The following is a 57,671-nucleotide window of genomic DNA, read 5'->3' on the forward strand; positions in this document are numbered from 1 at the left end:
CAGAGATTTTTAGGATATATGAGAGCGTTTTAAGCCTTCACGGCGTATGAGTGAAAGATTTTTATCCAATATTTTTATCTTTGGAAAAATATTGGCGGGTCGTAGGGCGGAGCCCTGCATTGAGTTTTAAGGGTTAATCCCTTGTAGGAATTGTAAGGCTCAGCCTTACAAATAATAGTAAGGAGTAAAAAATGAAAACAGAAAAAGGATGCGTTGTTGCACCAAAAGGATTTTATGCTGCCGGCAAATCTACGGGACTTAAGAGAAAGAGAAAAGATATGTCTCTTATATATTCCGAGAAACCATGTAATGTCGCGGCAGTATTTACTACCAATGAGGTAAAGGCTTCAAGCGTACTTCACAATATGGAATTATATAATAAAGGCAAAAAAGCCAGAGCCATAATAATAAACAGTGGGAATGCAAATGCCTGCACGGGAGAAGAAGGACTTAACAATACATATAAAATGGCTGAAGAGACGGCAGCTTGTCTTGCTTTGAAACCTGAAGACGTATATGTCAATTCTACGGGAGTCATCGGAGTTCAGCTTCCTATGGATACCATTATTATGGGGATAAGAGAAGTTTCTCTTGCTCTCGATGATGATATAGTTTCAGGGATAAACTGTGCGGAAGGTATCCTTACGACGGATACTTTTATAAAAGATAAGGCGGTTGAAATAATAATAGATGATAAGAAAGTCAAAATAGGAGGCATTGCCAAGGGGTCGGGAATGATACATCCGAATATGGCGACTATGCTTTCCTTTATCACTACAGATGTAAACATAGACGACGCTACTTTTAAAGAACTTTTAAAAGAAATAGCCGACGATACATATAACATGATTTCCGTCGACGGAGATACTTCCACAAACGACAGCGTTATAGCCCTCGCAAACGGAATGGCGGGAAACGAACTTCTTACAAAAGAACATAAGGATTATAATGTGTTCAAAGACGCATTTACTTTTGTATGCAAACATCTTGCAACTCAAATCGTAAAAGACGGAGAGGGTGCTACGAAGTTCATGGCTGTAAATGTATTAAATGCCGATACAAAAGAAAATGCTAAGAAGATAGCCAAGAGCATCATAGGTTCTTCCCTTGTTAAGACGGCGTTCTTCGGAGAAGACGCGAACTGGGGCAGAATACTTTGTGCCGCAGGATACTCGGGGGTAAAGTTCAATCCTAATATAGTAACTCTTTCCTTTAAAAGTGCAAAAGGGGAAATCGAACTTTATAAAGACGGGATAGCCCTTGATTTTGATGAAGAAAAAGCTCTTGAGATACTGCAGCAGGTTGAATTGGAAATAGATATAAACATGAATATGGGAAATGAAAAGGCAACTGCATGGGGCTGTGATTTAAGCTACGAATATGTAAAAATAAACGGAGAGTACAGAAGCTGATGGACGATAAATATATGGAAAAAGCCAATATTTTAATAGAAGCTCTTCCTTACATAAAAGAGTTTTACGGTGAGATAGTGGTAATCAAATACGGCGGAGCGGCACTGGTAGATAAAGAAATGGAAGCCAGTGTGATAAATGATATCGCTCTTATGAAGCTTGTCGGTATAATGCCTGTGATAGTTCACGGCGGCGGAAAAGATATAAATAAGATGTTAGATAGGGTCGGTAAAGAACATAAGTTTATAAACGGACTTAGGTATACCGACAATGAAACTATGGATATAGTACAGATGGTCCTTGCCGGAGGGGTAAATAAAGACTTGGTTTCCCTCTTTACAAATCAGGGAATGAATGCCATAGGTATTTCGGGACAGGACGGTCATATACTGGAAGTCGAAAAACATACTCCGGGAGGAGACGATATAGGATATGTAGGTAAGATAAAAAGCGTAAATCCTATGCTTATAGCAAAACTTATCGATGATGATTTCATTCCTATCATAGCGCCTGTTGGTGTTGATGAGACGGGACACAGCTACAATATCAATGCGGATTTTGTTGCCTGTCATGTGGCGAGTGCACTGAGTGCAAAGAAACTACTGTTTATGTCGGATATAGAAGGAGTCCTCGATAAGGATAAAAAGCTTATCAGGCAGATAAATATAGGAGATGTACAAGGTCTTATAGACGACGGCACGATAGACGGAGGAATGATACCGAAGATTAAGGGTGCCAAAGAAAGCGTTGAAAACGGCGTTGAAGGCGTACATATAATAGACGGAAGAGTCGAACATAGTTTATTAATAGAATTATTTACAAACTATGGGATAGGAACGATGATCAAGGAGTAAGAAATGGAAGATATAATTAAGACCGGAAATGAAGTTTTAATGAATACATATGGAAGGATCCCTGTAGTCTTCGACAGAGGAGAAGGGGTTTATCTATATGACGATAAAGGAAATAAGTATCTTGATTTTGTAGCGGGCATAGCGGTAAATGCTCTCGGATATAACGATGAAGGGCTTAATAATGCTTTGAATGAGCAGATGAAGAAATTCTACCATGTTTCAAACCTTTATTATACAAAGCCGAACGTAGAAGCTGCAAAACTTTTAGTGGATAACAGCAAGCTGGACAGAGTATTTTTCTGTAACTCGGGAGCTGAGGCTACCGAAGCTGCTTTAAAGTTATCAAGACTTTACGCTTATAAATTCAAGAATAAAGAAACCAAAATAATAGCAATGAAAAATTCTTTTCACGGCAGGACTTTCGGTTCCATAACCGCAACGGGACAGCTTAAGTATCAAAAGGGGCTCGGACCTATTTTGCCCGATGTCACTCATGTTGATTTTATGGACTTTGAAGCCCTTGAAAAGGAAGCGAGAAGCGGTGCCTGCGGTATAATCCTTGAACCGGTTCAGGGTGAAGGGGGCATAAGACCCGCAACGAAAGAGTTTTTACAAAAGGTAAGAAACTTATGTGATGAGCTGGATATACTTCTTATCTTTGACGAAGTCCAGTGCGGTATCGGAAGGAGCGGATATTTATTTGCTTATGAATATTTTGACGTCGTTCCCGATGTCGTGGCAATGGCTAAAGGTCTCGGGGGAGGTTTTCCTATAGGTGCGATTTTAGTAAGCGAAGATAAGGCGAAAGGGTTTGAGCCGGGAAATCACGCTTCTACCTTCGGAGGGAATGCGCTTGCTTCTACCGCAAGCAAATATGTTATAAACAAAATCTTAAACGAAGGTATCCTTGATAATGTAAAAGAACAAGGTAAATATTTGAAATCAAAGCTTGAGGGTCTAAAAGAAAAATATCCTTTCATATCAGATGTAAGGGGAGTAGGTCTTATGCTTGGTATGGAACTTGATTTCTCTGTTTCGGATATTATAAATAAAGCTCTTGAAAAAGGACTTCTGCTGCTTAATTCCGGAACGAACATAATAAGGTTTGTACCGCCTCTTATTATTTCCAAAGAGGACATTGATAAATGCATTGAAATACTTGACAGTATCTTGAGTGAAGTATAAATATTGATTTAAAAGTAAACTTTAATATAAAATATTTAAAGTAAATTTGATAAAAATATTACACTAATAAACGTAATAGTATATATAATACGTAATAAATATTATTTAATGTTATATATACGATTAAAAGAGAAAAAATTATGCAATTTTCTAATTTTTTCTTTTTTTTATAGTAAACTTTGTGGTATTATATATTTATATATTGTATTTTGATAAATTTATATATTTTTGTAAAGTGAATGGGTGATAGAGATGGAAGAAAAAAACACACCAAAGAATAGAGTCGTTGTTAATATTCTAGGTACTAATTACACTATAATAACAGATAATGATGAAGACAGCTTAAAGAAAGTTGCAGGCTTTGTAGATGAACTCATCAAGGAAGTAAAGAAAAACAATCCTTATATGAATCCTTATACGGCTGCAGTGTTATCTTCACTTAACTTATGCGAAGAATTATTCTCCTTAAAGGATGAGGTGGAAGACCTCAGAAAAGACAAGGAAGAATATGAAATACTTACCGATTACAAGGAAAAATTGATGTCAGCTTTGGAAGAAGCCGAAGCAAACGAAGCAAAAAGACTTTCCATGCAGTATAAGTATGAAAAACTTGAAATCGAGAATGAAGAATTGAAAGATTTACTTGAAGAGTATAAGGAAAAGTTCACATCTATGAGAAGTGAAATAGAACTCAACAGAAGGTCTATAAGCGAACTTCAAAATAAACTTCTTGAAAATCAAATTGAACTTGTAAAAGCAAGAAAGAATATACTCGATTATTCAAGCTAGGTATAAAAAATAAAAAGCTTTCCAATTTTGAAAGCTTTTTTTTATTTAATATTTTACCATGCTATTTAATCTATCCAGTTTAGCTTTATCCATAGGTTTTACGTCTTTTAATTTATAGTCCATTCCCAGTTTTTCGTATTTGTTTATTGCCATGTTATGATATCCCAAAAGTTCCACTTTTTCTACATTTTTTATTTGTTTTATAAATTCATTCAAACTCTCAATGTATTCTTCGTTATCATTTATACCCGGGATTATTACTTGTCTTATCCAAACTTTTTTACCAAGTTCATTTATATCTTCGATGATTTTAAACAGTGTTTCCTGACTTCTGCTGGTTATTTTAGTAAACTGCTTGGGATTTGTGTGTTTTATATCCAAAAGTATCAAGTCCGCTTGGTTTATTGCCTCATGTGAGAATTCATCGTAATACGTCCCGCTTATATCTATGGCACAGTTTATGTTTTCCTTTTTAAGTGCTTTTATTGCTTCGATAAGGAATTCGCCTTGAAGTAAAGGTTCTCCTCCCGAGAATGTCACTCCGCCGTCGTCACCGTAGTAGGGGATGCCTCTTTTAGCTCTTTTAACTAAAGTTTCTGCATCTACTTCACTTCCGGCTCCTATTTTCCAGCTGTCGGGATTGTGACAGTAAAGACATCTCGCCGGACACCCCTGCAGAAAAAAAACCGTCCTTATTCCCGGACCGTCTACGGCTCCGAATGTTTCTATGGAATGTAATCTGCCTTTAACCATTTTTCTATCCTCTTATAATAATTCTTAATTAAGAAATGATACCGGACATAAGACCGGTATCATTTAATTCAGATTATAAACTTTCGTGGAAAGTTCTTTCTATAACTTCTTTTTGGTGAGCTTTTGACAGTGCGTTAAATCTTACCGCATAACCGGAAACTCTGACCGTTAAGCTTGGATATTTATCAGGGTTTTCATAAGCGTCCATCAATAATTCTTTATTTAGAACATTTACGTTTAAGTGATGAGCACCTTGATTGAAATATCCGCTTAGTAATTTAACCAATGTTTCATTTCTTGACTTTTTATCCTTGCCCAGTGAATCGGGAGTGATGCTGAATGTATTTGAAATACCGTCCTGACATGTATCCCATTTGATTTTTGATACCGAGTTAAGTGAAGCTATCGCTCCTGTGTTATCTCTGCAGTGCATAGGATTGGCTCCCGGTGCGAAAGGTGTTCCCGCTCTTCTTCCGTCAGGAGTGTTACCAGTCTTCTTGCCATACATTACGTTTGAAGTGATTGTTAAGATAGATAGAGTATGAACCGCATTTCTGTATGAAGGATGTTTTCTAAGCTCTTCGATAACTTTTTCTGTTATTTTAACTGCTATTTCATCTACTCTGTCATCGTCATTCCCGTATTTAGGGAAGTCGCCTTCTGTTTTGTAATCTACGATAAGTCCGTTTTCGTCTCTGATTGGAGTTACTTTCGCATATTTGATTGCTGATAATGAATCTGTTGCAACGGATAATCCCGCAACACCGAAAGCAATAAGTCTTTTTACTTCGGAGTCGAGGAATGCCATTTGGCTCTTTTCAAAGTCGTATTTATCATGCATGTAGTGGATTATATTCATTGTATTTACATATAGTCCCATGAAGAATTCTATGTATTCCATATATCTCTTCCATGCATCGTCAAAGTCTATAGGACCGTCTCCCACAGGTTCCATTTGAGGTCCCATGCTGTCTCCTGTCTTTTCTTCTTTACCTCCGTTTAGAGAAAGTAAAAGTATCTTTGCAAGGTTACATCTTGCTCCGAAGAACTGTATCTGCTGTCCCATTTGAATAGCGGATACACAGCATGCGATAGAGTAGTCGTCACCGCAGTGAGGTCTCATTACATCGTCATTTTCATATTGTATTGAGTCTGTATCTATTGAAACCTGTGCACAGAATTTCTTGAACGGTTCAGGAAGTTTTTCAGACCATAATACAGTCAAGTTAGGTTCAGGTGCGGCTCCGAGGTTATATAGAGTATTTAATATCCTGTAAGAGTTTTTCGTTACTCTGTGTCTTCCGTCTTCGCCGACCCCTGCGATACCTTCCGTTATCCACATTGGGTCTCCTCCGAAGAGTTCATTATATTCATTCGTTCTAAGGTGTCTTGCAACTCTTAGTTTTAAAATGAAGTCATCCATGATTTCCTGAATCTGTTCTTCATTGTAGTTTCCTTCGGCCAAATCTCTTTCAGCGTAGATATCAAGGAAAGTAGAAATCCTTCCTATTGACATAGCTGCTCCGTTTTCTTCTTTGATACCCGCAAGGTAAGCAAAGTATGTCCACTGAACCGCTTCCTTGAAATCTTTGGCAGGTTTTGAAATATCATAACCGTATTTTTCTGCCATTTTTTTGATTTCTTTCAATGCGTCTATTTCGTGTGAAATCTCTTCCGCAACTCTTATATTTTCTTCAAGCATTACCGGTCTTGAAGAAACTTCGTCGTGGTCTTTTTTCTTTTCTTCGATAAGTCTGTCTATACCATATAAGGCACATCTTCTGTAGTCTCCGATTATCCTTCCTCTTCCGTAAGCGTCGGGAAGACCTGTCAAATAGCCCAAGTGACGAGCTTTTTTGATATCCGGAGAGTAAGCCTTGAATACGCCGTCATTATGTGTAGTGATATAATTAAACATATCATCTATTTCTTTTGGAAGCTCTGCGCCGTATTCTTTAAGCTCGGATTTTACCATTCTTATCCCTCCGAACGGACAAATACCTCTCTTTAAAGGTTCATCTGTTTGAAGTCCTACTATTATATCTTTTCCTTCTATTATATATCCCGGATCAAAAGCATTTACTCTCATGATCTTAGATGCATCAACTTTTAAAGTACCGCCATTTTTTCTTTCTTCGACTAAAAGTTCTTTAACTCTTTCGTTACATTCCGTGGTCCTTTTTGTAGGTCCTTTAAGAAAACTTTCGTCTCCGTCATATGGGGTATAGTTTATCTTAATAAAATCATCAACGTTGATATTATCATTCCATAAACCTTCTTTAAATCCATCCCATTGTTTAAACATTATATTTCCTCCATATAAATATTTTATATCTATTTTATTTAATAATAAAATAAAACCGAAAATATTTTCAAAAAAATTTAGCATTTTTCTTATTCTATCTTCGGTCTAATAATACTCTATTTTAGCATATATAGTCAAATCTTTTTTATATTTTTCTACATATTGGTATAAATTATTTACTCATGATAACGGTAACTTTGCTTGCACGTTGATATTTGTTCTCTTTACCGTCTTTTATATCCTGCTCTGATACAAAAACATCCACCAGATCATATCCTTTTTCGTCCATCTCATTAAGGTAATTTTGCAGTTTGCTCATAAATAAATCTCTTTCAACGATATATTTCATCCTCACTATCCCCCTAAAAATTTAAATTTATTATATATCCCACATACACAATTTAATATAAATATATCACAATAATAAATCCGTGTAAACTTGTAAAATACAAGTTTAATTCATTTTTAATCAATTTTTTATCACTTATTCACAATTGTAACAATTTAATACTGATTTAATTCATTTATTTTTGATTATATTTAGATAGAAGTATTTAACTGAGAGGAGGTGGAGAAATGATTGATTATAATATTTCAAATATGCAGCTGTTTGCAGATGATAAGAAAAAAATCAAAAATCCCATAAATCAAAAAAACAGTAAGGATTTTCAGGGTGAAACCGATAACAAAGAAAATGATAAAAAGAAAGAGGATGTCAAACCTACAAAAGAAAATACCAAAGACGAAAATATAAAGAATAATGAAAAAAATATAGACAGTACAAAAGTTAAAAAGTCTTTGGAAGAAAATGTTGAACAAGAGAAAGACATCGATGAAGAGAGTGAGTATTCATCTAAGGAAAATCTCGAAGTAGTGAGCTTGAAATTTAGGATAAGAGAGCTTGAAGAAGAAAATAACAAGTTAAGTAAAGAAAAATCCGAAATTGAAAAAGGTTATATATTTAAAGAAAATATAGCGAAGTTAAGAGAAAAATATGAGGATTTTAAGAGTCTGGAAAGCAGCATTTTAAAGAAAATCGATACCGAAGTCATAAATATTGACGGCGAAAAGGTTAAGTACTTATATGAAAGCGGATATGACGGTTTGATTGCGGCGTATAACATGTGCAAGTATTCAGTGGAAGAACTTCCGGATATAGAAGATTATATCGAAAAGAATATAGATAAGATAGCACAAAATGAAATGGTAAAGAATGTGGTAATAGAAAACTATCTTAAAGATTTGGATGAAATGAAAATGCCTCTGGTCTTTAAAGATGAAGACGGTTATACATCTTATACCAAAAAGGAAGAACCAAAAAACTTTGCAGACGCAGCAAAATTATTTTTAAAATCCCTTGAATAAATATAAAAGGAGTGTGATTATATGTCAGTTACAACAACTAAAAGTGCAGATCAAGCACTTAAATCTTATTTTTTATCCCCTGTAAGAGCATCTTTGAATGAAGACTCGGGTCCGTTTTTTGCAATGATTACCCGTAACAGCGAAGATGTCGAAGGGGGAAATATCAAAATGGCCCTTCAGTACGGAAGACACGGCGGTATAGGAAACAGAAGCGAAGACGGGCTTCTTCCTACCGCAAATGCAAGAAAATATGTACAGGCTACTTGGGAAACAAAGAACCTGTTTGCGGTTTTAAGTATTTCGTCTAAACTCATCAAAGCTTCCAGAACGGATAAAGGGAGCTTTGCAAATATGCTTACCGCACAAATGCAGGATCTGCTTACAGACGCAAAGGATAATATCAGAAGACAGTATTTGTCAGACGGTTCGGGTAAAGTGACATGCATAAAGAAGAATGACAGTACATGGGTATATAAAAAAGGTGAAGCGACCGTAAATGTCGAAAACAGCAAATATTTTTATCCCGGTCAATTTATTGATATAATCGATAACAGTGAAAATAAGGAATTTGCGGATATGGAAGCTTTGGAAATCAAGGATGTAGATTATAAAGCAAATACCATTATATTGAATTTACCTTCCGATTTGACTGTTGAGTCCAATGCATCGGGAACTGTATCAGCGGATTATATCGTCTTTACCGGAAACAAAGATATGGAACTAACGGGTATCGACTCGGTATTCAATAGCCCTAATCTTTACGGTATAGACAGGACCGCAAATTCATGGTTTAACGCAAATAAAATAGCAGCGGAGGAAGCAGACGGTGCTCATCCTTTAACGGAAATGGATATGCAGTACGCTATTGATTTATGTGAAGAACAAATGGGTTCCACTATAGATTATATCCATACTACCTATGGAGGTGCCAGAGCATTCCAAAATCTATATCAGTCTTATAAAAGAAATATCGAATACACGGATATCAAAGGCGGGTATAAGACGATGTCTTTTGCGGGTATACCTATTTTTAAAGAAAGATATTTAAAAGAGGGGACAATGGACTTTATCTCAACCAAAGATTTCTCTCTATTCCAATTAGACGACTTTGACTGGATGCAAAAAGACGGAGGGATATTACATAGAGTGGATAATACTCCGGTGTATCAGGCAGTCCTTGAAATGTACTGCGATATAGGATGTGCAAAACCGAAAGGTCAGGCAAGATTATTCGGCTTTGATGAAATGTAATAAAAAAGGAAGATATATATCTTCCTTTTTTTTAATATTCTGCATCAATATTTTTTGTATTTATTTTATTTTCATCCGCATATCTTAATGCATAAGAATTATATGGAGCATATATAACTACATTTTTGCTGTCATCAAAAACGGTCTTTCCTATGAAACCTAAATTATATGACGGTGCAATAAATTTAGTGAGTTTAGGACAGTTGCTGAATGCTTTTTTATTTATATTTGTCACACCTGTACCCAAATCAACCTCTGTAAGGTTAGTACAGTCCGCAAAAGCATAGTCTCTGATATAATTTACACCTTTGGGCATAGTTACTTTATTTAAACTTACACAGCCCCTGAATACTGAAGCTCCCATAATTTCGATCGAATCGGGAAGGTCAATGTTTTTAAGCATAGTACAATTTTCAAAAGCATTTGCTTTTATTTCCGTTAAGCTGTCGGATAATTTTACATCGGTTAAACTTTCGCATTCTGCGAATGCATTTTTGCTTATGGTATTTGTTCCCTTTAACGTAACATTTGATAAGCTTACGCTGCCGTAGAAAGCTTCACTTCCTATAGTAGATACTTTCTTTGGTATTTCAATACTTTTTAAACGTTTTGTATTATAAAAAGACAAAGCACCTATTTTTTTCAGTTTTTTAGGAAGTGTTATCGTTTCGAGATTTTTATTCCCATAAAAAGCAGAATTTTGTATAGTCGTAGTTTTTTCATTGACAGTATAGCTAGCTGAATCTTTACCGGAAGGATACGCTATTAATGTTTTTTCATCTTTACTATATAATACTCCGTCTATGCTCTTAAAATATTTATTGTTATCAGCTACGGTAAACGATGTAAGATTTGAACAATTTGTAAATGCATTGCTTCCTATTTCCTTAAGGGTTGAGGGAAGTGTAACTGTACTCATTGTACTGTTTAAAAATGCACTCTCTTCTATTTTTTTGCATCCTTCTTCGATAATTACATTTTCTAAATTCAAACAGCTGGAAAATGCATAAGTATTTATTTTTTTACATCCCTTTATTGTTAGATCTTCAAGTTCACTGCAATTATAAAAAGCAAAATCTCCTATCGTTTCTACCGATTTTGGGATCACGATACTTTTTGCAGGTACATTTTTAAATGCTTCATCTTGTATACTTACAACCGGACAGTCTTTTATCTTATCGGGAATAACAAGACTTTTTATACTTTCCTCTGTTGTATTGTATGACATTATATATGCTTTTTTATTTTTTATCCTATACGTATATCCGTTTTCTTTTCCCTGGGTTACGTTCGTTATACTGTCACCGACTTCTCTTGTGGTTTCTTCATCGGTTGTGTCGGGCTTTGCAAAAGTAATTGATGGTATTAATAATAAAGTCATTAGAATAATTGATATTAAAGTGATTTTTTTATTTCTTTTCATTATCTATACTTCCTTTTTATATTCAAATCATTTTACCATATTTATGTAATTATTTAAATATATTATTTCTTAATTTCATTATATTTTCATTTTAAATTATTATTCATATTTAAAATTTAATATTTTTCAAAAAGGTATTGACAAAATATAAATACCATTGTATTATTGTATTAGTTAATTAATACAATAATACAAGAAAGGACGGACAAATATGGAATGGGAATTTAAAAGTGACAGACCTATATATCTGCAATTAGCTTCATATATAGAAAGAGATATACTTAAAGGAAAATACAAGGCATCCGACAAACTTGCATCGGTCAGAGAATTTGCAAGTATAGCAAATGTAAATCCAAATACTGTTCAGAAAGCCTTCAGTGAACTTGAAAAAAACAACATAGTTTTTTCTTCAAGGACCAGCGGAAGATTTGTGACGGAAGACGAAAATGTAATTAAGGAGAGAAGAAAATTGTTAGCCAGAGAATATGTAGATGATTTTTTACTTAAGATGAGAGAGATCGGTTTTAAAGACGAAGATATCATATCTGTAATAAAAGAAGCTGTGGGAGGGAAAAAAGATGAGTAATTTGATTGAAATTAAAAACTTATTCAAGGAATACAACGAAATACTTGCTCTAAATAATGTTACTTTAAGTATCCCGAAGGGTAAGATAGTAGGTCTTCTTGGTCCTAACGGGAGCGGTAAGACTACTCTTATAAAGTTAATGAACAAACTTCTTGTTCCTTCCGGGGGAGAGATCATGATAGACGGTATGAAACCGGGGATAGAAACAAAAGAGATAATTTCTTATCTTCCCGACAAAAGCTATTTAAATGAATGGATGAGAGTAGATGAACTAATGGACTTCTTTGAAGACTTTTATAATGATTTCAATAAAAAGAAAGCTTACAAAATGCTTGAAAGTCTTAAAATAAATCCTACCGACAAACTTAAGACCATGTCAAAGGGTACAAAAGAAAAGGTTCAGCTTATTCTGGTAATGAGCAGAGAAGCCAGAGTTTATCTTTTAGACGAACCTATCGGGGGAGTCGATCCCGCAAGCAGAGATTATATATTAAATACCATTATAAATAACTACTCGGAAGATTCTACGGTGATTATTTCAACTCATTTGATTTCCGATATAGAAAAGGTATTGGATGAAGTTATTTTTCTAAAAAACGGACAGGTAGTTTTAAATGGTGACGCAGATAAAATAAGGGAAGAAAAAGGAATGTCTATCGACAATCTATTTAGGGAGGAATTCAGATGTTAAGAAAATTAATGAAATATGAATTTAAAGCGACAAAAAGATTGATGCTTCCTGCAATTATTGTTTTATTACTTATATCAATATTTAACGGATTATTCTTCGGGGTTATCGAACCTCATATAAGCGAAAACAATATTTTTATCAATCTTTTCGGCGGTGTAGGAATGACAGCATATATTTTGGGTATCATAGGCATATTTATATTATCGGCTTTACTTGGTATTTTCAGATTTTATAAATCTGATTTATCAAACGAGGGATATTTGACTCATACACTTCCTATAACAGTAGCTAAAGAAATATTGAGCAAAATTATAATAAGCACATTTTGGATTATAGTAACGGGGATAGTAGTATTGTTTTCTATCTTTGTAGTTGTTATGGTTTCGGGCTCTCTTAATATCACGGATATAGACTGGGCTTCTTTCAAAGAAGTGATCAATGCTGTATTTACCAAAGAAGGCGGACTGGTATTTATGGGACTTATATATTTTGTTATCATTATGATACTTGGATGTTCATCAAAGATACTCAATGTATATGCGTCTATGGCAATAGGTTTTTCGGCTAAAAAGAATAAGATATTATGTTCATTCGGAGCATATATGGTCTTATCATTGATTTTAACTGTAATCACGACTATTGTTGGAATGTTATTTTCAAATCCTTTAACATCGATGATGAATTCATTAAACAACACTGCGGCGTTCCATTTATTATTCATCGGGATAATCTTATATATATTGATACTTAACGCTGTATATTTCTTTATAACTAAGTATATGATGGAAAACAGACTCAACTTAGAATAATTTGATTATATATTTTTAATTAATATAAAAAAGGAGCTATATTTTCTATAGCTCTTTTTGTTATTTTCAAGACATATAAAATTGGAAAACATTAAAATGAGTTTTCATTTTCTTCAAAATAGTATGTTCCCGTAAACAATATTTGAATGTAATCTAAAGCTAAAAATATGACATTAGACAAAATAATGAATATTGTAAAAATTTTCAATATATCATTTGAAGAAATGATATTATTTACTTGATATAAGATCTTAAAATTATTAAGTAAATATGATACTAAAGATAACGATATAAAAAAATGAAAAAAGTTTTTATTACACTTCATTAAATGAATTGCAGAATCCACAAAGAAACGTTTTGATTTTATAATAAAAGGATGTTTATCGGGAATGAATGTTGAAAATATAAAGATAACAGAACATATAAATGTTATTATTATAATTCCAAAAGAGGTGATCATGGAAATGTTTATAATATCCAATATTATATTTTGAAATCCTGATGAGATCAGTCCAAGTAAAGAAATATTATAGTGAAATATATTTACATTAAAAAATATAAAAACAATTAAAATAGAGTTTAGATTTATTTATATCTAACTTTTTATAATTTCTTTTGCTATATCTGCTATTGTACTCATTTTAAATTCCTTTCTTGTATAGATATAAAATAATTTTCTTTAGAAATTTTATCTTAAATTGACAAAACTTTCAACTTTTTATGAAAATTTTCTCAAAATTCTTGAAGTTATCTTTAAGTGATGATATCATTTAGTTTAATAAAAATTTTAGGAGGAGTTTATGGCAGTATTAAAACCATTTAAGGGGATAAGACCCGATGAAAAATATGTAGAAGATGTGTCCTGTCTGCCTTATGATGTAATGAACAGGGATGAAGCAAGGGAAATGGGCAAAAATGAAAAGTCCTTTTTACATATTGTACGCTCCGATATAGATCTAGACGACAGTGTAGATATTCATGATGAAAAAGTATATGAAAAAGCAAGAGAAAACTTCGATAAGTTTTTGCAAAAAGGATACTTGAAACAAGAAGATAAAGAAGTTTACTACATATATAGACAGATCATGGACGGCAGAGTGCAGACAGGTATCTGCGGATGCTGTTCCACATTCGAATACGAACAGGGGATAATCAAGAAACATGAGTTTACAAGACCCGAAAAGGAAGTGGACAGGATAAATAACTTCCTTGCGTGTTCGGCTCATACCGAACCGGTGTTCTTCGCTCACAGACATAATGAAAATGTACATAGTTTCATAGAAGATTTCACCAAGAACAATAAACCGGTATACGACTTTGTTTCCGATGACGGTATAAGCCATATATTATGGGTCGTTGACAATGAAGAAGATGTAGAAAAAGTAAGAGGATATTATAATGATATAGATTACTTATATATAGCGGACGGTCATCACAGAACAGCTTCATCTTACGAAGTGGGTAAGAGACTCAGAGAAAAAGCGGGGGATGATAAAGACAGAGAATATAACTATATATTATCCGTAGTGTTTGACAGCGATGAGCTTTCTATAATGGATTACAACAGAGTAGTAAAAAGTCTTAACGGACTTGATAAAGATGAATTCTTTAGTAAAATGAAAGAAAAATTCGAAATAAGTGAACCGAGTGATGAAATAATAAAACCAAGTAAGAAGCATGACTTTTCAATGTACGTAGAGGGTAAGTGGTATCTTATTACCGCTAAAAAAGGTACTTTTGATGAAACAAATCCTGTCAAGAGCCTTGATGCGGATATACTTCAGGAAAATCTTTTAGGTCCAATTCTTGGTATAGATGACCCAAGGACCAATGATAATATTGAATTTGTCGGAGGGATAAGAGGTTTGAAAGAATTACAGGAAAGAGCGGATAAATTCGGCGGAGCAGCTTTTGCCGTTTATCCGGTAACTATGGATGATTTATTCGGAGTAGCTGACGCAAATATGGTAATGCCTCCGAAGTCAACATGGTTCGAGCCAAAACTAAGAAGCGGATTATTCATACATAAAATATAAAATACAATAATAGTAATAATAGTAGAAAAAGGAGATAAAATTAAATGGGCAGAGTATATAACTTTTCAGCAGGTCCGGCTGTATTACCGGAAGAAGTATTAAAAGAAGCAGCGGCAGAAATGCTTGATTATAACGGAAGCGGGATGTCTGTAATGGAAATGAGTCACCGTTCGAAGTGGTTCGATGAAATCATCAAGACGGCAGAACAGGATCTAAGAGATTTAATGAACATTCCCGATAATTATAAGGTATTATTTTTACAAGGCGGTGCAAGTCAGCAATTTGCAATGATACCTATGAACCTTATGAAAAACAAAGTAGCAGATTACATAATAACAGGTCAGTGGGCAAAAAAGGCTTTTAGCGAAGCTAAAAAATACGGTAACGCTAAAGCGATTGCTTCAAGTGAAGATAAGACTTATTCATATATTCCGGATGTAAGTGATCTTGATATAGATGATGATGCGGACTATGTATACATATGTGAAAACAATACTATCTACGGAACAAAATATCATACACTTCCAAATACAAAAGGAAAAACATTGGTTTCCGATGTATCTTCATGTTTCTTATCTGAACCTGTAGACGTTGAAAAATATGGCATTATCTACGGAGGGGTACAAAAGAATATCGGTCCCGCTGGTGTTGTTATAGTAATAATCAGAGAAGACCTTATTCCGTCAGATGAAGAAATTGATGAAAAAGTCCCTACAATGCTTAGATATAAAACTCATTCTGATAATGACTCTTTATTCAACACACCTCCCGCATATGGTATTTATATCTGCGGAAAAGTATTCAAGTGGCTTAAAGGTAAAGGCGGCTTAGAAGCAATGAAAGAACACAATGAAAAGAAAGCTAAAATACTTTACGATTATTTGGATGAAAGCAAGATGTTTAAGGGCACGGTTGTAAAAGAAGACCGTTCTCTTATGAATGTTCCTTTCGTTACGGGAGATAAAGATTTAGACGCTAAATTTGTAGCCGAAGCTACAAAAGCAGGCTTCGTCAACTTAAAAGGACATAGGACCGTCGGAGGAATGCGAGCTTCCATTTATAACGCTATGCCGATAGAAGGCGTCGAAAAATTAGTGGAATTCATGAAAAAATTTGAAAAAGAGAATGCTTAAAAATAGTTTTGTTATATATTGTAAGCTTTTTTCATAATGTAAAAACGAAAAAAAGCGGGCATTTGTAACAGATTATCAAAAATAAAATGAAACAACGATAAATTTATAAAAAAGTTGTTTCATTTTTTCATTTAAATTATTGATTTTACTGATTAATTTATATATAATACTGATAAAGTTCAATTTATGCTCGAATATTGGGGCTAATTTAAACTTGCTACGTAATGAGGTCTGAAAATAAAATAAATCAAGACTTCAAAAAAATAAAATAATTATAATATTAGGAGGAATTTTATTATGGCAGTAAAAGTAGCTATTAACGGATTTGGTAGAATTGGGAGGTTAGCATTCAGACAAATGTTTGGTGCAGAAGGCTATGAAGTAGTTGCAATCAATGACCTTACATCTCCGGACATGTTAGCACATTTATTAAAATATGACTCATCACAAGGAACATACGCTCTTGCTGATAAAGTTTCAGCTACAGATGATTCAATCATCATCGACGGCAAAGAAATTAAAATCTATGCTGAAGCTGACGCTGCAAAACTTCCATGGGGAGAAATCGGTGTAGACGTAGTATTAGAATGTACAGGTTTCTATACATCTAAAGCTAAAGCAGAAGCTCACGTTAAAGCAGGTGCTAGAAAAGTTGTTATCTCTGCTCCAGCAGGTAATGACCTTCCAACAATCGTTTATAACGTAAACGAAAAAACATTAACACCTGAAGATACAGTTATCTCTGCAGCTTCTTGTACAACAAACTGTTTAGCTCCAATGGCTAAAGCTCTTAACGACTTAGCTCCAATCCAATCTGGTATCATGAGCACAATTCATGCTTACACAGGCGACCAAATGACTCTTGACGGACCACAAAGAAAAGGTGACTTCAGAAGAGCAAGAGCAGCTGCAGTTAACATCGTTCCTAACTCAACAGGTGCTGCAAAAGCTATCGGTCTTGTTATCCCTGAACTTAACGGTAAATTAATAGGTTCTGCACAAAGAGTTCCAACACCAACAGGTTCTACAACAATCTTAGTAGCTGTTGTTAAAGGTAACGTAACAGTTGAACAAATCAACGAAGCTATGAAGAACGCTCAAACTGAATCATTCGGTTACACAGAAGAAGAATTAGTATCAAGCGATATCGTAGGTATGAGATATGGTTCATTATTCGACGCTACACAAACAATGGTATCTCCAATGGAAAACGGTGATACACAAGTTCAAGTAGTATCTTGGTATGATAATGAAAATTCTTACACAAGCCAAATGGTAAGAACAATCAAATACTTCTCAGAATTAGCTTAATCAACTTAAAGTACAATTTACAAAGATCCAAAATGGGTCCGGGATCGTTACTGGCCCGGACCTTTTTATTTACAAAATTTTGAAAGGAGCATATTAGATGCTAAATAAAAAATCAGTAGATGATATAAATGTCAAAGGAAAAAAAGTATTAATAAGATGTGACTTCAATGTACCTTTAAAGGACGGAGAAATCACAGATGAAAACAGAATAAACGCTGCTCTTCCTACAATCGAAAAGGTTATGAAAGACGGCGGTAAAGTTATTTTATGTTCTCATCTCGGTAAACCAAAGGGAGAAGCTAAGCCTGAATTATCACTTGCACCTGTTGCAAAAAGATTATCTGAAAAATTAGGTAAAGAAGTTGTTTTTGCGGCTGATGATAACGTAGTAGGGGAAAATGCAAAAAAAGCAGTTGCTGACATGAAAGAAGGAGATGTAGTACTTCTTCAAAACACACGTTACAGAGCGGAAGAAACTAAAAACGGAGAAGCATTAAGCAAAGACTTAGCTTCATTATGCGATATTTTTGTTAACGACGCTTTCGGTACAGCTCACAGAGCTCACTGTTCTAACGTTGGTGTTACAGAATATGTTGACACAGCCGTTGTAGGTTATTTAATGCAAAAAGAAATCGACTTTTTAGGTAATGCGGTAAATAATCCAGAAAGACCTTTCGTAGCAATCCTCGGAGGAGCTAAAGTTGCGGATAAATTAAACGTTATCGCTAACCTTCTTGAAAAATGTGATACTTTGATCATCGGCGGAGGAATGGCTTATACATTCCTAAAAGCTAAAGGATACGAAATCGGTACTTCTTTGGTAGATGATGAAAAATTAGATTACTGTAAAGAAATGATGGAAAAAGCCGAAAAGCTTGGTAAAAAACTTTTACTTCCTATAGATACTACGATCACAAAGGATTTCCCAAATCCAATCGATGCCGAAATCGAAATCAAAGTAGTGCCTTCAAATGAAATCCCTGCTGATATGATGGGACTTGATATCGGTACCGAAACTGCAAAATTATTCGCTGACGCAGTAAAATCAGCTAAGACAGTAGTTTGGAACGGACCTATGGGTGTATTTGAAAATCCTATCCTTGCAAAAGGTACTATTTCTGTAGCAGAAGCATTAGCTGAAACAGACGCTACAACGATAATCGGGGGCGGAGATTCAGCAGCAGCCGTTAACCAACTTGGTTTCGGAGATAAGATGACTCATATCTCTACAGGCGGCGGTGCCAGCCTTGAGTTCCTTGAAGGAAAAGATCTTCCGGGCGTAGTTGCAGCAAACGATAAATAAACATTACAGATAAGTAAAAGGAGAGTATAAATGGCAAGAACAAAAGTAATAGCCGGCAACTGGAAAATGAACAAAACAGCGGCTGAAGCAAAAGAGTTTTTTAATGAATTTTTAGATAAAATCAATGTGGCAGATCCTGAAGTAGTTATCTGCCCGACTTATATGACTATCCCTGCGGCTGTGGAAGCAGCAAAAGGTTCATACGTTGGTATCGGTGCACAAAATATGTACTTCGAAGAAAGCGGTGCTTACACAGGAGAAGTAACAGCCGATATGATTATCGAAGCAGGCTGTAAATACGTTATTATCGGTCACAGCGAAAGAAGACAATACTTTAACGAAACTGATGAAGGCGTAAACTTAAAGACTAAAAAAGCTTTGGAAAAAGGCTTGATACCAATCCCTTGTGTCGGAGAAACTTTAGAAGAAAGAGAAAGCGGAAAAGCTTTTGATGTATTAAAAGAACAAACTACAAAAATGCTTGAAGGTATCTCTAAAGAAGACGCTAAGAAAATCATCCTTGCATACGAACCTGTTTGGGCTATCGGAACAGGCAAAACGGCTACCGATGAACAAGCAAACGAAGCATGCGGATATATCAGAAAACTTGTTAAAGAACTTCTCGGTGAAGAAGTTGCCGATGCAATGAGAATTCTTTACGGCGGAAGCGTTAATGCGGGTAATGTGAAAGCATTGATGTCAATGAGCGATATCGACGGCGCTTTAGTCGGCGGAGCAAGCTTAAAAGCTGATTTTGTTACTTTAGTTAATTATAAAGAAGCTTAATAGGTGGAACATGAATAAAGTATTATTAATGATATTAGACGGCTATGGCTATTCTGAAAGCCATGAAGGTAATGCAGTATATAGTGCTTCAACACCAAACTTGGATAGGATATGGGAAGATAACTCTCACTTATTCCTTAACTGCAGCGGTTTAAGCGTTGGTTTACCCGAAGGACAAATGGGTAACAGTGAAGTAGGACATTTAAACCTTGGTGCGGGAAGAGTCGTATATCAGGAACTTACGAGAATTACAAAATCAATTCAGGACGGAGATTTCTTTACTAATGAAGAATTCTTAAAAGCTGTAGAAAATGTTAAGAAGAATAACTCGGCTCTTCATTTGATGGGTCTTGTATCAGACGGCGGAGTTCATTCATCTAACGAACATTTATATGCTTTGCTTGAAATGGCTAAAAAACAAGGACTTGAAGATGTATATATCCACTGCTATATGGACGGTAGAGATACTCCTCCTATGAGCGGAAAAGGCTATATCGAAGAACTTGAAGAAAAAATCAAGCAAATCGGTGTAGGTAAAATCGCTACTGTATCGGGAAGATACTATGCAATGGACAGAGATACCAGATGGGAAAGAACAAAAAAAGCATATGACGCTTTGGTTTACGGTATCGGAGAAAAAGCAGACAGTGCAGCTGATGCTATGCAGGCTTCTTATGACGCCGATACTACAGATGAATTCGTACTTCCTACGATAGTTGGTGAAGGCGCTAAAATCTCTAAGAATGACAGCGTTATCTTCTTTAACTTCAGACCCGACAGAGCAAGACAAATAACAAGAGCTTTGGTAGAAGCTGATTTTGACGGATTTGACAGAGAAGAAGACTTGAATTTGACATTTGTTACATTTACAAATTATGATGCAAGCTTTAAAAATGTACTAATCGCATTCAAACCTCAAGTTATCACAAACACATTAGGTGAATATTTAAGCGATAACGGATATACTCAGCTAAGGATCGCCGAAACCGAAAAATATGCTCATGTAACTTATTTCTTCAACGGCGGTATCGAAAAAGAATACAAAGGGGAAGACAGGATACTTGTTCCGTCTCCTAAAGTAGCTACTTACGATTTAAAACCTGAAATGAGTGCTTATGAAGTAAAGGACAAGCTGGTTGAAGCAATCAACGATAAAGATTATGACTTTATTGCAGTCAACTTTGCTAACTGCGATATGGTCGGTCACACAGGCGTATTTGAAGCCGCTAAGGCTGCCGTTGAAGCAGTTGATGAATGTGTAGGTGAAGTTGAAAGTGCTGCATTGAAAAATGACTACAGCATTATAATCACAGCTGACCACGGTAATGCGGAACTTATGTCTGAAGACGGAAAACCATTTACAGCTCATACGACTAATAAAGTTAAATGTATAGTTGAAAGCAAACTAATCAAAGGTGTAGTTGAAGAAGCTGCTTTATGTGACGTTTCTCCTACAGTACTTGATTTGATGGGCATAAAACAACCGGAAGATATGACAGGTAAGTCATTTGTATTAAAATAGTTCTTATAAAGAATTATCTTATTATCCAAGGTTTAAGCCTTATTAAAAGAATTTAAAAGTCACGATAGTTCATATCGCGGCGTAATATAAAAAAGCTCCTTTTATGGGAGCTTTTTTTAATAGTTTATTATTTTCAGGGTTAAAAAATTTAATGAAATAAGATAATTTTATATTTGACCTTCTTTATGACAGTAATCAATGATAATCAAAAATAAATATCTATTTGTTAGGATATTTTGATTTTTAAAATAATACTTCTGCTTCGATTATTTTAATTTGACTTTTTTTTATCGGATAACCTTATTCTTTTTCGTTTTACTTTGTCTTATTTTGTAGTATAATGATTGTATTACATATATAAAAGAGGCGAATAGTTATGATCCTATTATTATTTAAGTATCTTTGTGATATTGATATTTTTGATAGTAGCTTTGATTACATGAAAAACTTGATTTCCAATAATGTGAATTGGGGCTACTTTATTTTATTATTTTTAATTCTTTATTTGATTTTCTATGGTGTTGTTTATTATAAATTATATGAAAAGCTCGGGTATAGAGGGATTTTATTTATAGTTCCTTTCTACTCTTTATATTTACTTATAAAAAAGGTTATTTCAGAGGATAAAGGCTGGCTTTGGATATTATGCTTTGTTCCTTATGTGAGGGATATTTTTTATATCTATTTAGATTATAAGACGGGAATATATTTTAAAAAGTTAACAGCTTTTAATATCGGGCTTATATTGCTTCCCGAAGTCTTTATTCCTATTTTGGTATTATTAAGTGATAAAAAAGAGCATTATTATGACGCAGACGATAAATATTCTATAGAAGGAGATATATAATGATTACTGAAATCATGCAGAGGATAGTGGATAACGTAGGTTTTCAGCTAACGAGTGTAGATATAGGCTGGATAGAAAGTGACAGTTTTTTTTCTCCATTTGATTTTGCAGGGATTGCTTTAACTTCAAATGATTATATCTTATTATATTTACTTATTTTTCTTATGATTTTAGAAAAGGCTGTTAAATTTTATTTAGTACTACTTCCATTTATAATACTTGGAAGATATAAGGTATTTGAAAAAGCAAATGAAAAAGGGTATAAGGCATTTATCCCTTTTTACAGCAGATATGTCCTATATAAAACGGCGATAGATAAAGGTTTATACTGCATACTTTCTTTTATCCCAATAGTAAATATAGCTGTTCATATTATGATGTGTATCGGATTATCGAGGAAGTTTGAATTGAAAAAGCCTTTTACTTTTGGATTGATATTCTTATTCCCGTTTTTCCTTATAATACTGGGATTTAATAAGAGTGAATATTTATCAATGGCTACCGATAATGATAATTAAGGTGAAATAGAATGTTAAATAAGATATTTCAATTTATAGTTGATGAACTTAATTTTAAGGTCACGGTTTTTGCTCCAGGTTCTTATGCTCCGACTCGATGGGAAGTCCTGATAGATACTTTTCAAAGGTGGTTTTATATCCTTTTGATTTATTATTTGGGACTTATATTTCCTATTTATATATTATCACTTCCTTTTATTATAACGGGGAGATGGCGTATATTTATGAGAGCAGGCGAAAATAGGTGGAAATCAGTAGTTCCCGTTTATAATAAGTATATTTTATGTAAAATGTTAAGTTATCCGAAATGGTCCTTTATTTTATACTATATACCGATTATAAATTTTTCTATACATATAATTGTATCCATAAGATTAGCAAAGGCTTTCAATAGAGGGAAATTGTTTGCATTGGGGCTTATAACTTTAAATCCTATATTTATTCTTATATTGGGGTTTGGTAAAAGCAGATTTGACTTAAAGAAGTAATAAAAATCATATAAAAGAGGTTAAAAAATGTATTTTGAGTATATGAATATCATCAATAACGCAGTTTATTATATTTGTGACTACGCTTATGCTGCAAGAAATCTGGTTCTTGAATATTTGGATATGCTTTATAGCTTATATCTAATAAAATTCGGAGGTGATATGGGGCTTACATCGATAGATATAGGCTGGAGCAGTGAGTCTATGTTTGATATTATCAGCTTTGGCAAGTTTTTTGATTTTATATTTATCCCAATCATCTTGCCTTTAATCATTCTTTTGATAATTTTAATTTCCAGGTGGAAAATCTTTGATAAAGCGGGAGAAGCAGGCTGGAAAGCTTTGATACCTTTTTATGGTACATATACACTTTGTAAAATAACCTTCGGTTTCGGGTGGTATATGCTTCTTTTCTTTATACCTTATATCAATTTGATAATGTATATAATTACATATATAAAATTAGGTAAAAAGTTTGGTAAAGGCAAGTTATTTATTCTGGGGCTTACTTTATTTACGCCAATATTTTTATTTATATTGGCATTTGGAAAGAGTAAATATTTATGTGCTGGTGTATCAAAAGATAAGCATATTTCTTCAGCAAATTAAAAATATTTTAAAAGAGGAGTGTAAATATGATATCTTTCAATTTTACATATTACTTGATAAGAAGTGTTCTTGAAATTTCATATATTTCTGTTAATTATGTATGGATTTATCTTAAGGATATTTATACGTTACTGTTAAATAGAACGGTGGGGTTAAACCTTAAAACTATTGATGTCGGCTGGATAAGTTCAAATACATTAGACACAGGATGGGAAGCTTCTGCTGATATACTGTGGATCTCTCCTTGGATAACTTTTGTTATCCCTTTGATTTTAATTGTATTAACGGTTCTTGCAAGGCGGAAAGTATTTGAGAAAGCGGGAGAAAAAGGGTGGAAAGCTTTGATACCTTTTTATGGTACATATACACTTTGTAAAATAACCTTATGCTCCGGGTGGTATATGTTCCTTTTCTTTATACCTATAGCTGATTTGGTTTTATATATCATGATGTACATAAAACTGGGAAAGAAGTTTAATAAAAGCAAATCGTTTACTTTGGGACTTATTTTTTTAAGTAATATATTTATGCTGATTTTAGGTTACGGAAACAGTAAATATTTAAATCATTAGGCTAATATATGTTATTTTTATTCTTTGATATAAAAATGATTTTAATATGTTTACATTTTTTTTAAATAATAACTATTTATTTGACAAAGAGTTATTAATATCATAATAAATAAGTAATATATTTTTAACTTATTACTATGAAACGGAGAACTATGTTTTATGGCTGATAAATCGAACAAAAAGTTTTGGGAAAGAACAGCAAAGCTTTATACATCATTTCAGGAAAAAGGGAACGAAGGATTATATAACACACTTTGTGAGAAAATAAGACCTTTATTAAGTAAAGAGCAAAGTGTTCTTGAGCTGGCATGCGGTACGGGACAGCTTACTCGTTTGCTTGCTGATGAAGCAGATAGCTGGACTGCAACGGATTTTTCCGAAAAAATGCTTTATGAAACAGAAAAGCGTCTTAATAATAAAAATATCACTTATGAAGTCCAGGATGCTACATCTCTTAGTTATAAAAATGATGTTTTTGATGTTGTACTTATTGCCAATGCACTTCATATAATGCCAAATCCAAATAAGGCACTTGATGAAATAAAACGTGTACTTAAAAAAGACGGACTTTTGATTGCACCTACATTTGTCTATGACGGAAAAGTAGATAAAATCCGCCTATGGTTTATGGAAAAAGCAGGTTTTAAGACATTTCATAAATGGAAATCCCGAGAGTATATGAATTTTATTGAGGATAATGGTTTTAAAATAAAAGAAAAGTATCTGCTTCAAGGAAAGCTGCTTTCGGAGTGTGTTTTGGTATGTAAAGAGAAATAGATAATATGGTTAAATAACGATTATTTTATAGATTTAAATTTACAAATACATTTAATAAAGTAAACTACCATATTTGGTAGTTTTTTTGCTGTTATTGAAATATATATTTTTTATCCCCTAAAATAAATTTTAAATTAGTGAATTTTTCTTTATTTGTATTATAATCTGGTAAAAAGGTAGAGAATTATTGGCAAATCAATATTTTTTTACAATATATTTGTGATAACTAACGAAAAGTGTGCCAAATTTTATTATAACCGATCATCGTAATTAAATCATACATTAGTTCAAAGTGTATATTATCCCTGTTTTTGCTAAAACTAAATTGCAAAAGGAGGATTTTAAATTGAGTAATACAAAAATTGTTAGTTTAAAGGCGAGAGAAATTCTTGATTCGAGAGCAAACCCGACGGTGGAAGTCGAAGTATGTTTGGAAAATGGTGTAAGTGCCATTGCAAGTGTACCTTCAGGGGCTTCGACGGGAAAATTTGAAGCCGTTGAACTTAGAGATAATGATGAAAACAGATACTTAGGCAATGGTGTTTTGAAAGCCGTGGCTATCGTAAATAAAGATATCAGGGATATACTATTGGGAAGAGACGCTAGCGACCAAAGGGGAATAGACGAGGCTATGCTTGAACTTGACGGAACAGAAAACAAAGAAAGGCTCGGAGCGAATTCTATTTTGGGTGTTTCCCTTGCCTGTGCAAGAGCTGCTGCAAAGAGTCAAAATATGCCCCTGTATGAATATATAGGCAGACTTGCCGATATAAAAGATCCATGCGTACTTCCCGTACCTATGATGAATATTTTAAACGGCGGTAAGCATGCGGATAATAACGTAGATATCCAGGAATTCATGATAGTTCCTCACGGAGCCTCTTCGTTTAAAGAAGCTCTTAGAATGGGCAGTGAAGTTTATCATAAATTGAAAGATATCCTAAAGCTTCAGAACTTATGTACTTCCGTAGGTGACGAAGGTGGATTTGCACCTAACCTTGAATGTGCGGAAGAAGCTATAATGCTTATATTAAAGGCGATAGAAAATGCAGGGTATAAAGCGGGAGAGGATATTTCTCTTGCCTTAGACGTTGCGAGCAGTGAGATATATGATAAAAATCAGGAATCGTATTTCTATGAGACCGAGAACAGAAGATACGGAGAAATGACTACCTATTATGAAATTCTTACGACAAAATATCCAATAATCTCAATCGAAGACGGATTATTCGAAGATGACTTTGAGCACTGGAAAGTTCTCACTGACAAAATAGGAAATAAAGTTCAGCTTGTTGGAGATGATTTATTCGTTACAAATGAAAAGAGACTTAAAAAAGGTATTGAAATGGGAGCGGGAAATTCTATACTTGTGAAAGTAAACCAAATCGGTTCCCTTACGGAAACCCTAAGTACCATGAAGCTTGCGAGAGAACACGGTTATACCACTATCGTTTCTCACAGATCGGGAGAGACAGAAGATACCTTTATCGCCGATCTAGCCGTTGGATTTAATGCGGGACAGATAAAAACCGGGGCACCTTCCAGAACAGAGAGGGTTTGTAAATACAACAGGCTCCTTAGGATAGAAGAAAATCTTGGAGAAAAGGCTAAGTATATCGGTAAAGATGCATTCCCGAACTTAAAGAATTATGTTTAGTATAATTAAAACAGCATAGGAAAACTGTGCTGTTTTTTTGTTTTTTAATCCCCATTCGATTATGTATTAAATATTCATTTCTCTTTATTTACTTAAATTGCTTTTAATAATATAATATTTAAAAATAAATGAACACATATAGGAATAGTAAAATGGAAAAAGCATTTTTTAATTGGAGCAGCGGAAAAGATTCTTCATTGGCATTGTATAAAGTGATGAAATCAAACGAATATGATATCAAATCTTTATTTACTGTTGTTAATAATAAAAAAATACCGATGCATGAAGTAAATTTAAACTTATTAAAAGAACAATCGACTTCCATAGGTATCCCGCTCACAACGATAGATTTATCGGATTACAAAACCGAAAGGGCTTATAACACTAAGATGAAAACTGAGATAAATAAATTTAAAGATAAGGATATTTTTACTTCTGTTTTTGGAGATATACATCTGAAAGAACTAAAAAAGTCAAGAGAAGCAAAGTGCACAAAATCAGGGATAAATGCAGTATTTCCTCTTTGGGGTATGAATACAAAAGAAATCATGAGAGAATTCATAGACTTAGGATTTAAGGCTGTCATAACTTCATTAAATGCTGAAATAGTAGATGAGAGTTTTATAGGAAAAATCATCGACGATGATTTTATTTCAAGTTTCCCTTCAAATGCGGATATCTGCGGCGAGAACGGAGAATATCACTCTTTTGTTTATGACGGACCGATATTTAAATATCCTATTGATTATAAAATAGGAAGTAAATATGATAAAAGTTATATCAATAAAAAAAATAAAAGTATAGATAAATACTTATATCTTAATTTGGAATAATTATAAACTTATTTTATCAATGTAAAATATTTACAACCAAGTAAAAAAAATGTATAATAAAAAAGTAATCAAAGATTTAACTTGATCCTCCAGTTATGCTAAATCGTGATTACATAAATTAAATAACTTTAAAAGTTATCTTCAGGGCAAGGTGCAATTCCTGACCGGCAGTAAAGTCTGCGAGCGAAAAGCTGACATGGTGAAATTCCATGACCGACGGTAAAGTCCGGATGAAAGAAGATATGATAAGAAACCGCCCTGTTGTTTTAGTACAAAGGGCGTTTTTTAAATTCACCTCATATCTGTTTATAAGGAGAATTATGGAGAACATTAATGAAAAAACAACACAAAAGACAAAGTCAAAAATCAATGTAAGAGTTATGGTAGTTACCGCAATGCTTAGTGCGGTATCATTCCTTCTGGCATTTTTGGAAATCCCGATGCCTCTGTCGCCGTCATTTGCGATGATGGATCTGTCTGATTTACCCGCTCTTATAGGCTCATTCGCCCTCGGTCCCATAACTGGAGTAATAATAGAGCTTATTAAAAACGGGCTTCAGATGTTTTCTACCAATACCGGAGGTATAGGAGAACTTGCAAACTTTTTTATGGGAGCGTCTTTTGTATTCACCGCGGGGATTATTTACAAAAGAAGAAAGACCAAGAAAACAGCTTTGGTTGCTTGTATATTAGCAAGCGTAGTTATGGCGGTAGTCGCCGGACTTCTTAACTATTTTGTACTTCTTCCGATGTACAGCGTATTCATGCCTTTAGAGCAGGTGATTGCTGCATTTTCAGAAATAATACCATTTATAAAGACAAAGCTGGATGTAATCTTGTTCAGTGCAATTCCCGCAAATATTATAAAGGGACTTATTATCTCAGTTTTCACAATGCTTATTTATAAAGGAGTAAGTCCTATACTTAAAGGAGAAAAATAATCAATGAGAGAAGCTAAAGATTACTTCAAATTTTTAGTAGAAGAAATACATTCCGCTACATTTGCTACTGTGGACGATAACGGACTTCCGGAAACCTGTGTAATAGATGTTATGCTTTACGATGATGAAGCAATTTATTTCCTTACAGCAAAAGGTAAAGGCTTTTATGACAGGCTTATCAAAAGAAAATTTGTTTCACTGTCCGGAATGAAAGGACATGATACTATGTCTACAAAAGCCATTAGTGTGAAGGGAAAAGTTGAGTGTATAGACAGCGAAAAGCTTGATGAGATATTTAAGAAGAATACATATATGAATGAAATCTATTCTAGTGAAGAGAGCAAAATGGCACTATCGGTATTTAAAATTTATCAGGGAGTCGGAGAATATGTAGACCTCTCCGTTAAACCTATGGTAAAGAGGACATTTTCATTTGGAGGAGGAAATGTCGAGAAAAGAGGTTATGAAATAACCGAGGATTGTATCCTCTGCGGTAAGTGTATCAAGGTATGCTCATTTAATGCAATAAAAGAAGCTGAGGAAAAATATAAAATAACTGAAGATAATTGCTTGGAGTGCGGGAACTGCTACAATGTATGTCCCGCAGGGGCTGTAATAAAGTATTAAAAAAGACCGCTAAGCGGTCTTTTTATATGTATCAAACTGTTAATTAGAGAATTCCATAAATCATAGAAGTATTATTAAGATAAAATATAATTCCATTGTTTAATGGGGTATATTCTAAATAATCCTATTAATGGTGTAAAATTTCATAGTGTTTTTATATGTATAAAATTTATTTAATTTGATATCATTATAATAGTTTTGTATGTTTAAATTTGAATATATATAAAATCAGATATACTATCAAATACATTTTTATGTCATTAGTTTTTCATCTATTTCTTTCTTCTTCGATTTATAATATATGAATCCTATTATATCCGCTAATATCCAGCCTATAGGCACACTTATCCATATGCCAATAACTCCTATGCTTGGAATTTTAGATAATGTATATGCAAGGACTACTCTCGTTCCCAGCGATACTACCGTCAGTACTACCGATATAAAAGGCTTTTCCACGGCTCTGAAAAATCCATAGAGTAAAAACAGACACCCTATACCGAAATAAAAAGCTCCCTCTATCCTTAAATAAGTTATACCATGATTTATAATCTCAGCTTTCGAAGCGTCCACGAATATAAGCATGAATTGTTTTGCGAATATAAAAACGATAAGGGATATGATAAAGCAGAATATAATAGTATATTTGACTGCGCTTTTTATCCCTTCTTTTATCCTATACTTTTTCTTCGCACCGTAGTTTTGAGCAATAAAAGTAGAAAATGCATTGCCGAAATCCTGAACAGGCATATATGCAAAAGAATCTATCTTTACGGCGGCGGCAAAGGCTGCCATTACTATGGTACCGAATGAGTTTATAAGTCCCTGAACCAAAAGTATCCCAAAGTTCATTATGGACTGCTGGATACATGTAAGAAAAGAAAACTTGAATATATCTTTTATAATATCTCTATCAAATTTTAATTCAGCAATACTAAATCTAAACTCGGGAAATTTAATCAAAGTGTATAAGGCTATTCCTATACCCGATACAAACTGAGATATAACCGTTGCTATAGCAGCGCCCTTTACTCCCATGTCAAAAGATAAAACAAATATCAAATCAAGGACTATATTCAAAACCACGGATACTCCAAGATAAATGAGAGGAGAAAAGGAGTTACCCACAGACCTGAGTACAGATGAATAAAAATTGTATAAAAATGTTGCGGTTATCCCAAAGAATATTATCCATAAATAACTCTTCATCATCGGATAAATCGAAGGAGGGATGTTTAAAAAATTCATTATTGGGTCAATGAACACAAAGACCGCTATATTCAAAATTATGGTCACGGAAAGTATGATAACAAAAGAAATCCCGATGCTTTTCTTTAATTTTTCCTTGTCATTTTCTCCGTACCTGATAGAAAAGACCGCGCCGCTGCCCATACAAAGTCCAAGTAATATGGAAGTTAAAAATATCATCAAAGTATAAGAAGACCCCACAGCAGCCAGTGCATCGGAGTCTATAAATTTACCTACGATTATCGTATCTGCAATATTATATATTTGCTGAAGTAGATTTCCTATTATCATAGGGACAGCAAACAACATCATTTTCTTTGTTATATTTCCGTTTGTTAAATCGATTAGCATAGTAGTATCCCTTGAAGTCTTTTATACTATGATATAAAGTTATTTCATAAATGTCAATTTAAGATTGACATTAAAAAAGGCTTTTTAAGCCTTTGATTTAATACTTCTTCATATATAGACCCTCTGCTTTTGAATATGCATAGAATATACCATGCCCCGAGTATCTGAACCTTGCTTCTGCATGACCTTCGGGGTATAGTTTATTTAGATATACTTTGTCATATGTTACATATGCAATAAATGATATATAGTTTTCTTTGGTCATTGCATGATCCATGTGGACATAAAATTCATTATCGATAAAGTCTACTTTGATAAGTCCTTTATCCAAAGTATCGCTTACTTTAAGTTCCTTCAGCTGTGAAGAACAGCATGAAGCATTTATTTCCTTTGTGCTTATTATTATATTGTCGCAGTTATCGCAGACATAAAACTTGGTGTTTTTCATATTTCCTCCTTTATTATCATTTGTACTTATTTCTCCCGTAAGCAAATAATCTATTTGAGTGTCGAGTACTTCGGCTAAAGCACTTAAAATGCTTATATCCGGAAGTCCGTTTCCCGTTTCCCATTTTGATATCGTCTTGTCGCTTACACTTAACTTATCTCCGATTTCTTTTTGTGTCATATCCTTTTTTATTCTTAGAGTTTTTATTAAATTTCCTATTTTTATATTATCCATTTTCTATTTCCTTTTTTTCTTCTTCATTCTCTTTGCTTCGGGGACTTCTTTAAGGCTGTTTTCCAAAAGCTCATCAAGTTTTTTTAATGTTTTTTCTTTATCTTCTTTGGTTTTTATTTCAAGTCTTTTATAAATTTTAATTTCGAAGCTATCGGCTTCGTATTTATTCCATAATTCCTGTAAATATTTATTTGGATATGAACCGCTGTTCAGCTTTACTTTGTTACTGTTTATTTTAGCTTTTATATCATTTGCCGTACCTAAAAATACTTCATTTGTATGTATACACTTATATGATAAAATACCCATTTCGGGAGTCCTGTTTTTATATTCATATATCATCTGTTTTCTTTTTTCTCTATACATTTTATTACCTCGAATGATATTATACCATATATAAATGGTTTATAACTCTACGCATGGTGGAATAAAAAAAAGAAGCATATTCCTATGCTTGTTCTTTACTCTGTAAACATATATAAGAACATTGTCAGTATTTTGTTTGATTATTTCAAGGCTTATTCCGTTCTCGTTTCATTCTCTGTTCTACTTTTTTATGTTGATTTTGAGCGGGAATTATAATTAAAAGAATAGTTAAAGAAAATAAAGTCATTAGAGTTCAAAGAGTAGGGGAACGTTTAAGGGGTAATATTTCTAAAACAAAATTGTACACCTTGCATTGCTGATAGAATGGTTATGGTACCGCATAAAACAAATATTTGGAAGTTATGGCTATTTTTTTAAGGGTATGCACACTATGCAGTACCGTTCATTCTATTAAATATAAAAAAGAGATAAATATTACATTAATCCTTGTTAATGTATAGGTAAAAAATATATGTAACACATATATATTCATTACAAGTGTTAGCTATTGCTAACAACAATAGGATATCATTTTTTATTTTATTTGTCAATATCTTTTTAAATAAAACCCCAAATAAGTCTTATATATGATTTTAACTGTTTTATAAGACTATTAATATGTTATATTATAATAAAAAGATAGAAGGAATATCATATGGAGATAAGAAGTATAAAAGAAAGTGAGCTGTTGTCCGCTCTTGATTTGGTATGGAAAGTATTTTTAAAATACGAAGCACCTTCTTATTCAAAAGAGGGGATAGAAGAATTTAAAAGTTTCTTAAGGAATAAAGAAGAAATATCAAGGCTAAAAATATATGGTTATTTTGAGGATAAAGACGTTATAGGTGTAATTGCTATTAGGGAAAATCATATATGTTTATTTTTTGTAGATGATAAATACCATAGAAAAGGGATAGGAAGAAAGCTCTTTAATTATGTAAGATGTATCGTTAGTGAGGATATCACGGTAAACTCTTCGCCGTACGCGGTCAAGGTTTATCATAAGCTTGGTTTTACTGATACCGATAAGGAACAAACGACAAATGGGATTATATATACGCCTATGATTTATAAAGGGATATGATATAATATTGATATTAAAAAGAGAAAAGGAGAAAAGTGATGGGTATCTGGACTGATTAGTGAGCGAGGCTTTATATTATAATGCCTTGCGAGTCATTTAATGGAATAAAAATGAATTGGAGGCATGTTATGTCATATTTTAAATATAAAAACAAGAATGTATATTACCGAGAAATAGGAGAGGGAAAACCGGTGATGTTCCTTCACGGAAATGCGGTATCTTCAAAGATGTTTAAGCCTATTTTATCTCTGTATAAAAATAATTTTAAGGTCATTCTTATAGATTTTTTAGGCTCAGGTAAATCGGATAGGGTAGAAACGTTCGATACTGATTTATGGATAGATCAGGGGAAGCAAGTTATTAAACTTATAAAGTATCTGGGGTACGATAAAGTAAATCTTATAGGAACCAGCGGAGGTGCATGGGCTGCTATAAATGCGGCACTTTATTGTCCCGAGCTGATAAACAAAGTTGTCGCTGACAGCTTTGACGGAAGGAAACTCGGTGATACATTTAAAGAAGATTTGATAGAAGAGAGAATAAGTACAAAGAAAAGTATTTTTACTAAATACTTTTATAAATGGTGTCATGGCAAAGACTGGGAAAATCCAGTGGATAAAGATACCGAAGTGCTTATAAAAATGGCTGAGGAAGATGTTCCTTTGTTCTATAGACCTATAAAGGAATTGTCTGTTCCGCTTCTTCTTACGGGAAGCATGAAAGATGAGATGATAAAAAAGGATTTTATCACAGAATACGAAGAAATGATCTTTGAAATCGGAGCAGGGGATATCCATATTTTTGAAAAAGGAAAACATCCTGCCATAATATCCAATGCCAAAGAAGCGTCAAAAATCATAATAGATTTTCTTGAATAGAAAAAGAGTGGGGAACCACTCTTTTTTATTTAGTATGAACCGCTGCAAAATATCCTTTCTATTATAAAGACGAGCATAGTTGTAACAGTATTTGCAAGTATTATCATTTTAAATAATTTAGCTTTGTTTTTTGTATAACTTTTGAGTATCCCGTATACAATAGGCAGTTCAATTAATATAGTCATAAGTAAATAAATAAAACAGACATTATATGTAGGAATACTATCCAGACATTGCTTAAAGGTATAGCCCACTTCAGCACCCAAACCTTGAATGTAAATATATGGTGCTGCAAAAGAAGCTAAGTTTGCAAAAGCAATGACCGATATCACGACTAGCCATTTCTTTTCATCAAGGGAGTTTATTGTCATAATGACTTCTATAGTTAAAGTCAAAATCATAACCATAGGCAATAAATCGAAAGGTCTTTTATCCAGCCAGCCCCATGAAGAATTCGCATAAACAGCACCGTTATAAAATAAAATAGATAAAAGCATCAATAGCCCCGATAAGCATTTCTCTTTCATATTAATTTCCTCTTTTTATATGTAATATATTAAAATTATATCATAATATATGACTTTATAATATTTTTTCTTATTAATATGTAAAGGAACATTGACAAAAATCATTAAAAGGCATATAATATTGTAAAGGAACCTTGTCAAAAAGGAGATGTTGTATTTGGAAAACAAAGTAGAAGAATTAAGAAAGAAAATGGGATTGAATCAAGAGAATTTTGCGAAACAGCTAAAAGTGTCCAGGCAGACGATTAGTTCCATAGAAAACGGGAAGTACAATCCTTCTCTCGAACTGGCTTTTGAAATTGCGGATTTCTTTGATAAAAGGATAGAAGATGTTTTTATACATGAAAGGAAAGATGATGATAATGAAAAAGAATAATCTTATGCTTGGGATATTGTATGCTATTCTCGGAAGTGTATTTTTAATTATTGCCATATCACATAACGATAATAAACTAAGCGGTGTTCTTTGGGGACTTACTGGAGCTATGGCGGGTATGGGATTTGCTATGATTTATAAATATATATACTGGACTCGTCCGAAGAATAAGGAAAGATACGCTGAAATGCTTGAAAATGAAAGAATAGATATGCACGATGAATTAAAGGAAAAACTTAGAGATAAAAGCGGACGTTATGCTTATGTCATAGCTCTTGTCGTAATAGCACTTTCTATGATGGTCTTTTCTATCCTTTCAAGTCTTGAAATAATAAAAGAGGGTAAACTTATAGTATTATATCTCGGAGGGCTTTTAGTATTTTTGTATGTGGTAGGGATAATTATTTATAAAAGGCTTCTTGATAAATATTAAAAGTCACTATAGTTTACATTGTTTCATTAAAAAATAAAAGCTCCTATAAAAGGAGCTCTTTTATTTCATTTTATAATTCTTGAATTTATTTTTTTCTGATATTGAAACAAATCAATGTATATTTCTCTATTATTTTTCTAATGTTATTTACAACTTCTTTGTATCCTCTGATTAAGCATTCCTTTTCTTAAAATTTTATATTAAATATATCATTTTATAATAAATAAACATTTATTTAATATTATTGTATTTATCAATTTTTTATTAAAAACAAAATCTGAATTTTATATAGTGATTTTCTAGGAAAAGTTGAGATGTCAATTAGGTTTTTTATTTAAATAAAAAAGACACCAAAAGGTGTCTTTGATTTTTTAATGATTATTTATGAGCTTCTTCGATTGCAACAGAAACTGAAACTGTAGCACCAACCATAGGGTTGTTACCCATACCGATAAGTCCCATCATTTCTACGTGAGCAGGAACTGATGAAGAACCGGCAAATTGAGCATCAGAATGCATTCTTCCCATTGTATCAGTCATACCGTAAGAAGCAGGACCTGCAGCCATGTTGTCAGGATGAAGTGTTCTTCCTGTACCGCCACCGCTTGCTACCGAGAAGTATTTTTTACCCTCTTGTACGCATTCTTTTTTGTATGTACCTGCAACAGGATGTTGGAATCTTGTTGGGTTTGTTGAGTTACCTGTGATAGATACGTCAACGCCTTCTTTATGCATGATAGCAACGCCTTCTCTAACATCATCAGCGCCGTAACATCTTACTTTAGCTCTAGGACCGTCAGAGTAAGCTGTTTCGTTTACGATGTTTAACTCTCCTGTGTAGTAATCAAATTTTGTTTGTACATATGTGAAGCCATTGATTCTAGAGATGATTTGAGCAGCGTCTTTACCAAGACCGTTTAAAATTACTCTCAAGTCTTTGTTTCTAACTTTGTTAGCTGAGTTAGCGATACCGATAGCACCTTCTGCAGCAGCGAATGATTCGTGACCTGCAAGGAAAGCGAAACATTCTGTTTCTTCGGAAAGCAACATACTTGCAAGGTTACCGTGACCTAAACCAACTTTTCTGTCATCTGCAACCGAACCCGGAATACAAAATGCTTGTAGACCTTCACCTATAACTTTTGCAGCTTCTACAGCAGTAGTAGCTCCTCTTTTAATAGCAAGTGCAGCACCTACTATGTAAGCCCAACATGCGTTTTCAAAACAAATAGGTTGGATTCCTTTTACTATAGCTGCAACGTCGATACCTTTATCATCACAGATTTGTTTTGCTTCTTCAAGTGACTTGATACCGTCTTTATTTAAAGCTTCTTCAATTTGTTTAATTCTTCTTTCGTAACTTTCAAATAATGCCATTTTATTTCCTCCCTCCTACTCGTTTCTTGGGTCGATTGTTTTTACTGCTTCATCGAATCTACCATATTTACCGCTGGCTTTTTCGATAGCTTCCATAGCATCGACACCTTTTTTAATGTTTTGCATCATAACACCTAGGTTTACATATTTATAACCGATGATTTCATCGTTTTTATCTAAACCGATTTCTGTTATATAACCTTCAGATAATTCTAAGTATCTAGGTCCTTTTTTAGTTGTTGCATAGCAAGTACCTGTTTGACTTCTATGTCCTTTACCTAAATCTTCAAGACCTGCTCCGATCGCAAGACCGCCTTCCGAGAATGCTGATTGAGATCTACCGTAAACTATTTGTAAGAATAATTCTCTCATAGCTGTGTTGATAGCATCACAAACAAGGTCTGTGTTCAAAGCTTCAAGTAAAGTCTTGCCGATCAAGATCTCACTTGCCATAGCTGCCGAATGTGTCATTCCGGAACATCCGAGTGTTTCGACCAAAGCTTCTTCGATGATACCGTCTTTAATATTTAAAGTCAGTTTACAAGCTCCTTGCTGAGGTGCACACCAACCAACACCGTGTGTAAGACCGCTGATATCTTTGATTTCTTTTGACTGTACCCATTTTCCTTCTTCAGGAATAGGTGCAGGGCCATGATTTGCGCCTTTTTTTACTACGCACATGTTTTCTACTTCTGTTGTATAAATCATATTTACCTCCTAATAAACTTCACAAATGTATATTTGTCTTTTAAAGTCCAATTCATTTTAACATAATATTTCTTCACTTTCAATTAAACTTTTGTCAAAAAAAATAAAAAAACAGAGAAAATATTTCTCTGTTTAATTTTCCATACATTTCTTTGCATGTTCTTTGATTTTTTCAAAACTATCCTTACTTATTACATGTTCCATCCTGCATGCGTCTTCCATCGCGATTCTTTCTTCAACACCCAAGGTTATCAAAAATTTTCCGAGGGTAATATGTTTTTCGTAAACCGCACTTGCCACTTTCATCCCTTCTTCGGTAAGCTTTATAAGACCGCTTTCGTCGACCGTCACATATCCTTTTTCTTTGATGAGTTTTATGGCTCTCGATACACTGGGTCTGGAAAAATCAAGTTCGTTCGCTATATCTATGGATCTTACATTGCCTTTTCTTTTTTGTAAAATAAGTATCGTTTCCAAATAGTTTTCTTGTGATTCTTTAGTTTTCATATAATATTACTCCGTAAAAATAATTAAATCCATTATATCATAAATTTTCTTTTGTCAATATAAATATTATATAATGTATCGATATTTGTATTGATAATGTATATTTATGATGTTTTTATGATAAAATGAGAAAAAACGTTTTGGGAGATAGATATGAATTTAAGTTCTTATATAATACTTGGGATTATTTTGATTTTATTTATACTTGCTTTAAAAAAGGTAATCAGAAACAGTGGTAAATGCAGCTGCGGTTGCGAAGACTGTCCGAGCAGGGGAGTATGCCATGATGAAAAGAAAAATGAAAAAACAGATGGTCATTGATCATCTGTTTACAATTTATGATATCGATCATATATATAATATATAATGTATATCGTAATAAAAATCACCACGAAAATTTGTTTACATGGTGATTTTTTATTATTGATATTTGAACATTTATTTATAACTTTCTAATGTTTTCATTTTTATTACTGATATTCCTATCAAGCTTATTACAGCTATAATGATATACAGTATTAAATTGCTTTCATCAGATGTCTTTACTGATCGTACATTTTCATCAGGTATACCGTCTCCATTGGCATCTATATTGATATCCGGTTTACCGTCGCCATTTGTATCAATATTTAAATCTGCTTTCTTGTCGTCGTTTGTGTCGATATTTATGTCAGGTTTACCATCCCCGTTGGTGTCAATATTGATATCAGGTTTCTTGTCGCCGTTGGTATCGATGTTTATATCCGGTTTACCGTCATCGTTGGTATCAATGTTTATGTCAGGTTTTTTATCGCCGTCAGTATCAATATTTATATCAGGTTTCTTGTCGCCGTCAGTATCTATATTTATATCCGGCTTTTTATCGCCGTCAGTATCTATATTTATGTCAGGTTTTTTATCCCCGTCAGTATCAATATTGATATCAGGTTTTTTGTCGCCATCAGTGTCGATATTTATGTCAGGCTTTTTATCCCCGTCAGTATCGATATTGATTTCAGGTTCCCAATCGTTATCAGGATCAATATTCACATCCGGCTTACCGTTACCGTCAGTATCTATATTGATATCCGGTTTACCGTCCCCGTCAGTGTCGATATTTACTACATCAAGAGAAAGTTTTTTATTGTCCAGACTTCCTTTCGTATAATTAGGATCATTTCCGATATATACAACCTTTATATTTTGGGTCTCACCGGGAATACAATTTTTGTGGTCTGTCGGTACCCATTTGATATCAGCGGTACTGTAGTTGTAATTCGATAATTTATCTGATTTATCGGCAGGTGTCAGTTTTACAGGGTCTTTATATTTTTTGCCGTTTATGTAAAATTGTACATATCCATTCGGAGAAGCACAATTTAATCCTTCGCCGTCTGCCGGTCTTACGGAAGCCTTTAACGTTATTTCTTTGTTTGCATGTATTTTTCCGTTTTGGGCTCCATCCATATTTATGTCTAATATGGTTTTTGTGTCTGCGGGTGTTATTTCGGCATATTTATAATATGCTCTGTGTCCCCAATATGCGTTATTAAATCCATGTTCGGTTAAGTTGGCATATTCCGTTGAAGTAATTATCAATTGATATTTGCCTCCGTTAGGGCTTGTTCCCGTGACGATTTCCGCATTTTCTTCAACTGTTTCTCCGTCACTTTTTAATAATTGAGATGCAACTTCCATTTTAGATGCGTCACTTAACATTCCGTTTTCGGGTAATTTCGTTTCGATACTCATCTGAGCGATTTTATTTTTGATTTCCTCGCTGTTAAGTCCGAGACCGTCATATCTTTTTGTAAGCAAATCTTTCGGAAGGACCGTTGGTATTTCATATATTACATATTGTTTAAGATGTTCACCGGATGTCGAACTCCCAACATCTTTAGCAAAAAATGTATCTGTATCCAGTTTTGTATCGCTTGAAGATGATGTTTTATCAATGATCCCCAAGTCTACGCTGACTTCAGCCCCTTTATTCGTATCTGGAAGCCAAAAGTAAAGATTACCATTGTTATCCGTATATGAAGGCACTCCGTATTTATAATCGATACCGTTGATTTTCATGTCCAAATCATCCACCAAGGTGGTATTAACTTTATCCAGTCCCCAGCTGGTAAGAGAAATGGAAGTCATAAAAACTTTTGTTTTCTTATCCATATCGCCATATGCAACAGAACCGCCGCTGCTTAAAAATTTACTTGCTTTTAACGAACCTCCCAGTACAAAAACGTCTGCTTGAGTGCCGCCTAAATCATTTCTTCCCGATACCGAAGTAGGTATAACGGTTCCGCCTGTCATTATTATTTTATATTTTTCGCTTGTGGTATAGCCAAAACATCCGTCTCCGAATGCATCACCGTGTGCTCCTCCGTTTGAGTATGTAAGCCCTCCGTTTATGGTTATATTCCCGCTTTTTGCTTTTCCTGTCCCCGGATCTACTGCAGCAGGAGATAACTCGGTAGGTTTTGTCGCAGAACTGGTACAATATCCTCCGCCTACACCTGCACAGTGATAAGCTCCCTGAGCGGTGATTATCCCGCCGTTTATAGTGATATTACCTCCTGCGGCATAATTACCTCCGCCGATCCCTGCACCGGCATTCGCCGTGCCGGAGCCGGAGCCTACTCCCGTGGCTTTGATATTTCCTCCGTTAATGGTGATATATCCTCCGTCTTCTCCGTTGCCTCCTCCGAGACCTGAAGCATAGTTGCTGCCCGTGATTATCAAGCTGCCTGCATTTTTGCTGTCCATTTTTGTAAGACGGTCACCTTTTTTTAATTTAGTACCGTTTTGAAGAGTAACATCATTAGGTACTCTTCCGAGTTCGGGGATTATATCTCTACCGTTTTCATCTTTATTTACTATTGAATCATCAATGGTTATATGAGTGGTTTTTCCGGCTCTGATACCGGGATAATGAGATGAAGCGGAAACAAAGGTATTTGTCGTGTTATCTGTAAGTGTTATATGAGCATAAGCTCCTTCTCCGTCTTTATTTGTGTCCGGAGTAAGAGTGAAAGGACTGTTTGAAGTGGTTTTGATATTTATTCCCGCAAAAACTAAGTTTGCTTTTACATTTTCCGGTACGACTATCCTTGCGGCAGTGGCTGATGCGGGGTTTGTGTTTTTGATCGTTAAAGTTGTGCTTGTAAGTATTGTAAGGATAGATCCTTCATATTTGTAATCAACATTGATTTCACCGCCCGTTATATCGAACGGTCCTACAGTTGATTTGGTGTTTTTTCCTGCATCTGCATCGGAATCTGCGGTTTTTGTTTTTTTTATGTTTTCTTTGTTTTCAGAGATATCGGTATTCAAAGTTTCTTTGTTGTTTTTTATTTGTTTATTATCTTGTTCATTTGAAGTTTCCTTCTCCTTATTGATATCTTCCGAGTTTTCATTTTTAGAATCTTTATCATTTTCGCTTTTGGAATCTACGATTTCATTAGTATCACGAATATTATCTTCACTATTGATGATATCCGTATTCTCACTTGATGAGGCGTCTTTTGTGTAGCCTAAAGAAGTAGGTAAAAATACAGATAAAATCATAATAAAAATAATAGATATACTTATTACTTTTTTATAATATTGTTTTATCATTGATTTTCCCTCCTGTTTTCCTCCTGATTGATTCTAAAATGTACATTTTGAGACAAAATGAATATTGCAATGTTGAAAATTATATGTATTATTTATTTGGTGATTTTTTTATTATTTGTATGATTGTAATAAACTTTGTCGTCCCAAAATATACACCGTACGTTAATGATTCTATAAAACGAAAATCAAAAAAACAATATCAATCTGATAAGGTGTGCAAAAAGCAAGTCTGTTTTTTTCAGTAAAATAGCTGAAATATATACCTTTTTATAGGATTTAGCGGTTGAAATGTATGATATTGTCCGTATTATTATGTATATATATTAATATATATTATGAAAATAATACTTATCTAAATAAAGTATAATAGTAATGGTGTGTATTATTTCCTCTAAGGGACTATATTAAATTAATTATAAAATTTTTTTTAACGACGAAAAATCTAGTTAAGTACATTATTATGATCCATACGTGATTTAGTATGGCTGTATAGTTAATTATTTACTGTTTATATACTTCAGTAAAAACTTCAAAAGAGAGATTTTGTCACATCGATTCAAAAATAGAACAAAATCTTTCAAAAAAATCAAAAATTTCTTTGTTTTAGCGGTTTCATATGATATAATATGAAACTGCAAGATTTATATTTAGGAGGATAAAATGACAACAGTATTATTAGTATTCATGGTAATCTCAAGCATTACACTAATAGGTAGTGTTCTTTTACAGGAGGGCTCTTCAGCCGGAATGGGAAGTGCTATTTCAGGTGGTGCGGAAGGATTATTCGGTAAAAAGAAAGCTCATGGCATGCAGGGTTTACTCAATAAAATAACTTTGGTATCAGCTATAGTATTCTTTATTTCAATTTTTGTTTTTAACCTTCTAGCAAAATAACAAACAATATTTAAAATAACAATTTCGGAGGAAAAAAATGTTCAGTGTAGAAACTCTAAAGTTTTTTGCCCCAGTTGCGGGTATTATAGCGCTTTTATTTGCGTTATATCTTGCTTCTTCAATCAAAAAGGTTGATGAAGGAACTGACAGGATGAAAGAAATTTCATCTCATATTCACGAAGGTGCGATGGCATTCTTAACAAGCGAATATAAATATATAGTTGTATTTGCTGTAGTATTATTTGTAGTATTATTTGCTCTAATTGGATGGGAAACAGCGGTTTGTTTCGTTGTCGGTGCACTTTTCTCTGTTTTAGCGGGATTTTTTGGTATGCAGGTTGCTACTAAAGCTAACTCTAGAACAGCAGCACAAGCTAAAGATAAAGGCATGGGTGCTGCATTAAAAGTTGCTTTTAACGGCGGAAGCGTAATGGGTCTATGTGTTGTAGGTCTTGGTGCTCTCGGTGTAAGCATAGTTTACATGATTTTCGGTAATGTAAATATAATCACAGGTTTCGGACTTGGTGCTTCTTCTATCGCTTTATTCGGTAGAGTTGGCGGTGGTATTTATACAAAAGCTGCCGATGTCGGTGCTGACCTTGTTGGTAAAGTCGAAGCCGGTATCCCTGAAGATGACCCTAGGAACCCTGCTGTTATCGCGGATAACGTAGGTGACAATGTAGGGGACGTTGCAGGTATGGGTTCTGACTTATTCGAATCTTATGTAGGTTCTATCATCTCTGCTATGACTTTAGGCGGATTACTGTTAGGTTCAGTAGAATCAATCATGTTCCCTCTAGCTCTTGCTGCGGTTGGTATCATCTCTTCTATTATCGGTTCTTTATTTGTTAAAGGCGGAGAAAATTCCGACCCTCATAAAAGCTTAAATATGGGTACATATGTAAGCGGTATTTTAGTTTTGATTGCTGCTTATTTCTTAACAACAAGCTTACTTAACGATATTACATATTTCTATGCAATCGTTGCTGGTCTAGCCTGCGGTATCTTGATTGGTAAAGTTACCGAAGTTTATACTTCTGACCAATATAAATCAGTAAAGAAAATAGCTCAGCAAAGTGAAACAGGTGCAGCTACGACTATCATTAGCGGTCTTGCCGTAGGTATGATGTCAACAGCTATTCCTATTATTTTAATCGTTGCCGCTATCTTACTTTCTTATAATTTAGCTACAGAAGGTCTATATGGTATCGCTCTTGCTGCTGTAGGTATGCTTTCAACGGCAGGTATGACTATCGCTGTAGATGCTTACGGTCCGATAGCCGATAATGCAGGCGGTATCGCTGAAATGGCAGAACTTGACGATTCTGTAAGAAACATCACTGATAAACTTGACAGCGTTGGTAACACAACTGCTGCTATCGGTAAAGGTTTCGCTATTGGCTCTGCTGCTCTAACTGCTTTAGCATTATTTGCTTCATATTCAACAGCAGTTGGTATCAAAGCAATCGACTTACTTGACGTAAAAGTTATCGCCGGTTTATTCATCGGTGGTATGCTTCCTTACGTATTCTCTTCTTTAACAATGGAAGCTGTTGGTAATGCGGCTAACAAAATGATTGAAGAAGTTAGAAGACAATTCAGAGAAATCCCAGGTATCATGGAAGGTAAAGGCAAACCTGAATATTCTACATGCGTAGAAATTTCAACTCAAGCTGCCTTAAAAGAAATGATAATCCCAGGACTTCTTGCAGTTATCGTTCCTCTAGCTGTAGGATACTTCCTTGGCGCTACTGCTTTAGGCGGTCTTCTTGCAGGTGCACTTGTAACAGGTGTACTAATGGCTATTCAAATGGCTAACTCAGGCGGTGCTTGGGATAATGCCAAGAAATACATCGAAGGCGGAGCTCACGGCGGAAAAGGCAGTGACGCACATGCCGCTGCGGTTGTGGGAGATACAGTAGGGGATCCATTCAAAGATACTTCAGGTCCATCACTTAATATCTTGATTAAGCTTATGACTATCGTAGCTTTGGTATTCGCTCCACTATTTATGTAATAAATTATTAATAAAATAATACTGAATTTAAAAAGACCCTTTATATAAAAGGGTCTTTTTTATTTAATTAAATAAGCATATAAAAATTGTCTAATTGTGTCATAAAGTAAGATTTTTTTTACAAAAACTATAGGTTTAGTATCAATTTGAGAAAAGGGGAGATACAATGAAAAAATCAAAACGATTTATTGCCGTTTTATTAGCTTTGATGCTGATGATTACGATAGTCCCTTCTCTATCTTTTGCTATGGATGAAGATGGAGAAATGATGTCACAAGAACAGACAGTTGTTTCTGATGAAGTGAAGAATGCTGATGATTCTGAGGTTGTGGATGTAACAAAAAATGAAGCAGATAAAAATGCAATCGATGAAGAAAAAAATAATAATAAGTCAAGTGATGAAAAGAGTGTTCAATCGGATGTAAAGAAATCTACATCGGTAAAAGAGTCTAAATCATCGACTCCATATTATTATATAGAATATAAACAAGAAAAAGTAAACTATACTAATGTAGAAGTATATATACCTATGTATGATAAGCTTACTCAAAAAGGTTATGCGGATAAAGCAAAGGTAGTTGCGACAATGTCTTACGCAGGGCAGACAACTAAATCATATAACAATACTATCACGCTTTCATCTTTATCGGCAAAATCAGGGAAAGTGAGTATAAAATTTCCTGCATATGGTAAGTGGAATGTAAAAACCGAGTTTTATAAAGGTTCTAAAAAAGTTTATACCACTAAAAATACTAATATTGGTATAAAGGCAGAAGAGTATAATTTAGCGTCACTTTGCGGTACTTTTCCTGTAACATATGCAACACTCAAATTGTGGGATATAACCAAAAACGCGTCTGGGGATCCGATTCCAACATTCATGGTTTTAGAAAGACCATATTCATATGACTGGAATGAATTGCCGGAAAATGTTTACGAAGTTCCATATATTAAAAATCCAAATCATACAAAATGGGAAAGCATTGCACCGAGAACAGCTAATCAGATGGCAGCTTATGTAAAAGATTTATATTCATTGGATAATAATGCAAAGTTCCATTTGTATAGTGTAGATATTTATTCTTATACAATACTTGCACTTTTCTATAAAAACAGAATACCCGAAAGTAATTTTGAAGTAACGATGCTCTCTGACGGTACAGGTTCATATTGGCCATTCAACAGTGTATTCAATGTTGCTAATCCTCAAGACAGATATAATGAAATGAAGCAAACTTGGGAAAATTTGAAGAAAGAAGCTTACGATACACAAAAAATTCCTGATTTAAGCAAGATCCCATACACTAATGGAGCTACTACTACAGGCTTGATTTATTATCCTTATGTTATAGCAAAAGAAGAAGGCTATGAATGGTGGGTTGCAAGAACTGATGCTTTTAATATACAAAATGCTGATATGCTTTCAGATGTAAAAAGTGTAGCTACCAGAGTAAACATAAATGATTTATTGAATGCATTGAAAGCAAAAGGATTAAGGACAGAACTTGAATTCAAGGCTTTATATAATTTTAACGACAGTTATTTTGAAAAAGCAGAAAAGGAAAATAAAAAAGTTATGCTGTTCTTAGGTACAACAGTAGGTAATACTGTTAATGTAGCAGGTAAAGAACAGGATTTTAAAGATTATGCAAGATTTACAATGGCATATTATGGAGATAAATATATTTATTATTATAAAGGACATCCTGCAACACCTACCGATTTATATCAGTGGAAGCAAGATGAACTAAAGAATTTGGATGTTATAGATATTGAATCCGCAATGGCTGCAGAGCTTATATTATATTTTTATCCTGATGCTTACTTAAGCGGATATTCTACATCCGTATTCGAAAATACAAATGATGTAGATAAAAAATGCGGTTTGTTTAATTGTACAAAATCTGCTTCTTCCAGTTTTGTATACGGAAAAGATATGGATTATTATTGTTCAAAAATAACAGCTTCCAGCGAAGAGTCCATAAAAAAATTATGTTCTGGCGCAAGCAGTGATTTTAAGGGATTTTATTTAATAGAATTTAATGACAATGTTTCCAAATCTTTTAATACGGCAATTTGGAATGCAAATAATTCTACAATAACATATTACCAAAAAGATGGAAATAATTATAAGTTCGTTAAAAAAGAAGATTCTGTTAAGTCAAGAAACATAACTACCGCTAAGACAACGTATACAGTTTATGCTGGTGCAAAACCTTTCTCTTTATCTGCCAAAACAACAGGCACTGCTGATTTCAGTTATAAATCCAGTAATACAAATATTGCTACTGTTAATTCGAACGGCGTAGTTACTCCTAAAAAGCCTGGAAAAGTAACAATAAGAATAGATGTTGCGGCTACGGGATTTTATAAAAACGCTTCTAAGGATGTTACGATTATTGTAAAATCAAAAGAAAGAAAAATAACTACAAGTAAATCAACATATAAAATTTATGTAGGTGCAAAAAGATTTCCTTTATTTGCTAAGACTATCGGATCAAGTTCTTTTAGTTATACATCCAGTAATAAAAACGTTGCTAATGTTAGTTCTAAAGGTATAGTCGTTCCTAAAAATCCGGGAAAAGTAACAATAAAAATAAATGTTAAAGCTTCAGGAATTTATGATAAAGCTTTTAAGAATGTTAATGTTATTGTAGCACCTAAAAAAGGTAAAATAACAAAATTAATTTCTAAAGGGAATAAAAGGTTAGGTGTGCGATTTGCTAAAGATATCAAGAGCAGTGGATATCAAATTGTAGTTGCAAGAAATAAACGTTTTACACAAAATAAGAAAACGATAAATGTTAAATCATATAAAACAACAGGGGTTAATTTTTCTAAGTTAAAATCAAAAAGCAAATATTATGTAAGAGTAAGATCTTATAAAACTATTTCAGGAAAAAAATATTACGGACCTTGGAGTAGTGTAAAAGCAATAAGAACAAGATAATAAAAAAGAGAGATTTATTCTCTCTTTTTTATTTAATATAATTTAATGCGTTAACATTATCTGTTTTGGTTGTTGTTTTTATTAGATTGGTTATTATTATTTTTGTTAGATTGATTTTGTTCATTCTTATTAGATTGGTTTTGGTTGTTTTTATTAGATTGATTTTGATTGTTTTGATTTTTATTACTCATTTTAATAATCTCCTTTTCTTTATTTTCTAATTATATTATTACCTGAATTGAAAATTATATAGTAGGAAATTTTAGGTTATTTATTTAAATTGAATTTTATATCATGTCAAAAACTGTACTTAATGTAACAAATCAAAATAAGTAAATATATTTTATATATGAAATATATTTATAGATATTATAACATGTAATAATTACAATATCTTATATTTGTTATTTTTTTATTCTAACATAATTTTATCAAAAAGTACAGTATATGTAACAAAATTTGTATTGTTTTTTATATACTTTATATTTAATGGAGGGAATTATGAATAAGCGAAGAAGAATACTATACTTCAAAAATATTATTCTTATTTTATTATCTTTTTTTTGTGGTTTTTCATTTTTATTTAATTTAAAAGGTCATACTTCAATATCTATAACAAGATTTTTAAATGATCACAATATCAGTGTTAATGTAATAACTAAAGTATTCTCAGACTTATTTATATCTGTAAATAAAAATATAATAATTTATTTAATTATATGTGTTTTTATATTTTTACTTATAAAATTTTATTTTGAAAATATTAGATTAACAAAAAAAGAGATAATAGTTATATCATTACTAAGTGTTATGTTTTCTGTATTTTGTTATTTATTTGATATTTTGAATAAGGAGTTAATAACAAATTATATTATTTTAAGATTTTGGATAAAAATACTTGGATTATCATTGATTTTATATTGTTCAATTTCAATTATTTATAAAAATATTGATAAATTTGTATATAAAAATTTTGATAATAAAAAAGTTATAGAAAATAAAAAGAAAATTATTATTGGTAGTTTCTTATTTATATTGGCATGTTGGATACCTTATATAATCTCTCATTATCCTGCTATGTTTATGGGAGATACTGTTGATCAGTTAAGGCAGATAATAGGGCTTACCAATAAAACTTTACTGTATGTTAGTGATCCCATAAATCCAAATGTTGTTATAAATGACAGTAATCCTGTTTTTTTAACATTTATAATATCTATTTTTGTTAAAATGGGTCAATTATTGGGAAATATTAATTATGGTTTTTTCTTATATGTAGTTATTCAAGTATTTATGAGTATTAGCTTGTTTAGCTATTCAATATACTTTGGAGTAAAAAAAGGTATAAATAAATATTTATGTATATTGGGATTATTGTTTTATTCTCTATTTCCAATGTTTCCAATGTATGCAGTGACCATAGTAAAAAACATGATTTTTGGTATATTTTATTTTATATATTTATTTATGTTTTATGAAATTATATATAATTCAGAAAAAAGTTTAGGTAATAAAGTATTTTTAATTAAGTTTGTCATTTGTCAGTTATTAATGATGTTATTTATAAAACATGGTATATATATTGTTTTATTATCGGGAATTGTGCTAATAATAAATAAAAAACAATACTGGAAAAAGCTTGCAATTAGTTTATTTGTTCCTTTATTTATATTCCAAGTATTATTTACAAATTTACTTCTTCCTTATTTGGGAATATCTAAAGGGAAATCAGCTGAAATGTATAGTATTCCTTTTCAGCAAACGGGATTATATGTTAAAAAGCATGAAAATGAAATAACAAAAGATGAAAAAGAAGCAATAAATAGTTCCCTTTATTATAATAGAATAAAAGAAAAATATAATCCTATACTTTCAGACGGAATGAAAGATGCTTCATTTAGGCAAAATTGCAGCAGTGAAGACTTAATTGCTTATTTTAAAATATGGTTTAAAATGTTTTTTAAACATCCATTAACCTATTTTCAAGCAACTTATATGAATAATGCAGGATATTTTAATCCTAAATATAAGCCTAAACTATATTATAAAGAAAATAATATGGATAGAGCTACAACCTATATGTGTGCCGGCAAAGTATTTTGGGGTAACAATCATAAAATTAATTATGAATATTCAGTTAAGGGATCGGATAAAAAATATGTTACTGATAGTGTGACAAAAATAAAGATTGACAGAAGTAATAGGAATATATTTTATATAGATAAAAAAACTAAAAAAATAATAGAATTGGAGCCTAGTAATAAGATATGGCTTCAATTTGAAAATCCATTTAAACATGTACGTAGTATATTATATAAAATAACTTCAAAACTTCAAGGTATCACTATTATAAAATATTTTTTCGGATTGGGTACTTATGCTTGGATATGTATTTTAATTATAGTTTTTGGAATTCTTAAAAAGAAAAAAGATTTAATACTGTTTATGGTTCCAACTATAGCCAGTTATTTAATAATGATAGCAGGTCCCTATGCAGGATTTAGGTATGCATATCCTATTGTACAAAGTATATTTTTATTAATAGTAGTAGCAATAAAAGAATTAAATAATAATGAAGAATTAAGGAAAATAAAAGAATAAAAATGAAAGTTTTAGTAATAATACCGGCATATAATGAAAGTAAAAGTATAGAAAAAGTTTTAATGGAATTAAAAGAAAATAATCCTTCTATTGACTACTTAGTAATAAATGATTGTTCAAAAGATAATACCAAAGAAGTTCTTGATAGAATAAATGCTAATTACCTGGACTTGCCCTTAAATTTAGGAATTGGAGGTGGAGTACAATCCGGTTATATCTATGCCAAAGAAAATAATTATGATATAGTAATACAGCTCGATGGTGACGGACAGCATGATTCATCTTATATCAAAGAGGCAATAAAACCTATTGTTAATGATGAAGCAGACTGTGTCATAGGTTCTAGATTTATAAATAATGAGGGATTTCAATCGTCTTTTTTAAGGCGAATGGGAATAAAGTTTTTAAGTTTTCTTATAAAGTTTTGTTGTGGTGTAAAGATATATGATGTAACAAGTGGATTTAGGGCTGTAAACAGAGAAATGATAGAATTATTTTCATATGATTATGCATCAGATTATCCCGAGCCTGAAGCCATAGTTACGGCTAGTATAAATGGTTTTAGATTAAAAGAATTCCCTGTAATCATGAGGGAGAGAGTAGAAGGCGAAAGTTCCATAAAAAGCTTTAAGTCCATTTATTTTATGATTAAAGTATCTTTAGCAATAATAATAAAAAGATTATCAGGTAAGGTAAGAGGTTAATAATATGAACGGTACACTTAGAATTGTAATGGTTATAGCAATTTTAATATATTTTGTATGTATAATACATTTATTAAAGAAGGAAAGATTAAATTTAAAATATTCATTGTTGTGGTTACTATCTGGATTGCTGATGTTATTTGTTGTGATTTTTCCCGAGTTTATAAGATTGATAATTCATAAAATGGGAATATTAGAATTGACCAATGGTGTATTTGCGATTACAATATTCCTTATAATTATATTGCTTATGTCAATAACATCAATAGTATCTACATTAAACAATAGAAGCAGATCTTTAGTACAAAGATGTGCACTGTATGAAAAGAGAATTAGAATCTTGGAACATCAAATAGAAGAGTTGAAAAATAAGTAAAAGGATTAAAATATATTTATGAATATTTTAAAAGAGTACTACGAAAAATATAAGGAATTAATTTTATATCTTGTCTTTGGAGTTGGTACAACTGTAGTTAATTGGGCTTCTTATTGTATATGTATTAAATATGTAGGGATTAATATTTTTATTTCAAATATATTATCATGGGTTTTTGCTACAATATTTGCATTTATTACAAATAAAATATGGGTTTTTGATAGTAAAAGATGGGATATCAATATATTTTGTAAAGAATTGTTTTTATTTGTTTCTACTCGCTTAGGTACAGGTGCTTTTGAAATTTTATTTGTTCCTATATTAATTAATCTAGGTTTAAATCAAATGATTTTTGGAATAGAAGGAATGCTTTCAAAGATTATTGTAAGTATTACGGTAGTTATTTTAAATTATGTTTTTAGTAAACTATTAATTTTTAAAGATAAAAAGTAGTAATTAAATAATTACGAATGTACTTTTATATTTATTTCTATAGAAATATAAAGTATATTTATTTTTGTATGTGGAGAAAGTAAATTGAATAAAAAGTATAAAATAAAATATTTTTTTATATTGCTTTTATCATTTATTTCATCAATATCATTGATAATAAATGTAAAGCCTGTAAAAATGAAAACAATAAATAATTTTTTAGCTAATAACAATTTAAGTTATAATACCATAAATAAAGTATTAATTGATTTTAAATTTTCATTAACTTATGAAAATATTATTTTATTAGGTTTTTTATTTTTATCTATTTTAATTCTATTTTGTTATGTAAATAAAAAATATAGTGTTAATAGAAGTGAAAAAATTTGTTTTTTTATATTAAGTTTTGTGTTTTCTTTCTTTGTTATTTATTCTAAAATAGTTTATTTAGACACGATATATAAGGTAATCATTTTGAAGTCTCTAGTAAAAATGGTTGGTTTATCTTTTTTATTTTACAATATGATAATTTTATTGTATAAAAATATTTTTTGTTTATTCGAAAATAGTTTAAATAATAATTTTATTTTAAATAAAAGAAATAAAATTATTTTATTTAGTGCACTAATTATATTTTTTTGCTGGTTACCATATATAATTGCTTATTATCCCGGAATATTAATGGATGATAGTGTTGACCAAATTAGACAAATATTTGGGCTTACGAATGTTACTTATTTAAGGATTTCTAATCCATTATCTCCAAGCATTTTTATAAATGATAGTAATCCCGTTTTTAATACATTTTTATTATCCATTTTTATTAAATTGGGACAACTTATTAATAATTTAGGATTTGGAGTATTCTTATTTTCTATAATTCAAGTTTTTATAAATATTTTGGTATTTTCGTACAGTTTATATTTTATTTTAAATCTTGGCGTAAATAAAAAAGTTGTATTTTTTGTTTTAATTTTTTACTCTTTATTTCCATTAATTCCTATGTATTCATATACATTATGTAAAACATCATTATTTGGTGCCTTTTATTTGATGTATATTATGATGTTTTTTAAACTGGCGTATAATGTTAAAGACAATATAAATAATAAAAATTTTTTATTTTATTTTGCGATAATAGAACTATTAATGATGTTACTTATTAAACATGGAATTTATATAGTACTTTTAAGTGGTATTGGTTTATTATTTTATAAATTTAAATATTGGAAAAAAATAAGTTTAGTATTAACTATACCTATTTTAATTTTTCAAATTTTATTTACAAGTATGTTATTACCTGCACTTGGAATTTCAAAAGGCAAGTCAGCAGAGATGTATAGTATTCCTTTTCAGCAAACAGCTAGATATGTTACTTATTATGGTAATGAGGTGACTTCAAGTGAAAAAGAAACTATTAATAAAGTTTTAATTTATAATAAAATTGTAAAAAATTATAATCCTACTAAATCCGATGGTATAAAGGATAGATCATATAGGTCTAATCATACATTAAATGACATGAAATCTTATATAAGAGTATGGTTTAAGATGTTTTTTAAGCATCCTCTATGTTACTTTGATGCTACATTTATAAATAATGTTTCATATTTTGATCCAAATGAAAAAGTATGGTTTTATTATAAAGATAAGGATATGGAAAGAAGTACAAAATTCTTAGTATCAGACGATGTGTTTTTATCAGATACAGGGGCCACCATGAGAACTTACTCTGTCAAAGATACAAATCAAAAAATAATCTTAAGCTATAAAGATGTATTAAATAATACTGAATTAAATAAAAATGAAAAGACTTTGATATACAAAGATAAGAAAACAAAAAAGGAATATGAATTAAAAAATAATAACAATTTATGGATTAGTTCAAATGTAAAATTTGATTCTTTTAGAGATATGTTATTTGAATTAACTAATATTGCCAGTAAAATTCCGGGAATAGGTTTATTCTTCTCTATGGCAAGTTATACTTGGATATTTATTGTTTTATTAGGCTTTGCTTTTTTTAAAAGAGATAAAAATACTATATTATTTTTAATACCTACAATCGTTAATTACTTAATATTAATAGCAGGTCCTTATGCCGGATTTAGATATTTATATCCATTATTACAGTCATTTTTTATAATAATATTCGTGGTTTTTCAAAAGTTATTTATTAAAAATTTTAGATAAATCATTAAGTAATTAGGTTTAAGAATATTTTATAACTAAAATTATAAGCAAGTTTAATAAAAATATTAATAATTAATAAAAAAGAGAGATTAAATCTCTTTTTTTATTATCATCAAAATTAAAACAAATTTATTAATTTTGATTAAATCTTTTCATTTGGGAAAAAATAAATTCATTTAAAATTATAAAAAACTGTACTTTTTGGTAGAAATATGATAGTATATTTTAGTAATAAAATTATTACTGTAAATAAGATATAAAGTCATATAAACTAGATTTTTAATACAAAGGAAATAAAATAATAGCGTAAATTTTAATTTATCAAAAAGTACAGATTTTGGTTTATATGATTAATATTTAATTAAGGAGATTAATTATGCTGATTAAATATAAAAAGAGTAAAAAAAAGAATTTATTGTATATTTTATTATCTATTTTAAGTTCGTTATCATTGGTAATTAGTTTAGAAAGTCATTCAAAAAAACAAATTTTACAATTTCTAAGAGATCAGAATATTGTTTCAAATTTAATAACAAGAATATTTTCTGATATTTGGCTTTCGATTTCAACAGGTCCGTTGTTTTGTTTTTTTATTTTTATATCAGTTTTTATGTTAATTTATTATACATTTAAACATTATAATTTAAATAAAAAAGAAACGATAGCGTTGGTAAGTATAAGTATAATATTATCTTTCTTTTTATTCTTATTTCAAATTCTGAATAGAGAAATTATCACAAATTATATTATTTTAAGATTTTCTTTAAAAATAATAGGTTATTCTTTAATTTTATACTGTTTAATAACCATAATATTTAAAAACTTAAAATTTTTATTAGATTACAACTTTTCTAAAGCAACAATTGTGAAAAATAAAAAAAAGATTATTATTTATTGTTCAATATTTATTTTTGCTTGCTGGATACCATATATCATTGCTTATTATCCTGCTATGTTGAATTTAGATACTGTAGATCAAATAAGACAAATTTATGGTCTTAGTAACTTTTCATTTTTACGTACGTCTGTTCAGTTATCTCCAAATATTGTAATTAATGATAGCCACCCAGTATTTTTAACATTTATTATTTCGATTTTTTTAAACATAGGAAAATTGTTTAATAGTCTTAATTTTGGAATGTTTCTTTTTGTATTAATTAAAGTTTGTATTAGCTTATATTTGTTCAGTTATTTAATATATTTTAGTTTAGAAAAAGGAATTAACAGATATGTATGTTTATTTGGTTTGATTTTTTATTCTATTTTACCTTTATTCCCTATGGCAGCAATTACAATAGTTAAAAATTATATATTTGGAATCTTCTATTTAATTTATTTGTTAATGTTCTATAAATTAGTATTTAATACTGATGAAGTTGTAAATAATAAAAAATTTCTTATATGTTTTTCTGTATGTCAATTGTTTATAATGTCAATTGTTAAACATGGTATATATGTTTCAGCAATAACCGGTATGATTTTAATACTTTACAGGAAAAAACATTGGAAGAACCTTACATTTAGCATATTTATACCAATATTTATATTTCAAGTATTATTTTCAAGTATTTTACTTCCTTCTCTTGGTATATCTAAAGGGAAATCAGCTGAAATGTATAGTATACCTTTTCAACAAACTGGATTATATATTACTAAACATGGTGAAGAAGTGACGAGTGAAGAAAAGCAAAATATAAATAAAGTACTTTACTATGATAGAATAAAAAAGAATTATAATCCTACAATGTCTGATGGTATTAAAGATTTTTCTTACAGAGCGGATTGTACTGGTAAAGATAAATCGTCCTATTTTAAAACTTGGTTTAAAATGTTTTTTAAACATCCTTTGACATACTTTCAAGCTACTTATATGAATAATGCTAATTATTTTAACCCAAATTCTTTGACCTTTTTATATTATAGTGATTATGAAATGGATAGGTGTTTAAAATATATGTATGCAAACAAAATTAAATTAACTGATAATTCAACATTTCAATATATATACAATATTAAAAAGACTAAAAATGAATATTCACCTGAAAATGTATATACTGATATTAAAATAAATAGAGAAAAAAAATATTTGTATTATATAGATAAAAAGACAAACGAAAAAGTTGAATTATCATCAAAACATAATATTTGGATAACACCTCTAGAATCTTTAAAAGGAATAAGAGATGTGCTTCTTTCTTTAACAACATTAATGAAAAAAATCCCTGGCATAAATATTTTTATGGGATTGGGTACTTATGCTTGGATATGTATTTTAATTATAGTTTTTGGAATTCTTAAAAAGAAAAAAGATTTAATACTGTTTATGGTTCCAACTATAGCCAGTTATTTAATAATGATAGCAGGTCCCTATGCAGGATTTAGGTATGCATATCCTATTGTACAAAGTATATTTTTATTAATAGTAGTAGCAATAAAAGAATTAAATAATAATGAAGAATTAAGGAAAATAAAAGAATAAAAATGAAAGTTTTAGTAATAATACCGGCATATAATGAAAGTAAAAGTATAGAAAAAGTTTTAATGGAATTAAAAGAAAATAATCCTTCTATTGACTACTTAGTAATAAATGATTGTTCAAAAGATAATACCAAAGAAGTTCTTGATAGAATAAATGCTAATTACCTGGACTTGCCCTTAAATTTAGGAATTGGAGGTGGAGTACAATCCGGTTATATCTATGCCAAAGAAAATAATTATGATATAGTAATACAGCTCGATGGTGACGGACAGCATGATTCATCTTATATCAAAGAGGCAATAAAACCTATTGTTAATGATGAAGCAGACTGTGTCATAGGTTCTAGATTTATAAATAATGAGGGATTTCAATCGTCTTTTTTAAGGCGAATGGGAATAAAGTTTTTAAGTTTTCTTATAAAGTTTTGTTGTGGTGTAAAGATATATGATGTAACAAGTGGATTTAGGGCTGTAAACAGAGAAATGATAGAATTATTTTCATATGATTATGCATCAGATTATCCCGAGCCTGAAGCCATAGTTACGGCTAGTATAAATGGTTTTAGATTAAAAGAATTCCCTGTAATCATGAGGGAGAGAGTAGAAGGCGAAAGTTCCATAAAAAGCTTTAAGTCCATTTATTTTATGATTAAAGTATCTTTAGCAATAATAATAAAAAGATTATCAGGTAAGGTAAGAGGTTAATAATATGAACGGTACACTTAGAATTGTAATGGTTATAGCAATTTTAATATATTTTGTATGTATAATACATTTATTAAAGAAGGAAAGATTAAATTTAAAATATTCATTGTTGTGGTTACTATCTGGATTGCTGATGTTATTTGTTGTGATTTTTCCCGAGTTTATAAGATTGATAATTCATAAAATGGGAATATTAGAATTGACCAATGGTGTATTTGCGATTACAATATTCCTTATAATTATATTGCTTATGTCAATAACATCAATAGTATCTACATTAAACAATAGAAGCAGATCTTTAGTACAAAGATGTGCACTGTATGAAAAGAGAATTAGAATCTTGGAACATCAAATAGAAGAGTTGAAAAATAAGTAAAATAATATAAATATAATTGAATTGGTTTATTAATTAATATGAATTTAAAATGTATAAAATAAAAAGCCTATTAAATCGGGGCTTTTTATTTTTATAGTTTTTATATTCTTGATAAAAAAACTTTACTATGGTAAAATAAATAAGTTAATTACAAAGGAAAAAAGAGGCATTTTATGAATAATATAGATTTAAAAAACAGAAGGAAAAAAGTCCTTGATTATATGGAAAATAATTCAGCGGCGATAATTTTTTCCGGAGAATTGATAAAAAGCGAAAACGGTAATGATTATGAGTTTGAAGTAAACAGAGATTTTTATTATCTTACGGGGATTGATGAAGAAAATTCTATTCTTTTATTATATAAGGAAAATGAAAATATTGAAGAAAAGCTGTTTATTCCAAAGAATGATGAGAAGTCTTCAAAATGG

55 protein-coding genes and 1 riboswitch (1 of these 56 running past the window's edge) are annotated in these 57,671 nt (G+C 31.8%); of the genes, 42 read left to right on the plus strand and 13 right to left on the minus strand.

The annotated features are described in order from the left end of the window. The first annotated feature begins 191 nt into the window (after positions 1 to 191). The 4 genes from argJ (at position 192) to NSA01_RS08155 (ending at position 4,240) form a co-directional block, all read left to right on the plus strand. A complete protein-coding gene (argJ, locus tag NSA01_RS08140; RefSeq protein WP_117532038.1) occupies positions 192 to 1,412 on the plus strand; it encodes a bifunctional ornithine acetyltransferase/N-acetylglutamate synthase in 1,221 nt (406 codons plus the stop codon). After that, positions 1,412 to 2,266 (plus strand): acetylglutamate kinase, encoded by an 855-nt coding sequence (argB, locus tag NSA01_RS08145; RefSeq protein ID WP_257480978.1) that lies wholly within the window; start codon positions 1,412 to 1,414, stop codon positions 2,264 to 2,266. The genes argJ and argB overlap by 1 nt, the downstream gene beginning before the upstream one ends. 3 nt (positions 2,267 to 2,269) lie before the next feature. Beyond that, complete coding sequence (locus tag NSA01_RS08150; RefSeq protein ID WP_257480979.1) at positions 2,270 to 3,451, plus strand: aspartate aminotransferase family protein; 1,182 nt, start codon at positions 2,270 to 2,272, stop codon at positions 3,449 to 3,451. A gap of 252 nt (positions 3,452 to 3,703) precedes the next feature. After that, positions 3,704 to 4,240: a cell division protein ZapA gene (locus NSA01_RS08155; RefSeq protein ID WP_007049350.1), complete on the plus strand. Its 537-nt coding sequence runs from the start codon at positions 3,704 to 3,706 to the stop codon at positions 4,238 to 4,240. A gap of 45 nt (positions 4,241 to 4,285) precedes the next feature. Here NSA01_RS08155 and pflA read toward each other — a convergent pair whose 3' ends face one another. The 3 genes from pflA to NSA01_RS08170 all read right to left on the minus strand — a co-directional run bounded on the left by pflA (position 4,286) and on the right by NSA01_RS08170 (position 7,647). After that, on the minus strand, positions 4,286 to 4,993 hold the full coding sequence (gene pflA / locus NSA01_RS08160) for a pyruvate formate-lyase-activating protein (protein WP_257480980.1): 708 nt from the start codon (positions 4,991 to 4,993) through the stop codon (positions 4,286 to 4,288). 73 nt (positions 4,994 to 5,066) lie between these two features. Continuing rightward, on the minus strand, positions 5,067 to 7,298 hold the full coding sequence (gene pflB, locus NSA01_RS08165; RefSeq protein ID WP_257480981.1) for a formate C-acetyltransferase: 2,232 nt from the start codon (positions 7,296 to 7,298) through the stop codon (positions 5,067 to 5,069). Positions 7,299 to 7,470: 172 nt separating this feature from the next. Further along, complete coding sequence (locus NSA01_RS08170) at positions 7,471 to 7,647, minus strand: hypothetical protein (protein ID WP_007049347.1); 177 nt, start codon at positions 7,645 to 7,647, stop codon at positions 7,471 to 7,473. 227 nt (positions 7,648 to 7,874) lie between these two features. On the opposite strand from NSA01_RS08170, the gene NSA01_RS08175 reads away from it, so the two are divergent. Together NSA01_RS08175 and NSA01_RS08180 are read left to right on the plus strand one after the other, a co-directional pair. Then, positions 7,875 to 8,663 carry a hypothetical protein gene (locus NSA01_RS08175; protein ID WP_257480982.1) on the plus strand — a complete coding sequence of 263 codons (789 nt, stop codon included), beginning with the start codon at positions 7,875 to 7,877 and terminating at the stop codon, positions 8,661 to 8,663. 21 nt (positions 8,664 to 8,684) lie between these two features. Next, on the plus strand, positions 8,685 to 9,914 hold the full coding sequence (locus tag NSA01_RS08180; protein WP_257480983.1) for a phage major capsid protein: 1,230 nt from the start codon (positions 8,685 to 8,687) through the stop codon (positions 9,912 to 9,914). A gap of 31 nt (positions 9,915 to 9,945) precedes the next feature. On the opposite strand, the gene NSA01_RS08185 is transcribed toward NSA01_RS08180, so the two are convergent. Then, on the minus strand, positions 9,946 to 11,337 hold the full coding sequence (locus NSA01_RS08185; RefSeq protein ID WP_257480984.1) for a leucine-rich repeat domain-containing protein: 1,392 nt from the start codon (positions 11,335 to 11,337) through the stop codon (positions 9,946 to 9,948). Between the two features lie 211 nt (positions 11,338 to 11,548). Between NSA01_RS08185 and NSA01_RS08190 the strand changes: the two genes are divergently transcribed. The 19 genes from NSA01_RS08190 (at position 11,549) to NSA01_RS08280 (ending at position 29,383) form a co-directional block, all read left to right on the plus strand. Next, entirely contained in the window at positions 11,549 to 11,923 is a 375-nt protein-coding gene (locus tag NSA01_RS08190) for a GntR family transcriptional regulator (RefSeq protein WP_257480985.1), read from the plus strand. Next, entirely contained in the window at positions 11,916 to 12,614 is a 699-nt protein-coding gene (locus NSA01_RS08195) for an ABC transporter ATP-binding protein (protein WP_257480986.1), read from the plus strand. The genes NSA01_RS08190 and NSA01_RS08195 overlap by 8 nt, the downstream gene beginning before the upstream one ends. Beyond that, positions 12,608 to 13,423, plus strand: a complete 816-nt coding sequence (locus NSA01_RS08200) for a hypothetical protein (protein ID WP_257480987.1) — start codon at positions 12,608 to 12,610, stop codon at positions 13,421 to 13,423. The genes NSA01_RS08195 and NSA01_RS08200 overlap by 7 nt, the downstream gene beginning before the upstream one ends. An 800-nt stretch (positions 13,424 to 14,223) precedes the next feature. Beyond that, complete coding sequence (locus NSA01_RS08205) at positions 14,224 to 15,459, plus strand: DUF1015 domain-containing protein (protein WP_257480988.1); 1,236 nt, start codon at positions 14,224 to 14,226, stop codon at positions 15,457 to 15,459. A 44-nt stretch (positions 15,460 to 15,503) separates the two neighbouring features. Beyond that, positions 15,504 to 16,592 (plus strand): 3-phosphoserine/phosphohydroxythreonine transaminase, encoded by a 1,089-nt coding sequence (gene serC, locus NSA01_RS08210; RefSeq protein WP_257480989.1) that lies wholly within the window; start codon positions 15,504 to 15,506, stop codon positions 16,590 to 16,592. Between the two features lie 297 nt (positions 16,593 to 16,889). Continuing rightward, positions 16,890 to 17,903 carry a type I glyceraldehyde-3-phosphate dehydrogenase gene (gene gap, locus NSA01_RS08215; protein ID WP_257480990.1) on the plus strand — a complete coding sequence of 338 codons (1,014 nt, stop codon included), beginning with the start codon at positions 16,890 to 16,892 and terminating at the stop codon, positions 17,901 to 17,903. Between the two features lie 97 nt (positions 17,904 to 18,000). After that, positions 18,001 to 19,206, plus strand: a complete 1,206-nt coding sequence (locus tag NSA01_RS08220; protein WP_117532061.1) for a phosphoglycerate kinase — start codon at positions 18,001 to 18,003, stop codon at positions 19,204 to 19,206. 30 nt (positions 19,207 to 19,236) lie between these two features. Next, positions 19,237 to 19,992 carry a triose-phosphate isomerase gene (gene tpiA / locus NSA01_RS08225; RefSeq protein ID WP_257480991.1) on the plus strand — a complete coding sequence of 252 codons (756 nt, stop codon included), beginning with the start codon at positions 19,237 to 19,239 and terminating at the stop codon, positions 19,990 to 19,992. A 10-nt stretch (positions 19,993 to 20,002) separates the two neighbouring features. Next, positions 20,003 to 21,514 carry a 2,3-bisphosphoglycerate-independent phosphoglycerate mutase gene (gene gpmI, locus NSA01_RS08230; RefSeq protein ID WP_257480992.1) on the plus strand — a complete coding sequence of 504 codons (1,512 nt, stop codon included), beginning with the start codon at positions 20,003 to 20,005 and terminating at the stop codon, positions 21,512 to 21,514. Positions 21,515 to 21,890: 376 nt separating this feature from the next. Beyond that, a complete protein-coding gene (locus tag NSA01_RS08235; protein ID WP_257480993.1) occupies positions 21,891 to 22,361 on the plus strand; it encodes a DUF5684 domain-containing protein in 471 nt (156 codons plus the stop codon). Beyond that, on the plus strand, positions 22,361 to 22,879 hold the full coding sequence (locus tag NSA01_RS08240; RefSeq protein ID WP_257480994.1) for a DUF5684 domain-containing protein: 519 nt from the start codon (positions 22,361 to 22,363) through the stop codon (positions 22,877 to 22,879). Before NSA01_RS08235 ends, NSA01_RS08240 begins: the two co-directional genes overlap by 1 nt. A gap of 11 nt (positions 22,880 to 22,890) precedes the next feature. Continuing rightward, positions 22,891 to 23,367 (plus strand): DUF5684 domain-containing protein, encoded by a 477-nt coding sequence (locus tag NSA01_RS08245; RefSeq protein WP_257480995.1) that lies wholly within the window; start codon positions 22,891 to 22,893, stop codon positions 23,365 to 23,367. Between the two features lie 27 nt (positions 23,368 to 23,394). After that, positions 23,395 to 23,976 carry a DUF5684 domain-containing protein gene (locus tag NSA01_RS08250; RefSeq protein WP_257480996.1) on the plus strand — a complete coding sequence of 194 codons (582 nt, stop codon included), beginning with the start codon at positions 23,395 to 23,397 and terminating at the stop codon, positions 23,974 to 23,976. A gap of 26 nt (positions 23,977 to 24,002) precedes the next feature. After that, the gene (locus NSA01_RS08255) at positions 24,003 to 24,548 is read left to right on the plus strand and encodes a DUF5684 domain-containing protein (RefSeq protein ID WP_257480997.1); all 546 of its coding nucleotides are present in this window, start codon (positions 24,003 to 24,005) and stop codon (positions 24,546 to 24,548) included. A gap of 159 nt (positions 24,549 to 24,707) precedes the next feature. Then, positions 24,708 to 25,325, plus strand: a complete 618-nt coding sequence (locus tag NSA01_RS08260; RefSeq protein ID WP_257480998.1) for a class I SAM-dependent methyltransferase — start codon at positions 24,708 to 24,710, stop codon at positions 25,323 to 25,325. A gap of 346 nt (positions 25,326 to 25,671) precedes the next feature. Then, positions 25,672 to 26,982, plus strand: a complete 1,311-nt coding sequence (gene eno, locus NSA01_RS08265) for a phosphopyruvate hydratase (protein WP_257480999.1) — start codon at positions 25,672 to 25,674, stop codon at positions 26,980 to 26,982. 152 nt (positions 26,983 to 27,134) lie between these two features. After that, on the plus strand, positions 27,135 to 27,815 hold the full coding sequence (locus NSA01_RS08270) for a diphthine--ammonia ligase (protein WP_257481000.1): 681 nt from the start codon (positions 27,135 to 27,137) through the stop codon (positions 27,813 to 27,815). Between the two features lie 133 nt (positions 27,816 to 27,948). Further along, positions 27,949 to 28,061, plus strand: a riboswitch (FMN riboswitch). Between the two features lie 74 nt (positions 28,062 to 28,135). Further along, positions 28,136 to 28,756 carry an ECF transporter S component gene (locus tag NSA01_RS08275; protein ID WP_257481001.1) on the plus strand — a complete coding sequence of 207 codons (621 nt, stop codon included), beginning with the start codon at positions 28,136 to 28,138 and terminating at the stop codon, positions 28,754 to 28,756. A 3-nt stretch (positions 28,757 to 28,759) separates the two neighbouring features. Beyond that, positions 28,760 to 29,383 carry a 4Fe-4S binding protein gene (locus NSA01_RS08280; RefSeq protein ID WP_257481002.1) on the plus strand — a complete coding sequence of 208 codons (624 nt, stop codon included), beginning with the start codon at positions 28,760 to 28,762 and terminating at the stop codon, positions 29,381 to 29,383. 252 nt (positions 29,384 to 29,635) lie between these two features. Here the strand turns inward: NSA01_RS08280 and NSA01_RS08285 are convergent, their stop codons facing one another. The 3 genes from NSA01_RS08285 to NSA01_RS08295 form a co-directional block, all read right to left on the minus strand. Continuing rightward, positions 29,636 to 30,982, minus strand: coding sequence for an MATE family efflux transporter (locus NSA01_RS08285; protein ID WP_257481003.1), 1,347 nt, complete (start codon positions 30,980 to 30,982; stop codon positions 29,636 to 29,638). A 97-nt stretch (positions 30,983 to 31,079) separates the two neighbouring features. Next, positions 31,080 to 31,664 (minus strand): helix-turn-helix domain-containing protein, encoded by a 585-nt coding sequence (locus tag NSA01_RS08290; RefSeq protein WP_257481004.1) that lies wholly within the window; start codon positions 31,662 to 31,664, stop codon positions 31,080 to 31,082. 3 nt (positions 31,665 to 31,667) lie between these two features. Then, positions 31,668 to 32,030 carry a GIY-YIG nuclease family protein gene (locus tag NSA01_RS08295; protein WP_257481005.1) on the minus strand — a complete coding sequence of 121 codons (363 nt, stop codon included), beginning with the start codon at positions 32,028 to 32,030 and terminating at the stop codon, positions 31,668 to 31,670. 655 nt (positions 32,031 to 32,685) lie between these two features. On the opposite strand from NSA01_RS08295, the gene NSA01_RS08300 reads away from it, so the two are divergent. Beyond that, positions 32,686 to 33,114: a GNAT family N-acetyltransferase gene (locus NSA01_RS08300; RefSeq protein WP_257481006.1), complete on the plus strand. Its 429-nt coding sequence runs from the start codon at positions 32,686 to 32,688 to the stop codon at positions 33,112 to 33,114. Positions 33,115 to 33,242: 128 nt separating this feature from the next. Further along, positions 33,243 to 33,992, plus strand: coding sequence for an alpha/beta fold hydrolase (locus NSA01_RS08305; RefSeq protein ID WP_257481007.1), 750 nt, complete (start codon positions 33,243 to 33,245; stop codon positions 33,990 to 33,992). A 29-nt stretch (positions 33,993 to 34,021) separates the two neighbouring features. Here NSA01_RS08305 and NSA01_RS08310 read toward each other — a convergent pair whose 3' ends face one another. After that, positions 34,022 to 34,519: a hypothetical protein gene (locus NSA01_RS08310; protein ID WP_257481008.1), complete on the minus strand. Its 498-nt coding sequence runs from the start codon at positions 34,517 to 34,519 to the stop codon at positions 34,022 to 34,024. A gap of 157 nt (positions 34,520 to 34,676) precedes the next feature. On the opposite strand from NSA01_RS08310, the gene NSA01_RS08315 reads away from it, so the two are divergent. Both NSA01_RS08315 and NSA01_RS08320 read left to right on the plus strand, forming a co-directional pair. Beyond that, positions 34,677 to 34,895: a helix-turn-helix transcriptional regulator gene (locus NSA01_RS08315; protein ID WP_257481009.1), complete on the plus strand. Its 219-nt coding sequence runs from the start codon at positions 34,677 to 34,679 to the stop codon at positions 34,893 to 34,895. Next, positions 34,882 to 35,328, plus strand: a complete 447-nt coding sequence (locus NSA01_RS08320; protein WP_257481010.1) for a hypothetical protein — start codon at positions 34,882 to 34,884, stop codon at positions 35,326 to 35,328. The genes NSA01_RS08315 and NSA01_RS08320 overlap by 14 nt, the downstream gene beginning before the upstream one ends. Before the next feature lie 378 nt (positions 35,329 to 35,706). Here the strand turns inward: NSA01_RS08320 and NSA01_RS08325 are convergent, their stop codons facing one another. From NSA01_RS08325 to NSA01_RS08335, 3 genes are all read right to left on the minus strand, one after another. Beyond that, positions 35,707 to 36,705, minus strand: coding sequence for a GGGtGRT protein (locus tag NSA01_RS08325; RefSeq protein ID WP_007049066.1), 999 nt, complete (start codon positions 36,703 to 36,705; stop codon positions 35,707 to 35,709). A 15-nt stretch (positions 36,706 to 36,720) separates the two neighbouring features. Next, a complete protein-coding gene (locus NSA01_RS08330) occupies positions 36,721 to 37,413 on the minus strand; it encodes an iron-sulfur cluster assembly scaffold protein (RefSeq protein ID WP_007049067.1) in 693 nt (230 codons plus the stop codon). Positions 37,414 to 37,545: 132 nt separating this feature from the next. Continuing rightward, a complete protein-coding gene (locus NSA01_RS08335) occupies positions 37,546 to 37,920 on the minus strand; it encodes a metal-dependent transcriptional regulator (RefSeq protein ID WP_257481011.1) in 375 nt (124 codons plus the stop codon). Positions 37,921 to 38,073: 153 nt separating this feature from the next. Between NSA01_RS08335 and NSA01_RS08340 the strand changes: the two genes are divergently transcribed. Next, positions 38,074 to 38,241 carry a FeoB-associated Cys-rich membrane protein gene (locus tag NSA01_RS08340; RefSeq protein ID WP_257481012.1) on the plus strand — a complete coding sequence of 56 codons (168 nt, stop codon included), beginning with the start codon at positions 38,074 to 38,076 and terminating at the stop codon, positions 38,239 to 38,241. 117 nt (positions 38,242 to 38,358) lie between these two features. On the opposite strand, the gene NSA01_RS08345 is transcribed toward NSA01_RS08340, so the two are convergent. Beyond that, positions 38,359 to 41,517 carry a hypothetical protein gene (locus tag NSA01_RS08345; RefSeq protein WP_257481013.1) on the minus strand — a complete coding sequence of 1,053 codons (3,159 nt, stop codon included), beginning with the start codon at positions 41,515 to 41,517 and terminating at the stop codon, positions 38,359 to 38,361. Positions 41,518 to 42,177: 660 nt separating this feature from the next. On the opposite strand from NSA01_RS08345, the gene secG reads away from it, so the two are divergent. From secG to NSA01_RS08360, 3 genes are all read left to right on the plus strand, one after another. After that, complete coding sequence (secG, locus tag NSA01_RS08350) at positions 42,178 to 42,411, plus strand: preprotein translocase subunit SecG (protein WP_257481014.1); 234 nt, start codon at positions 42,178 to 42,180, stop codon at positions 42,409 to 42,411. 37 nt (positions 42,412 to 42,448) lie between these two features. Then, positions 42,449 to 44,428 carry a sodium-translocating pyrophosphatase gene (locus tag NSA01_RS08355; protein ID WP_257481015.1) on the plus strand — a complete coding sequence of 660 codons (1,980 nt, stop codon included), beginning with the start codon at positions 42,449 to 42,451 and terminating at the stop codon, positions 44,426 to 44,428. A gap of 166 nt (positions 44,429 to 44,594) precedes the next feature. Further along, a complete protein-coding gene (locus tag NSA01_RS08360; protein WP_257481016.1) occupies positions 44,595 to 47,378 on the plus strand; it encodes an Ig-like domain-containing protein in 2,784 nt (927 codons plus the stop codon). A gap of 56 nt (positions 47,379 to 47,434) precedes the next feature. Here the strand turns inward: NSA01_RS08360 and NSA01_RS08365 are convergent, their stop codons facing one another. Then, positions 47,435 to 47,569, minus strand: a complete 135-nt coding sequence (locus NSA01_RS08365; RefSeq protein ID WP_257481017.1) for a hypothetical protein — start codon at positions 47,567 to 47,569, stop codon at positions 47,435 to 47,437. A gap of 310 nt (positions 47,570 to 47,879) precedes the next feature. On the opposite strand from NSA01_RS08365, the gene NSA01_RS08370 reads away from it, so the two are divergent. The 9 genes from NSA01_RS08370 to NSA01_RS08410 form a co-directional block, all read left to right on the plus strand. Further along, positions 47,880 to 49,979 (plus strand): DUF6020 family protein, encoded by a 2,100-nt coding sequence (locus NSA01_RS08370; protein ID WP_257481018.1) that lies wholly within the window; start codon positions 47,880 to 47,882, stop codon positions 49,977 to 49,979. Positions 49,980 to 49,981: 2 nt separating this feature from the next. Next, entirely contained in the window at positions 49,982 to 50,683 is a 702-nt protein-coding gene (locus NSA01_RS08375; protein ID WP_257481019.1) for a glycosyltransferase family 2 protein, read from the plus strand. A 4-nt stretch (positions 50,684 to 50,687) separates the two neighbouring features. Beyond that, positions 50,688 to 51,059 (plus strand): DUF2304 domain-containing protein, encoded by a 372-nt coding sequence (locus tag NSA01_RS08380; RefSeq protein ID WP_257481020.1) that lies wholly within the window; start codon positions 50,688 to 50,690, stop codon positions 51,057 to 51,059. Positions 51,060 to 51,077: 18 nt separating this feature from the next. Continuing rightward, a complete protein-coding gene (locus NSA01_RS08385) occupies positions 51,078 to 51,512 on the plus strand; it encodes a GtrA family protein (protein ID WP_257481021.1) in 435 nt (144 codons plus the stop codon). 84 nt (positions 51,513 to 51,596) lie between these two features. Beyond that, positions 51,597 to 53,684, plus strand: a complete 2,088-nt coding sequence (locus NSA01_RS08390) for a DUF6020 family protein (RefSeq protein ID WP_257481022.1) — start codon at positions 51,597 to 51,599, stop codon at positions 53,682 to 53,684. Between the two features lie 376 nt (positions 53,685 to 54,060). Next, positions 54,061 to 56,163 (plus strand): DUF6020 family protein, encoded by a 2,103-nt coding sequence (locus NSA01_RS08395; protein ID WP_257481023.1) that lies wholly within the window; start codon positions 54,061 to 54,063, stop codon positions 56,161 to 56,163. A gap of 2 nt (positions 56,164 to 56,165) precedes the next feature. Beyond that, entirely contained in the window at positions 56,166 to 56,867 is a 702-nt protein-coding gene (locus NSA01_RS08400) for a glycosyltransferase family 2 protein (protein ID WP_257481019.1), read from the plus strand. Between the two features lie 4 nt (positions 56,868 to 56,871). Continuing rightward, complete coding sequence (locus tag NSA01_RS08405; RefSeq protein ID WP_257481020.1) at positions 56,872 to 57,243, plus strand: DUF2304 domain-containing protein; 372 nt, start codon at positions 56,872 to 56,874, stop codon at positions 57,241 to 57,243. A 173-nt stretch (positions 57,244 to 57,416) separates the two neighbouring features. Continuing rightward, on the plus strand, positions 57,417 to 57,671 hold the 5' end (the start) of the coding sequence (locus NSA01_RS08410; protein WP_257481024.1) for an aminopeptidase P family protein. Its footprint extends 981 nt past the window's final position; the window shows 255 of its 1,236 coding nt (coding positions 1-255); its start codon is at positions 57,417 to 57,419; its stop codon lies off the right edge, out of view.

The organism is Anaerofustis stercorihominis (genome assembly GCF_024623185.1).
Taxonomy (GTDB): domain Bacteria; phylum Bacillota; class Clostridia; order Eubacteriales; family Anaerofustaceae; genus Anaerofustis.

Bases quoted from the DNA above. Each gene is read 5' to 3' on its own strand.
- NSA01_RS08220 (WP_117532061.1), top strand. From the start codon at position 18,001: ATGCTAAATAAAAAATCAGTAGATGATATAAATGTCAAAGGAAAAAAA.
- NSA01_RS08380 (WP_257481020.1), top strand. From the start codon at position 50,688: ATGAACGGTACACTTAGAATTGTAATGGTTATAGCAATTTTAATATAT.
- NSA01_RS08325 (WP_007049066.1), bottom strand. From the start codon at position 36,705: ATGGCATTATTTGAAAGTTACGAAAGAAGAATTAAACAAATTGAAGAA.
- NSA01_RS08365 (WP_257481017.1), bottom strand. From the start codon at position 47,569: ATGAGTAATAAAAATCAAAACAATCAAAATCAATCTAATAAAAACAAC.
- NSA01_RS08205 (WP_257480988.1), top strand. From the start codon at position 14,224: ATGGCAGTATTAAAACCATTTAAGGGGATAAGACCCGATGAAAAATAT.
- NSA01_RS08330 (WP_007049067.1), bottom strand. From the start codon at position 37,413: ATGATTTATACAACAGAAGTAGAAAACATGTGCGTAGTAAAAAAAGGC.
- NSA01_RS08275 (WP_257481001.1), top strand. From the start codon at position 28,136: ATGGAGAACATTAATGAAAAAACAACACAAAAGACAAAGTCAAAAATC.
- secG (WP_257481014.1), top strand. From the start codon at position 42,178: ATGACAACAGTATTATTAGTATTCATGGTAATCTCAAGCATTACACTA.
- NSA01_RS08295 (WP_257481005.1), bottom strand. From the start codon at position 32,030: ATGTATAGAGAAAAAAGAAAACAGATGATATATGAATATAAAAACAGG.
- NSA01_RS08150 (WP_257480979.1), top strand. From the start codon at position 2,270: ATGGAAGATATAATTAAGACCGGAAATGAAGTTTTAATGAATACATAT.
- gpmI (WP_257480992.1), top strand. From the start codon at position 20,003: ATGAATAAAGTATTATTAATGATATTAGACGGCTATGGCTATTCTGAA.
- NSA01_RS08355 (WP_257481015.1), top strand. From the start codon at position 42,449: ATGTTCAGTGTAGAAACTCTAAAGTTTTTTGCCCCAGTTGCGGGTATT.
- NSA01_RS08235 (WP_257480993.1), top strand. From the start codon at position 21,891: ATGATCCTATTATTATTTAAGTATCTTTGTGATATTGATATTTTTGAT.
- NSA01_RS08180 (WP_257480983.1), top strand. From the start codon at position 8,685: ATGTCAGTTACAACAACTAAAAGTGCAGATCAAGCACTTAAATCTTAT.
- NSA01_RS08370 (WP_257481018.1), top strand. From the start codon at position 47,880: ATGAATAAGCGAAGAAGAATACTATACTTCAAAAATATTATTCTTATT.
- NSA01_RS08385 (WP_257481021.1), top strand. From the start codon at position 51,078: ATGAATATTTTAAAAGAGTACTACGAAAAATATAAGGAATTAATTTTA.
- NSA01_RS08305 (WP_257481007.1), top strand. From the start codon at position 33,243: ATGTCATATTTTAAATATAAAAACAAGAATGTATATTACCGAGAAATA.
- argJ (WP_117532038.1), top strand. From the start codon at position 192: ATGAAAACAGAAAAAGGATGCGTTGTTGCACCAAAAGGATTTTATGCT.
- NSA01_RS08245 (WP_257480995.1), top strand. From the start codon at position 22,891: ATGTTAAATAAGATATTTCAATTTATAGTTGATGAACTTAATTTTAAG.
- NSA01_RS08340 (WP_257481012.1), top strand. From the start codon at position 38,074: ATGAATTTAAGTTCTTATATAATACTTGGGATTATTTTGATTTTATTT.
- NSA01_RS08320 (WP_257481010.1), top strand. From the start codon at position 34,882: ATGAAAAAGAATAATCTTATGCTTGGGATATTGTATGCTATTCTCGGA.
- serC (WP_257480989.1), top strand. From the start codon at position 15,504: ATGGGCAGAGTATATAACTTTTCAGCAGGTCCGGCTGTATTACCGGAA.
- NSA01_RS08400 (WP_257481019.1), top strand. From the start codon at position 56,166: ATGAAAGTTTTAGTAATAATACCGGCATATAATGAAAGTAAAAGTATA.
- NSA01_RS08310 (WP_257481008.1), bottom strand. From the start codon at position 34,519: ATGAAAGAGAAATGCTTATCGGGGCTATTGATGCTTTTATCTATTTTA.
- NSA01_RS08280 (WP_257481002.1), top strand. From the start codon at position 28,760: ATGAGAGAAGCTAAAGATTACTTCAAATTTTTAGTAGAAGAAATACAT.
- NSA01_RS08240 (WP_257480994.1), top strand. From the start codon at position 22,361: ATGATTACTGAAATCATGCAGAGGATAGTGGATAACGTAGGTTTTCAG.
- NSA01_RS08270 (WP_257481000.1), top strand. From the start codon at position 27,135: ATGGAAAAAGCATTTTTTAATTGGAGCAGCGGAAAAGATTCTTCATTG.
- pflB (WP_257480981.1), bottom strand. From the start codon at position 7,298: ATGTTTAAACAATGGGATGGATTTAAAGAAGGTTTATGGAATGATAAT.
- NSA01_RS08285 (WP_257481003.1), bottom strand. From the start codon at position 30,982: ATGCTAATCGATTTAACAAACGGAAATATAACAAAGAAAATGATGTTG.
- NSA01_RS08170 (WP_007049347.1), bottom strand. From the start codon at position 7,647: ATGAAATATATCGTTGAAAGAGATTTATTTATGAGCAAACTGCAAAAT.
- NSA01_RS08405 (WP_257481020.1), top strand. From the start codon at position 56,872: ATGAACGGTACACTTAGAATTGTAATGGTTATAGCAATTTTAATATAT.
- NSA01_RS08360 (WP_257481016.1), top strand. From the start codon at position 44,595: ATGAAAAAATCAAAACGATTTATTGCCGTTTTATTAGCTTTGATGCTG.
- NSA01_RS08250 (WP_257480996.1), top strand. From the start codon at position 23,395: ATGTATTTTGAGTATATGAATATCATCAATAACGCAGTTTATTATATT.
- NSA01_RS08255 (WP_257480997.1), top strand. From the start codon at position 24,003: ATGATATCTTTCAATTTTACATATTACTTGATAAGAAGTGTTCTTGAA.
- NSA01_RS08300 (WP_257481006.1), top strand. From the start codon at position 32,686: ATGGAGATAAGAAGTATAAAAGAAAGTGAGCTGTTGTCCGCTCTTGAT.
- NSA01_RS08190 (WP_257480985.1), top strand. From the start codon at position 11,549: ATGGAATGGGAATTTAAAAGTGACAGACCTATATATCTGCAATTAGCT.
- NSA01_RS08155 (WP_007049350.1), top strand. From the start codon at position 3,704: ATGGAAGAAAAAAACACACCAAAGAATAGAGTCGTTGTTAATATTCTA.
- gap (WP_257480990.1), top strand. From the start codon at position 16,890: ATGGCAGTAAAAGTAGCTATTAACGGATTTGGTAGAATTGGGAGGTTA.
- NSA01_RS08175 (WP_257480982.1), top strand. From the start codon at position 7,875: ATGATTGATTATAATATTTCAAATATGCAGCTGTTTGCAGATGATAAG.
- NSA01_RS08345 (WP_257481013.1), bottom strand. From the start codon at position 41,517: ATGATAAAACAATATTATAAAAAAGTAATAAGTATATCTATTATTTTT.
- NSA01_RS08195 (WP_257480986.1), top strand. From the start codon at position 11,916: ATGAGTAATTTGATTGAAATTAAAAACTTATTCAAGGAATACAACGAA.
- NSA01_RS08185 (WP_257480984.1), bottom strand. From the start codon at position 11,337: ATGAAAAGAAATAAAAAAATCACTTTAATATCAATTATTCTAATGACT.
- tpiA (WP_257480991.1), top strand. From the start codon at position 19,237: ATGGCAAGAACAAAAGTAATAGCCGGCAACTGGAAAATGAACAAAACA.
- NSA01_RS08375 (WP_257481019.1), top strand. From the start codon at position 49,982: ATGAAAGTTTTAGTAATAATACCGGCATATAATGAAAGTAAAAGTATA.
- NSA01_RS08335 (WP_257481011.1), bottom strand. From the start codon at position 37,920: ATGAAAACTAAAGAATCACAAGAAAACTATTTGGAAACGATACTTATT.
- NSA01_RS08290 (WP_257481004.1), bottom strand. From the start codon at position 31,664: ATGGATAATATAAAAATAGGAAATTTAATAAAAACTCTAAGAATAAAA.
- argB (WP_257480978.1), top strand. From the start codon at position 1,412: ATGGACGATAAATATATGGAAAAAGCCAATATTTTAATAGAAGCTCTT.
- NSA01_RS08260 (WP_257480998.1), top strand. From the start codon at position 24,708: ATGGCTGATAAATCGAACAAAAAGTTTTGGGAAAGAACAGCAAAGCTT.
- pflA (WP_257480980.1), bottom strand. From the start codon at position 4,993: ATGGTTAAAGGCAGATTACATTCCATAGAAACATTCGGAGCCGTAGAC.
- NSA01_RS08395 (WP_257481023.1), top strand. From the start codon at position 54,061: ATGCTGATTAAATATAAAAAGAGTAAAAAAAAGAATTTATTGTATATT.
- NSA01_RS08200 (WP_257480987.1), top strand. From the start codon at position 12,608: ATGTTAAGAAAATTAATGAAATATGAATTTAAAGCGACAAAAAGATTG.